At 60.6% G+C, this 57,671-nt stretch carries 45 protein-coding genes and 1 tRNA gene (1 of these 46 running past the window's edge); 22 read left to right on the top strand and 24 right to left on the bottom strand.

Annotation, left to right across the window (positions count from 1 at the left end; all coding sequences use genetic code 11):
- Positions 1-696, bottom strand: partial view of a 4-aminobutyrate--2-oxoglutarate transaminase gene (gene gabT / locus OU694_RS13525; protein ID WP_308911542.1) — the 5' portion only. The gene continues 603 nt to the left of window position 1, outside the view; the window shows 696 of its 1,299 coding nt (coding positions 1-696); it begins with the start codon at positions 694-696; the stop codon falls past the left edge of the window.
- Positions 697-831: 135 nt separating this feature from the next.
- On the bottom strand, positions 832-2,643 hold the full coding sequence (locus OU694_RS13520; RefSeq protein WP_308911541.1) for a tetratricopeptide repeat protein: 1,812 nt from the start codon (positions 2,641-2,643) through the stop codon (positions 832-834).
- A 190-nt stretch (positions 2,644-2,833) separates the two neighbouring features.
- On the opposite strand from OU694_RS13520, the gene OU694_RS13515 reads away from it, so the two are divergent.
- Entirely contained in the window at positions 2,834-3,553 is a 720-nt protein-coding gene (locus OU694_RS13515; RefSeq protein WP_308911540.1) for a DUF502 domain-containing protein, read from the top strand.
- Positions 3,550-4,947: a class II fumarate hydratase gene (locus OU694_RS13510; protein ID WP_308911539.1), complete on the top strand. Its 1,398-nt coding sequence runs from the start codon at positions 3,550-3,552 to the stop codon at positions 4,945-4,947. The genes OU694_RS13515 and OU694_RS13510 overlap by 4 nt, the downstream gene beginning before the upstream one ends.
- A 577-nt stretch (positions 4,948-5,524) precedes the next feature.
- Here the strand turns inward: OU694_RS13510 and OU694_RS13505 are convergent.
- Entirely contained in the window at positions 5,525-6,649 is a 1,125-nt protein-coding gene (locus OU694_RS13505; RefSeq protein WP_308911538.1) for an aromatic ring-hydroxylating oxygenase subunit alpha, read from the bottom strand.
- Between the two features lie 172 nt (positions 6,650-6,821).
- Between OU694_RS13505 and OU694_RS13500 the strand changes: the two genes are divergently transcribed.
- From OU694_RS13500 to OU694_RS13490, 3 genes are all read left to right on the top strand, one after another.
- Entirely contained in the window at positions 6,822-7,802 is a 981-nt protein-coding gene (locus OU694_RS13500) for a calcium/sodium antiporter (RefSeq protein WP_308911537.1), read from the top strand.
- A gap of 144 nt (positions 7,803-7,946) precedes the next feature.
- Positions 7,947-9,431 (top strand): high affinity choline transporter 1, encoded by a 1,485-nt coding sequence (locus OU694_RS13495; protein WP_308911536.1) that lies wholly within the window; start codon positions 7,947-7,949, stop codon positions 9,429-9,431.
- Positions 9,432-9,499: 68 nt separating this feature from the next.
- Entirely contained in the window at positions 9,500-11,218 is a 1,719-nt protein-coding gene (locus OU694_RS13490; RefSeq protein WP_308911535.1) for a SulP family inorganic anion transporter, read from the top strand.
- Here OU694_RS13490 and OU694_RS13485 read toward each other — a convergent pair.
- A complete protein-coding gene (locus OU694_RS13485; RefSeq protein ID WP_308911534.1) occupies positions 11,208-12,794 on the bottom strand; it encodes an MBL fold metallo-hydrolase RNA specificity domain-containing protein in 1,587 nt (528 codons plus the stop codon). The two genes, OU694_RS13490 and OU694_RS13485, sit on opposite strands and share 11 nt — an antisense overlap.
- Before the next feature lie 133 nt (positions 12,795-12,927).
- On the opposite strand from OU694_RS13485, the gene OU694_RS13480 reads away from it, so the two are divergent.
- Complete coding sequence (locus tag OU694_RS13480) at positions 12,928-14,466, top strand: Na/Pi cotransporter family protein (RefSeq protein ID WP_308911533.1); 1,539 nt, start codon at positions 12,928-12,930, stop codon at positions 14,464-14,466.
- A 70-nt stretch (positions 14,467-14,536) separates the two neighbouring features.
- Positions 14,537-15,379, top strand: a complete 843-nt coding sequence (locus tag OU694_RS13475) for an isopenicillin N synthase family dioxygenase (protein ID WP_308911532.1) — start codon at positions 14,537-14,539, stop codon at positions 15,377-15,379.
- Here the strand turns inward: OU694_RS13475 and OU694_RS13470 are convergent.
- The gene (locus OU694_RS13470; RefSeq protein WP_308911531.1) at positions 15,376-15,858 is read right to left on the bottom strand and encodes a nuclear transport factor 2 family protein; all 483 of its coding nucleotides are present in this window, start codon (positions 15,856-15,858) and stop codon (positions 15,376-15,378) included. The genes OU694_RS13475 and OU694_RS13470 overlap by 4 nt on opposite strands.
- A gap of 239 nt (positions 15,859-16,097) precedes the next feature.
- Here OU694_RS13470 and OU694_RS13465 point away from each other — a divergent pair, with 239 nt between their 5' ends.
- The 3 genes from OU694_RS13465 to OU694_RS13455 are packed head-to-tail and all read left to right on the top strand — an operon-like array spanning position 16,098 to position 20,264.
- Positions 16,098-18,191, top strand: coding sequence for a TonB-dependent siderophore receptor (locus OU694_RS13465; RefSeq protein ID WP_308911530.1), 2,094 nt, complete (start codon positions 16,098-16,100; stop codon positions 18,189-18,191).
- 19 nt (positions 18,192-18,210) lie between these two features.
- Complete coding sequence (locus OU694_RS13460) at positions 18,211-18,780, top strand: hypothetical protein (RefSeq protein ID WP_308911529.1); 570 nt, start codon at positions 18,211-18,213, stop codon at positions 18,778-18,780.
- Positions 18,777-20,264: a PepSY-associated TM helix domain-containing protein gene (locus tag OU694_RS13455; RefSeq protein ID WP_308911528.1), complete on the top strand. Its 1,488-nt coding sequence runs from the start codon at positions 18,777-18,779 to the stop codon at positions 20,262-20,264. Before OU694_RS13460 ends, OU694_RS13455 begins: the two co-directional genes overlap by 4 nt.
- Here OU694_RS13455 and OU694_RS13450 read toward each other — a convergent pair.
- The gene (locus OU694_RS13450; RefSeq protein WP_308911527.1) at positions 20,248-22,179 is read right to left on the bottom strand and encodes an ATP-binding protein; all 1,932 of its coding nucleotides are present in this window, start codon (positions 22,177-22,179) and stop codon (positions 20,248-20,250) included. The two genes, OU694_RS13455 and OU694_RS13450, sit on opposite strands and share 17 nt — an antisense overlap.
- Positions 22,180-22,285: 106 nt before the next feature.
- Between OU694_RS13450 and OU694_RS13445 the strand changes: the two genes are divergently transcribed.
- On the top strand, positions 22,286-23,071 hold the full coding sequence (locus OU694_RS13445) for a transporter substrate-binding domain-containing protein (protein ID WP_308911526.1): 786 nt from the start codon (positions 22,286-22,288) through the stop codon (positions 23,069-23,071).
- Here OU694_RS13445 and OU694_RS13440 read toward each other — a convergent pair whose 3' ends face one another.
- From OU694_RS13440 to OU694_RS13410, 7 genes are read right to left on the bottom strand one after another with little or no spacing between them, the layout of a single operon-like run.
- Positions 23,072-24,250 (bottom strand): acyl-CoA dehydrogenase family protein, encoded by a 1,179-nt coding sequence (locus tag OU694_RS13440; protein ID WP_308911525.1) that lies wholly within the window; start codon positions 24,248-24,250, stop codon positions 23,072-23,074.
- Between the two features lie 4 nt (positions 24,251-24,254).
- Positions 24,255-25,130 carry a beta-keto acid cleavage family enzyme gene (locus OU694_RS13435; RefSeq protein ID WP_308911524.1) on the bottom strand — a complete coding sequence of 292 codons (876 nt, stop codon included), beginning with the start codon at positions 25,128-25,130 and terminating at the stop codon, positions 24,255-24,257.
- A gap of 1 nt (position 25,131) precedes the next feature.
- Complete coding sequence (locus tag OU694_RS13430) at positions 25,132-27,063, bottom strand: acetyl/propionyl/methylcrotonyl-CoA carboxylase subunit alpha (RefSeq protein ID WP_308911523.1); 1,932 nt, start codon at positions 27,061-27,063, stop codon at positions 25,132-25,134.
- Complete coding sequence (locus OU694_RS13425) at positions 27,060-27,833, bottom strand: enoyl-CoA hydratase-related protein (RefSeq protein ID WP_308911522.1); 774 nt, start codon at positions 27,831-27,833, stop codon at positions 27,060-27,062. The genes OU694_RS13430 and OU694_RS13425 overlap by 4 nt, the downstream gene beginning before the upstream one ends.
- Positions 27,834-27,837: 4 nt before the next feature.
- Entirely contained in the window at positions 27,838-28,995 is a 1,158-nt protein-coding gene (locus tag OU694_RS13420) for an acyl-CoA dehydrogenase family protein (protein ID WP_308911521.1), read from the bottom strand.
- Between the two features lie 15 nt (positions 28,996-29,010).
- Entirely contained in the window at positions 29,011-30,615 is a 1,605-nt protein-coding gene (locus tag OU694_RS13415) for an acyl-CoA carboxylase subunit beta (protein ID WP_308911520.1), read from the bottom strand.
- 4 nt (positions 30,616-30,619) lie between these two features.
- A complete protein-coding gene (locus OU694_RS13410; protein WP_308911519.1) occupies positions 30,620-31,486 on the bottom strand; it encodes an SDR family oxidoreductase in 867 nt (288 codons plus the stop codon).
- 81 nt (positions 31,487-31,567) lie between these two features.
- Here OU694_RS13410 and OU694_RS13405 point away from each other — a divergent pair, with 81 nt between their 5' ends.
- A complete protein-coding gene (locus OU694_RS13405; protein ID WP_308911518.1) occupies positions 31,568-32,179 on the top strand; it encodes a TetR/AcrR family transcriptional regulator in 612 nt (203 codons plus the stop codon).
- Here the strand turns inward: OU694_RS13405 and OU694_RS13400 are convergent.
- From OU694_RS13400 to OU694_RS13380, 5 genes are all read right to left on the bottom strand, one after another.
- Complete coding sequence (locus OU694_RS13400) at positions 32,176-32,523, bottom strand: hypothetical protein (protein ID WP_308911517.1); 348 nt, start codon at positions 32,521-32,523, stop codon at positions 32,176-32,178. The two genes, OU694_RS13405 and OU694_RS13400, sit on opposite strands and share 4 nt — an antisense overlap.
- A gap of 3 nt (positions 32,524-32,526) precedes the next feature.
- Positions 32,527-33,249: a hypothetical protein gene (locus tag OU694_RS13395; RefSeq protein WP_308911516.1), complete on the bottom strand. Its 723-nt coding sequence runs from the start codon at positions 33,247-33,249 to the stop codon at positions 32,527-32,529.
- Positions 33,250-33,396: 147 nt separating this feature from the next.
- Complete coding sequence (locus tag OU694_RS13390; RefSeq protein ID WP_308911515.1) at positions 33,397-38,904, bottom strand: DUF4347 domain-containing protein; 5,508 nt, start codon at positions 38,902-38,904, stop codon at positions 33,397-33,399.
- 68 nt (positions 38,905-38,972) lie between these two features.
- The gene (locus tag OU694_RS13385; RefSeq protein WP_308911514.1) at positions 38,973-39,884 is read right to left on the bottom strand and encodes a sulfotransferase family protein; all 912 of its coding nucleotides are present in this window, start codon (positions 39,882-39,884) and stop codon (positions 38,973-38,975) included.
- Between the two features lie 191 nt (positions 39,885-40,075).
- Entirely contained in the window at positions 40,076-40,972 is an 897-nt protein-coding gene (locus OU694_RS13380) for a LysR family transcriptional regulator (protein ID WP_308911513.1), read from the bottom strand.
- Positions 40,973-41,185: 213 nt separating this feature from the next.
- On the opposite strand from OU694_RS13380, the gene OU694_RS13375 reads away from it, so the two are divergent.
- From OU694_RS13375 to OU694_RS13360, 4 genes are all read left to right on the top strand, one after another.
- Positions 41,186-41,800, top strand: a complete 615-nt coding sequence (locus OU694_RS13375) for a glutathione S-transferase family protein (protein ID WP_308911512.1) — start codon at positions 41,186-41,188, stop codon at positions 41,798-41,800.
- Positions 41,801-41,874: 74 nt separating this feature from the next.
- A complete protein-coding gene (locus OU694_RS13370; protein WP_308911511.1) occupies positions 41,875-43,944 on the top strand; it encodes a 2Fe-2S iron-sulfur cluster-binding protein in 2,070 nt (689 codons plus the stop codon).
- A 15-nt stretch (positions 43,945-43,959) separates the two neighbouring features.
- Positions 43,960-44,424 carry a nuclear transport factor 2 family protein gene (locus tag OU694_RS13365; protein ID WP_308911510.1) on the top strand — a complete coding sequence of 155 codons (465 nt, stop codon included), beginning with the start codon at positions 43,960-43,962 and terminating at the stop codon, positions 44,422-44,424.
- 39 nt (positions 44,425-44,463) lie between these two features.
- Positions 44,464-44,775 (top strand): hypothetical protein, encoded by a 312-nt coding sequence (locus OU694_RS13360; protein WP_308911509.1) that lies wholly within the window; start codon positions 44,464-44,466, stop codon positions 44,773-44,775.
- 128 nt (positions 44,776-44,903) lie between these two features.
- Here the strand turns inward: OU694_RS13360 and OU694_RS13355 are convergent, their stop codons facing one another.
- Entirely contained in the window at positions 44,904-47,366 is a 2,463-nt protein-coding gene (locus OU694_RS13355) for a VCBS domain-containing protein (protein WP_308911508.1), read from the bottom strand.
- Positions 47,367-47,892: 526 nt separating this feature from the next.
- Between OU694_RS13355 and OU694_RS13350 the strand changes: the two genes are divergently transcribed.
- The 6 genes from OU694_RS13350 (at position 47,893) to OU694_RS13330 (ending at position 53,083) form a co-directional block, all read left to right on the top strand.
- On the top strand, positions 47,893-49,056 hold the full coding sequence (locus OU694_RS13350; RefSeq protein ID WP_308911507.1) for a site-specific integrase: 1,164 nt from the start codon (positions 47,893-47,895) through the stop codon (positions 49,054-49,056).
- A 49-nt stretch (positions 49,057-49,105) separates the two neighbouring features.
- Positions 49,106-49,501, top strand: coding sequence for a hypothetical protein (locus OU694_RS13345; RefSeq protein WP_308911506.1), 396 nt, complete (start codon positions 49,106-49,108; stop codon positions 49,499-49,501).
- Between the two features lie 15 nt (positions 49,502-49,516).
- Entirely contained in the window at positions 49,517-50,128 is a 612-nt protein-coding gene (locus tag OU694_RS13340) for a hypothetical protein (protein WP_308911505.1), read from the top strand.
- 118 nt (positions 50,129-50,246) lie between these two features.
- On the top strand, positions 50,247-50,486 hold the full coding sequence (locus OU694_RS16395) for a helix-turn-helix transcriptional regulator (RefSeq protein ID WP_373460369.1): 240 nt from the start codon (positions 50,247-50,249) through the stop codon (positions 50,484-50,486).
- Positions 50,476-50,778, top strand: a complete 303-nt coding sequence (locus OU694_RS13335; RefSeq protein ID WP_308911504.1) for a hypothetical protein — start codon at positions 50,476-50,478, stop codon at positions 50,776-50,778. The genes OU694_RS16395 and OU694_RS13335 overlap by 11 nt, the downstream gene beginning before the upstream one ends.
- Positions 50,768-53,083, top strand: coding sequence for a DUF3987 domain-containing protein (locus tag OU694_RS13330; protein WP_308911503.1), 2,316 nt, complete (start codon positions 50,768-50,770; stop codon positions 53,081-53,083). Before OU694_RS13335 ends, OU694_RS13330 begins: the two co-directional genes overlap by 11 nt.
- A 71-nt stretch (positions 53,084-53,154) precedes the next feature.
- Here the strand turns inward: OU694_RS13330 and OU694_RS13325 are convergent, their stop codons facing one another.
- The 5 genes from OU694_RS13325 to OU694_RS13305 all read right to left on the bottom strand — a co-directional run bounded on the left by OU694_RS13325 (position 53,155) and on the right by OU694_RS13305 (position 57,517).
- Positions 53,155-53,520 (bottom strand): hypothetical protein, encoded by a 366-nt coding sequence (locus OU694_RS13325; RefSeq protein WP_308911502.1) that lies wholly within the window; start codon positions 53,518-53,520, stop codon positions 53,155-53,157.
- An 18-nt stretch (positions 53,521-53,538) separates the two neighbouring features.
- Positions 53,539-55,287 (bottom strand): DUF262 domain-containing protein, encoded by a 1,749-nt coding sequence (locus tag OU694_RS13320; RefSeq protein ID WP_308911501.1) that lies wholly within the window; start codon positions 55,285-55,287, stop codon positions 53,539-53,541.
- Positions 55,288-55,337: 50 nt separating this feature from the next.
- On the bottom strand, positions 55,338-55,979 hold the full coding sequence (locus OU694_RS13315; protein ID WP_308911500.1) for an HNH endonuclease: 642 nt from the start codon (positions 55,977-55,979) through the stop codon (positions 55,338-55,340).
- Positions 55,976-57,274 (bottom strand): AAA family ATPase, encoded by a 1,299-nt coding sequence (locus tag OU694_RS13310; RefSeq protein WP_308911499.1) that lies wholly within the window; start codon positions 57,272-57,274, stop codon positions 55,976-55,978. Before OU694_RS13310 ends, OU694_RS13315 begins: the two co-directional genes overlap by 4 nt.
- 166 nt (positions 57,275-57,440) lie before the next feature.
- Positions 57,441-57,517 (bottom strand) — tRNA-Met (locus OU694_RS13305).
- Positions 57,518-57,671 lie beyond the last annotated feature (154 nt).

The raw sequence follows: 57,671 nt of genomic DNA, 5'->3' as shown, positions 1-57,671 counted from the left end.
GCCGTGGTCGTCGCACAGCTTCCTCAGCCGTACCATGAAGTCCTTGGGCGCCACATAGAAGCCGCCCTCGCCCTGCACGGGCTCGACGATGATCGCCGCCACGTCACGCGCCTCGATTTCCACCTTGAAGATGGTTTCGAGCCCGTAGAAGGCGTCATCAACACTCACACCATGGTGCGGCACCGGGAAGGGTGCGTGATAGATGCCGGGGACAGCCGGGCCCGCACCCATGCGGTAGGGCACGATCTTGCCGGTCAGCGCGCCGGTCAGCGCGGTGCGGCCGTGGAAGGCGCCGCGGAAAGCAATCACGCCCTGACGGCCGGTCGCTACGCGGGCCACCTTGATGGCGTTCTCAACCGCTTCGGCACCGGTGGTGAAGAAGATCGTCTTCGCGTCTTTGATGGGGGCAGCTTCATTCAGCCGCTCGGCAAGCGCGATATAGGGCTCGTAAGCCGAAACCTGGAAGGCCGTGTGGGTGAAGCGCTTCAGCTGCTCCTCGACCGCACCGATCACCTTGGGGTGACGGTGGCCGGTGTTGCAGACGGCAATGCCGACCGCGAAATCGAGATAGCGGCGGCCGTCGGCGTCCCACAGTTCGGCATTTTCAGCGCGCTCGGCAAAGATCGGCGTGGCCGAGGCAACCCCGCGCGGCACAGCAGCCTGACGGCGAGCCAGAAGTTCGGCATTCTTCGACATGATACTCTCCATGAAAGCAGGCAAACGGCATGGCGGCCGGGCCCTGAGTCCCCGCCACCATATCCGTTTCGCATTTTTACCGCCAGCAAAATATGGAATTTCAAAGACAGTAAATTCTACTTTTTGAGTATCCGCCTAGAGCGTGTCGAGCGAGATATCCTCCGTCGACCGACTGGCTTTTGCGAGCAGGGCCTTGGTTTTCGCGGCCTCTGCCGTGTTGCCCATGGCTTCCTGCGCTTTCATCAGGCCGTAAAGCGACCAGGCACTGTTCGGATGCTGCACAAGGCTTGCCCGGAAGGCTTCGGCGGCCTTTTCGGCATCGCCCGCCATCAGGTGCACAGCACCGACCGTCTGATCGACGGCCTGATACCAGAAGGGCGGCTCCATATAGGGGATCGATGCCTGCACCTTGCGCGCTTCTTCAAGGGTTGCAAGTGCGGCTTTATAGTCGCCCGCCTTCGCGGCCGCCACGCCCCGCACCATGCGCGACGCAATGTCGAGGACCGCCCCGGCCGGCATGCCACCGGCTTCAAGCGCCGGGATGCTGGCATCGGCCCGGGCTGCCTCGATAGCCGCTGCCTCGTCGGCGGCACGAGCGTCGCCTGCGCGCGCAAGCGCCATGCCGCGGGCATAATGCCAGTGCGCCCGCACGAACGGCCCGACAGCCTCACCCGGATCCGGCAAGGCCATCACTTCATCCAGCGACCCGAAATGCGCCCACGCGAAATAATGGGCAGCCTTCACCGGTGCGATCATCGGCGACACAGCAAGCGTTTCGGGCGGCAGGATCGCATCGAGCTTGCGGCCATATTCAAGGGCGGTTTTGCCGTCCGCCGCCATCTGCGCAGAAACAAGCACGAAATGCACGTTATGGGGATAATAGCCATAACGGTACATCGGGCTCGCGTCCTTGTTGGTCTGCAGATAAGCCTCATCGACCGCTGTTGCCTGCACATTGAGATCGAGCGAATCGATATAGCGCCCGATGCGGAAATAGATATGCGCCGGCATATGCACGAGGTGCCCGGAGCCCGGTACAAGGGCGGCAAGCTTGTCGGCGAAAGGCTCGGCATTCCTCACCAGTGGCGTCGCCTCCACCAGATGGATGTAAAGATGGATCGCGCCATAATGGTCGGGGTTGCGGGCGAGAACGCTTTCGATGGTCGCAACCGCCTTCTCGATACCCGGCCGCGGCGTGATGAAATCCCGCTCCCAATAATACCAGGGGCTGAGGTCCATCACCGATTCCGCATAATGGGCGGCGATATCGTCGTCATCCGGATAGGCCTTGTGAACGGTTTCCATGGCTGCCGAATAGGCGGCATCGAGCGCGGCGCGGTCCGCGTTCGGATCGGGGCTGTAGCGTTTGGCCGCTGCATCGATGAGTGCAGCTTCCTTTTCGCTCGCGTTCGCTTTCAGGGCGAGTGCCTTTGAAATCGCAGCGAAAGCCGGGGCGACTGCTTCGGGCGGCATCGGCATATTGATGTTCGGCCCCCAGGCCACAGCCTCCCCCCAGTAACAGATGGCGCAGTTCGGATCGAGTTCCTGCGCCTTGCGGAAAGCGCGGATCGCCTCGCCGTGATTGAAGCCATAGAGGAGCGCATGGCCCTGGTTGAAATAGGTTTGCGCCTCGGCATTCTTCGTGCTGATCGGGAACTTGCGCTGGTCGAGCCCCGGATAGAGCGGCACATCAAGCTTCGGCTCGGCGGCAGCAACAGAGCTTGAAAGCGCATGCTGCAGATCGGGCCGGAAGAAGACGCCGCGCTGCTGGCCGGCTTTCCCACACAGGGTCCCGGCGATGCGGTTCGGGTCTGTCAGTTCGTCAAGCTGGCGAAGGCCTGCCGAGCGGATTTCTTCGGCCGGATCAACGACCGGGCCAGGCAGGGCGGCGAGTGAAAGAAGGGCGGTCCCGCCGAAAAGGATCGCTGTACGTTTATAGTTTTTCATGGGTTGTCCCCGCCGGTCGCATTAGCCTGATGATTGAAAGACTGGCGCGGAAGGCGCCACTTGGGAACGCGGTACTGGGCTGACCGGCGGCGGCACCATATCAGAAATGCTTTCGCGTTTAAACCAACTAGACTGGCAGTGACGGCCGCTTTTCGCTAGGCTGGCCGCAAAATGCATAAGGAGCAAACCCTTGACCGAGACGGCAGCCTCCCGCCCGCCTTTCCCGCAACGCGCCCGACGCTATATCATCGTTGGCCTTTTCACGCTGGTGCCCCTGTGGCTGACCTTCTGGGCGCTCGGCTTCATCCTTGATTTCGTGCGCGATCTTGCCCAGCCGATGCTGAACCAGATTGTGGTCCGTGTGCCAAACGACAGCAGCGTCATGGGCATGGTGACACACCCCTGGTTCCAGACCGCGCTTGCGGTGGCGGTGCTGTTGTCGCTTTTCTATTTCACCGGCTGGCTGGCCTCGCGCTGGGTGGGGCAGAAGGCGATCATGCTCGTGGATGGCGTCATGGCCCGCATCCCCGTCGCCAAGTCCATCTATAATGCCGTGAAGCGCCTGACCGACGCGATGAACATGACACCATCGGATTTCCAGCGCGTTGTTCTGATTGAATTTCCAAACCCCGACATGAAAACCGTGGGGCTGGTGACCAAGACCTTCAAGGACGCCAACACCGGCCGCGAGCTTGCGGCCGTGTATGTGCCGACAACCCCGAACCCGACCTCCGGCTATCTGGAGATCGTGCCCGTTGAGAAGCTGACCCCCACCAACTGGAAGATGGACGAAGCCATGAGCTTCGTGATCTCCGGCGGGGCCGATGTGCCCAAGAATGTGATCTATGACATGCCCCCGAAGGCCGAACCCAAGGCGGCCAAAAAGAAGGAACCGGAGGACCAGCCATGACCCGCGCGCCCCTCACCCGAACGGAAAAGGACAGCCTTGGCGAGATCGAGGTACCGGCAGACCGCTACTGGGGGGCGCAAACGGAACGCTGCCTTCGCAATTTCCCCATCGGGCGCGAAACACTGTCGCCCGTCTTCTGGCGGGCGCTGGGGCTTATCAAGCTTGCTGCCGCCAGCGTGAACAAGGCGCGCGGGGCGCTTGATGCGAAACTTGCCGATGCCATCGAGGTGGCGGCGAACGAGGTTGCCGAAGGTAAACTGAACGATCATTTCCCCCTGCCCGTCTGGCAATCGGGGTCGGGCACCCAGTTCAACATGAATGCGAACGAGGTGATCGCCGGCCACGCCAACGAGCTGCTCACAAAAAAACGCGGCGGCACCAGCCCGGTGCACCCCAATGACCATGTGAATATGGGTCAGTCGTCGAACGACACGATCCCGACGGCGATGGATCTTTCAGCGCTCCTTATGTGGCACGAGGCCACCCGCCCTGCGCTCGAGCGGCTGATTGCGGCGACCGACGCCAAGGCCGAAGCCTTCCGGGACCTTGTGAAGGTCGGCCGCACCCACCTGATGGATGCAGTACCCATGACACTCGGCGCCGAGTTCGCGGCTTTTGCGGGCCAGATGCGCGCTGCCCTCTGGTCGCTCGACGATGCCTTCGAAGGACTGCTCGATTTGCCGCAGGGCGGCACGGCGGTGGGGTCGGGCCTCAATGCACCCGCCGATTTCGGCGAGAAGGTGGCGGCGGAACTTGCCGCCCTCACAGGACTAAGCCTCACGAGTGCGCCCAACAAATATGTGAAGATGGCGGCTCACCATGATCTCTTCATGGCGTCGGCCGCGCTTTCCGGCCTCGCGACCGTGCTTCATAAATACGCCAACGACGTGCGTATGCTCGGCTCCGGCCCCCGCGCCGGGCTGATGGAGCTGGCCTTGCCGAAAAACGAGCCCGGCTCGTCGATCATGGCGGGCAAGGTGAACCCGTCACAGGCTGAAGCCATGGTGATGGTGTGCGCCCGCGTCTTCGGTAATCACACGGTGATCACCCACACGGCAGCCGGTGGCCAGTTCCAGCTGAATGCCAATAATCCGGTGATGGCCGATGCACTGCTGCAAAGCCTGCAGCTGCTTGCCGACATGATGGACAGCTTCCGCGAACGCTGCATCGAAGGCCTGAAGGCGAACGAAGCGCGGCTAGAGGAACTCACCGCCCGCACGCTGATGGTGGCCACGAGCCTCGTGCCCGTCATCGGCTATGACGCGACAGCGAAACTGGTATTCGAAGCCGAAAAACAGAATGCCCCCTTGCGCGACGTCGCGCTGGCCTCAGGCGTCATCGACGCCGAGACCTACGACAAGCATGTCGATCCGGGGAAAATGGCGCGGGGGTGAAGCCTATCGCAAAGAGTAGTCGGTGCTCAGTTTTCGGAAACGAACATGCAGTTTACCAGAAAAATTTAGATCGCCGCGCTGTACTCGTCCCCATGCCTCAGCGAGGTTGTATTCTGGCCAGAGGAATGAAATGTAGTGCAGGTGACTACCTTCCTTCCAATGATTCCCCTGATCCCGCAACTCCTTGCTATCGTAACAGAAAATATGCCACAGCGAGTGATCAGGTGTATAGAACAGGTGAGCGTTTAGAAGTTTCCGCACCTTGAAAACTTGGTCGACTTTTGACGCGAATTTTATAGCCCGGCCATCTGAGAGAGGTCCAACCTTACTCTTCCCGAAGGCTTCCAGTTCCTCTGGAGTCCAATGGATATCCTCTGGGATGATTTCGGCATGGTGCCTTGCATAGTGATATGGCGGAAGCTGGCCTATGGATGCCATCAAAGCTAGCCCCGCGAAATGATCCTGATATATCGTTACAGATCTAGCGTGCTTCTTCAGAGCGCGCTTATCCCTACAGTTCAAAAAGTAGATTATATCTCTCGAACTAGGCTGCTTTTCTGTCATCGCATGAAGTGCTTCAACCCCGCCGGGCATACGCCTTCCTCAGAAGGTTCTGGAAGTGCCACACGCCGCTTTCGCGTTTGGGGCACAGGCGGCCGGCGGTATAGACGCCGGACTGAAGGCCGATCTGCACATGTTCGCAGATTTCGATATCCTCGGCCTGCACCTCGTCTGAAAATTCCTGGTCGGCGGCGATGCGGGACTGGGTTTCCTCGTCCTGCGCATAATAATAGTCGAATTCCACAATGCAGCGGTCGTTGCCGTTGGGCAGGATGCGGTTGGTTTGCATGCGGCCATCAACGATATTCAGCATGATGTTGGGGTAGATGAAATAATACCAGGCATTCTCGCCGCCATAGATGCCCTCGCCGCCACGGAGCGGCGAATGCTGCAGCGAATACCAGGGGAAGATCTCGGTATCATAGGCGCGGTAATCCAGCACTTTCGACAGGCCGGGATGCACATAGGGCAGGTGATAGCCCTCAAGGAAATTGTCGATATAGACCTTCCAGTTGCAGGCGATGTCGTAACTGTCCCGGCGGGTATATTTCATCTTTGACAGGTCAACCGGCGCGATGCGGTCGGTGATGCCCGCATACACTTCATCGAAGGGCGGCACGTCGTCCGAAAGCGCCACGAACACCAGCCCCTGCCATTCATGCACGCGGATGCCGGTGAGGCGGATATCTTCCTTGTGGAAATCGCAGGCCTCGTTCATCTCTGGCGCCATTTTCAGCTGGCCGTCGAGCTTGTAGGTCCAGCCATGGTAAGCGCAGCGGAGCGACGTGGCGCCGGTGCCGCTTTTCATGGCAATCGGGCCGGCGCGGTGGCGGCACACATTGTGGAAGCCCTTCAGGCTGCCATCCGCCTGCCGCACGATCAGCACCGATTTGCCGGCGATATCGGCCACCACATGGTCGCCCGCATTCACGAGCTCACCCTGATGCGCGGCGAGCTGCCACGAACGACCAAAAACCTCGCGCTGTTCGAACGCCAGCCACGACGGATCGGCATAAAACTCGGCATGCAGGGCAAGCGCGGTTTCAAGCGGGCGGATGGCAAGGGCATCGGCTTTGGTGGCATCGGTCAGCGGGGCGCGGGTATCGGGCATTTCGGTCACTCGAAGATAGCTGCTCGCCAACGGCCCATCCGGTGGCGGGTTCAGGCACCAGACTGTGCCAAAGCTGGCGCCCGCGCAAGCGATCTTGTGTTCCGTACGGAATGCGGGCAAAGGCGGCCTTGAAACCCGCGCAGCTGGCCCCCATGTGTGTGCGAATGTCTGTGTCCCGTCATTAGCCAGCTTGAGCCCCGCCATGCTTTTACCCTTCGCTGCCCTGATTTTCGGCCTTGGCCTCCTTGTGTGGAGCGCTGACCGCTTCATCGATGGTGCTGCCGCCACCGCCAACCATTTCGGCATGCCCACGCTGCTGGTCGGGATGCTTGTGGTGGGCTTCGGCACCTCGGCACCCGAGATGGTGGTCTCCGCCATGTCGGCCCTTGAAGGCAGCCCCGGCATCGCGCTTGGCAACGCTTATGGCTCCAACATCACCAATATCGCGCTGATCCTTGGCATCACCGCGCTTGTCGCCCCCGTGCAGGTCGATTCCGGTATCCTGAAAAAGGAAATGCCGGTACTGATCGGTGTGACGGTCCTGTCGGCCATCCTCATCTATAACCTCGAGATCAGCCGCCTTGACGCGCTTGTCCTCCTTGGTGCTTTCACCATTATTTTCGGCTGGACGATCTACAATGCCCTCCGGGTGAAGAAGAACGACCGGCTGGCGAAAGAAATGGAAGCCGAGGTCGCAAGCCACAAGCTGCCGTTCGGCAAGGCCGTTTTCTGGCTCATCGTCGGCCTTGTGCTTCTGGTCGTCGCCTCGCAGCTGCTGGTTTGGGGGGCTGTTTCGCTCGCCAAGGCCTTTGGTGTCAGCGATCTCCTCATCGGCCTCACCATCGTTGCCATCGGCACGTCGCTCCCCGAGCTTGCCTCGAGCGTCGCCGCCGCGCGCAAGGGCGAGCATGACATCGCCTTCGGCAACGTGATCGGCTCCAACATGTTCAACACCCTGATGGTGGTGGGCATCGCGGGCGTCCTGCACCCGATGGAAGTGCCGGCCGAGGTGCTGACCCGCGACATGGTGGTGATGGGGCTTCTGACCGTCGCGCTTGTCGTGCTTGGCTACGACCGCCACAACCACAAACAGGGCCGCATCTGCCGTCGGCGTGGCGGGTTGCTGCTTGCCACCTATGTGGCTTACACCGGCCTCCTTGTCGCCGACGCCGTAGCCGTCTAGGCCGCCAACAGCGCCTCCCCCTCCATTCTGCGCTTTACAGCGCCGTATCCCTTGTTCTATGCGGATTGGAGGGGGATTTAAGGCGGCAGGGCCCTGCCCGCCCGATCCCGTCGCTTTTCCTGAAGACGGAGTGAACGGCGCATCATGCTACTGGGTTTTGTCATTGCCTATTGGGTGGTCTCGGTCGGGATCGGTCTCTATGCCTCGATGCGGGTGAAAAATACCGCCGACTTCGCCATCGCGGGCCGCCACCTGCCCTTTTACATGGTCACCTGTACCGTGTTCGCCACCTGGTTCGGGGCGGAAGCAGTGCTCGGCATCCCGGCGACCTTCCTTGAGGAAGGACTTTCGGGCATCGTCGCCGACCCCTTCGGCACCGCCGCCTGCCTTATCCTTGTCGGTATCCTTTTCGCCTCGCCGCTTTACCGGATGAAGCTCCTGACCATCGGTGACTTCTACAAGCGCCGCTTCGGCCGCGAGACGGAAGTCATCACCTCGCTCGCCATCGTGGTTTCGTACCTTGGCTGGGTAGCGGCACAGATCACCGCACTCGGCCTTGTGTTCAATGTGGTATCGGGCGGCGAGATCTCGACGCTGGCCGGCATGTGGATCGGTTCCGTCACCATCCTCATCTACACCTTCTTCGGCGGCATGTGGGCCGTGGCCATCACCGACCTTATCCAGATGGTCATCATCGTGATCGGCATGCTTTATATCGGCGGCGAAGTGACCGAGCTGGTGGGCGGCGTTGATGTGGTCATCAACCACGCATCCGAAGCCGGCAAGTTCAACTTCTGGCCGGACATGAATTTCGCCTCGGTGATCGCCTTCGTGGCCGCCTTCGTGACCATGGCTTTCGGCTCGATGCCGCAGCAGGATATTTTCCAGCGCGTGCAATCGGCCAAAACCGAAAAGATCGCCGTCTGGGCCACCATCGTTGGCGGCGGGATCTATTTCCTCTTTGCCTTCATCCCGATGTTCCTGGCCTACGCCGCCACGCTGATCGACCCTGAAATGTCAGCCCGGTGGATGGAAGAAGACAGCCAGATGATCCTGCCGAGCCTCGTGCTGTCGCACGCGCCGCTCGTGGCGCAGATCCTGTTCTTCGGCGCACTCCTGTCAGCGATCAAGAGCTGCGCGTCGGCCACCCTGCTGGCGCCATCCGTCACCTTCACCGAAAACATCCTGCGCCCCATGATGAAGCGCATGAGCGACAAACAGCTCCTCGCTGCCATGCGGACGGTGACGGCGATCTTCACGCTGATGGTCACCGTCTATGCCATCTATTCCGATGCCAGCATTTTCGAGATGGTGGAAAACGCCTACCAGATCACGCTTGTTGTGGCCTTCATCCCGCTCGTGTGCGGGGTCTACTGGAAAGGCGCCACCAAGCAGGGCGCGCTCCTTTCCATGGCAATGGGCTTCATCGTGTGGGTCGGCGTGTCGATCCTTGGCCCCGAGGAACCCCTGATCCCCTCGCAGTTCGCCGGGCTTATCGCCGCCATCATCGGCATGATCGTCGGCTCCTTCGCCCCGCAAATGCTGAAGCATGACCACACGGTCCATGAACGGCTGAAAAAAGGCGAGATGGGCGACGAGATGATCACAGTCCACGAAAACGCGAAATAAGACACGACCCCGAAGGGCCGCTCCTCAAAGAGCGGCCCTTCTTCCTTCAAAAGCCCAGGTAAAGCCCCATGCACCGCCATCTGCCTAAAATAACATTCGCCGACCTTTTCACCCCGAAGCTCGTGACCGTGCTGAAGGAAGGTTACGGACGCGGGCATCTGCGGTCGGACCTTATGGCGGGCTTGACCGTCGCCATCGTGGCGCTGCCCCTGTCCATCGCCATCGCCATCGCTTCGGGCGTGCCGCCGGAGCGCGGACTTTATGCCGCCATCTTCGGGGGCTTCATTGTTTCGGCGCTTGGCGGCAGCCGGTTCCAGATCGGCGGGCCAGCGGGTGCCTTCATCGTGCTTGTCGCTGCCACGGCCACCCGCCACGGGATCGATGGCCTGCTGACCGCCACCTTCATGGCCGGGCTGATGCTGATGGCGGCTGGCTTTCTGCGGCTTGGCAGCTATATCAAATTCATCCCCTATCCGGTGACGGTGGGCTTCACGGGCGGCATCGCCGTGATCATCATGGCCAGCCAGATCAAGGATTTCCTAGGCCTGACGCTGACGGGGCCGGAGCCCGGCGCCCTAGCCGAGAAACTGCCGGTGCTCGCCGCCGCGCTCCCGACCCTCAGCCCCGCAGCCTTCCTCATCGCGCTCATTGCGCTTCTCACCATCGTGGGGCTCAAAAAGGTGCGGCCGCACTGGCCGGGCATGCTGATCGCCGTGGTCGTGGCAACGCTTGTCGCCCTCGCGCTGCCATGGCCGGTGGAGACGATCAACAGCCGCTTCGGTGGCCTGCCGACCGGTATCCCGATGCCGATGCTGCCAGACCTATCGCCCGCGCGGCTGATGACCATGCTGCCCGATGCGACCGCCTTCGCGCTCCTCGGCGCTATCGAATCGCTTCTCTCCGCTGTCGTCGCCGACGGGATGACCGGACGGCGGCACCGCTCGAACTCCGAACTGGTGGCACAGGGGGCTGCCAACATCGCGTCGTCCGTGATGGGCGGGCTGGTGGTCACCGGCACCATCGCACGGACAGCCACCAACGTGCGGGCGGGTGCGCACGGCCCAATCGCGGGCATGCTGCACAGCCTGTTCGTCCTCGGCTTCATGCTGATTGCAGCGCCGCTTGCTGGCTATATCCCGCTCGCCGCTCTTTCAGGTGTGCTGGTTTTCGTGGCCTGGAACATGGCGGAGCGCCACGCCATATTCACCCTCATCCGCGGGCAGAAGGGCGAGGCGCTTGTCCTGCTCGTCACCTTCGGTCTCACCATCTTCCGCGACCTCACCGAAGCCATCGTCGTCGGCTTCGCGCTCGGGGCACTGCTTTTCATCCACCGCATGTCGGAAAGTGTGGCTATCGAGACCGAAATGGCGCTTGTCCCCGAAGACCTGCCGGACAACCCGGACGGCACCCGCACCCCCTATGACGAGCACGAGGCCGCCGACCCCGATATCGTCATCTATCATATCACCGGTGCCTTCTTCTTCGGTGCTGCCGCCACCGTCGGCGCGGTGCTGGACCGGATTTCCGATGGCTACAGGGTGCTGGTGCTGGACTTCAAAAGCGTGCCGCTTCTTGATTCCACTGGTGCCAACACGATTGCGGGGCTGGCCGCAAAGCTTGAACGCGCCGGCACCCGGCTGATCATCGCGGGTGCAGCCCCGGCCCTTCGCCACGCGCTTCTCGTGCACGGGGTACGCCCGCCCGCCGTGAAATATACGCCGTCGGTCGATACAGGCGTCGCCATCGCCCGCCGCTGGCTTTCCGGCAAGCCTGAGCCTAAGGCCTGAGATCCGCTGCCAGACGGTCGAGGATCGCGGCGCGCGCTTCGTCGTCCGGCGCGCTTTCAAGTTCCTGCCGCAGCCGGATCGAAAGATCGGCAAACCGGTTGTGCCAGTCATCCGCCAGCGACGCGCTTGCGGGCAGGCGGTGATGATCTTCTGTGCAGGCCGGGCAACTGCCATCCAGCACATATTCATCATCGATGGCCGGAATCACGATCCGCTCGGGCGCGAGGCCAAGGGCCACCGCATCGGCCTTGAGGGCGGCGAGAGGCTCGGGCTCACCGTGGGTGAGGAAAAGCCCGGCCTTGATCGGCAGCCGCGCCTTGATCCATTCGGCAAGCTCGGCGCCGTCCGCATGCGCCGAATACCAGTCCACGGGCTGGATATGCGCCCGCACACGGATATCCTCGCCCTGGATTTTCACCATCTTCGCGCCGTCCATCAGGATGCGCCCGAGCGTGCCCGGCGCCTGATAGCCAACCATCAGCACAGTCGTTTCCGACCGCCACAGGAAATGCTTCAGATGGTGGCGGATACGCCCGGCCTCGCACATGCCGCTGGCCGCGATGACAATGGCGCCGCCGCTGTACCGGTCGATCGACCGGCTTTCCTGCACGGTTTCGGTGAAATGGAAGGAGGGATGATTGAAATCGTCGGCGCCGTGGTCAAGGTCATGCAAATGCCCGGCGTGGCGGCTGAAAACTCCGGTCGCGCGGATCGCCAGCGGACTATCAAGGAAAACCGGCACCTGCCGCACCCGGCCGCTGCTGATGAGCGCCGCGAGGTCAGCCAGCAGTTCCTGTGTGCGCTCCACGGCGAAGGCCGGAATCAGCAGCACGCCGCCCCGGCCGATGGCATCTTCCACGACCTTCGCCAGTTTGGCGCGACGCTCCTCAAGCCCCAGCCGCTCGCGCACCTTGCCGCCATAGGTCGATTCGCTGATCACATAATCCACCCCTGCCGGGGCTTCCGGGTCCGGATGGAAAAGCTTGTTATCGGGGCCGATATCGCCCGAGAAGACGATCCGCACCTTTTCGTCCCGGCTTTCACGGGTAACGATTTCGACCTCAAGCGAAGCCGAGCCCAGAATGTGCCCGGCGTTCCAGAAGCGCACGCGGATGCCCGGCGCGGGTTCGATCCAGTGTTCGTAAGGTACGCTGCGAATGCGCGACAGGGCATGTTCGCCGTCTTCGGCCGTATAGATCGGCTCCACCGGATCCAGCCCGCGCTGGCGGTTGCGACGATTGAGAAACTCGACCTCCATTTCCTGGATATAGCCGCTGTCCGGCAACATATAGGCCAGAAGGTCGCGCGTCGCCCCCGTCGCCTGCACAAAGCCCTTGAAGCCTTTTTTGATGAGGCGCGGGATCAGGCCCGAATGATCGATATGCGCGTGGGTTAGCAGCACAAAATCAAGCGAGGCCGGATCGAACGGAAAGTCACCGTAATTCAGTTCCTTCAGGGTCTTGGTACCCTGGAACATGCCGCAATCGACAAGGAAGGTCACTTCCCCCGCCGTGACGAGATAACAGGAGCCGGTCACCGTGCCGGCGGCGCCGCAGAAGCGAATACGCGGTTTCATGGATATCTTCCCCAAAGTCGAACTGGCATCATAAGACCAGACTAGCGAGGCACATGCATAGTGCTTTTGATTTCGATCAACATGGCGACATGATCGCCGTGGCACTCACGCGGCAGGAACCTGGTGTGAACAGATGACGCTTGTATCCATTGGCCAACTGATCGGCGGGCTCGGCCTCTTTCTCCTCGCTTTGTCGATGATGACAAGCGGGCTGGAACTTGCCATGGGCGGGCGGCTGAAAAGCGTGCTGGCGGCAAGCCTGCGGCCGGCATGGAAAGCCCTGTTCGCAGGGTTCGCCGCAACTGCCATTGTGCAGGCCTCGGGCGCGGTCTCGGTCGTCACACTCGGCTTCGTGAACGCGGGGCTGATCACCCTTGCCGACGCCTTCCCCATCTTGCTCGGCAGCAATGTCGGCACCACAGTCACCGGCTGGATCGTCGCCGCGCTCGGCTTCAAGGTCGATATCCATATGATCGCCTTGCCGATGATCGGCCTTGGCATGCTGTGGCGCATGGTGCGCACCGGGCACCCCTCCGCCGGCATCGGCACGGCGGTCGCCGGCTTCGGACTGTTCTTTCTGGGCCTTGACGCACTGAAGGCCGGGTTCGATGCGCAGGCCGGCATCTTCTCGCTGAGCCTTGTGGAAGACTATGGCGAGCGCGGCATCCTGATCGGCCTTGTGGCTGGCGCTTTCCTGACTGTGCTGGCGCAGTCCTCCAGCGCCACAATCGCGCTGGTGCTGACGGCGGCGGAAAGCGGCCTCATCGCCGTGCCGACAGCCGCCGCCATGGTGGTCGGCGCCAATATCGGCACCTCGACGACCGCGCTCATCGCCAGCATCGGCGCCACCTCTGGTGCCCGGCGCACCGCCCTTGCCCAGTTTTTCTTCAATCTGGCGACGGGGCTTCTGGCAGCGATCCTCCTGATGCTGTTCCTGCCTTTCTGGGGGAACCGGCAGGTGGCGCACCCGGCCATTGCGCTGGCGATTTTCGATACGCTTTTCAACATCGGCGGTGTCGTTCTTGTCTGGCCCTTCCGACGCCGACTGACCGACTGGCTCGACCGCTGGTACAAAAGTGCGGCCGAAGACCGCCGCCGCCCCCAGCATATCGACCGCAGCCTGATCGCCACGCCGTCGCTGGCCGTCGTCGCCTTGCAGCACGAAGCCCGGCGGCTGATCGATTTCACGGTCCCCATCATCACCCGCCGCCTGCCGCCCTATGACCCGACGACGGACCTGACGCCGCACAGCGCCGACGTCGATATCCTCGCAGGCCAGATTTTCGATTATGCCGCGAAACTCGGGCAGACGGACATGAGCGCCGACAGCCAGCAGATGTTGCTGGATAGCGTGCATGCCACACAGGACGCCCTTGAGGCTGCCACACTGCTGAAGGGCGCGCCGCGCCTTGAAGGGTTCGGGCAAGCCGCCCCCCTCGCCCTTTTTGCCGACGCGATCCGGGCGGCCCTTGCCACGGGGATAGACGGCGAGGCGCTTGAAGCAAATTACCAGGCGCTCCGGCACGCCCTGATCGATGCCATGATCAGCGGCCGCGCCCCGCAGGACGCGGCAAGTGACGCGTTGGAGCTTGTGGGGGACCTTTACCACGCCACCGGCCGCGTGTTGAAAGCCCGGACGCTCACCGCCGACGCGGCGGCAGAGGCCCCATGAATCCGCTTTCCCCCTACCGCCCCATCGGATAAAACACCGGCCAAAGCGCCGAATGACAAGGACCAGAAATATGCCGACCCTTTCCGCCGTCGATTTCACCGCCCCCGATGCCGCCCGCGAGTTTGCGACCTCGCTGCGCGAAACCGGCTTCGGCGTGCTGAAGAACCATCCGATCGACAAGGCGCTCGTCAGCCGGATTTACGAGACCTGGGAAAACTGGTTCAAGACCGGCGACAAAACGGGCTTCGACTTCAGCCGCGACACGCAGGACGGCTTCTTCCCGGCCAGCATCTCGGAAAAGGCGCAGGGCTATGATGTGAAAGACATCAAGGAATATTTCCATTTCTACCCGTGGGGCCGTATCCCGGAAGAGCTGCGCGCCGATGTGGAAGCCTATTATGCAGGCGCCACCAAGCTCGCCGCCACGCTGCTGTCGTGGGTGGAGGCCAACACGCCTGCCGATATCGCGAAGAATTACCGCGTGCCGCTATCGTCCATGATTGCCGACAGCCAGAAGACGCTCCTGCGCATCCTGCATTATCCGCCGATGACCGGATCAGAAGAGCCGGGTGCCGTGCGCGCCGCCGCCCACACCGATATCAATCTCCTGACCATCCTGCCCGCCGCCAACGAGCCCGGCCTGCAGGTGCAGGCGAAGGACGGCAGCTGGATCGATGTGCCGTGCGAGTTCGGCACACTGGTCGTCAATATCGGTGACATGCTGCAGGAAGCCTCCGGGCATTACTACCCGTCGACCAAGCACCGGGTGATCAACCCGACGGGCGAACGCAGCGAAAAGTCCCGCATCTCGATGCCCCTCTTCCTGCACCCGCGCCCCGATGTGGTGCTCTCCGACCGCTACACCGCCGACAGCTACCTGAAGGAACGCCTGCGCGAACTCGGCGTGCTTTAGGGCGTCGGCGCGTCCGCTGCCGGTCCGCGATAGTCGGTAGTGAAACTGGTGCGATAAAGCAGCCAGACCCCATCGGTCTTTTTCGAGACTGTCACAAACCGGCCGACAAAGGCGGTGCCATCGTTGAAATCCTCGCGCAGGCGGCTGCGGCTGATTGCGATGTCGCCGTGGATATCAAGCGAAATAGGAACGAGGTGCGTTGAAACCGCCTTGTTTCCGGCGTCATACCATCCCCTGACAGCGTTCAGATAGTCTTCCCGGGTCATCAGCACGTCCTGATTGATCCAGTTTGTATAGTCCGGATGGAAAAGCGCTGCATAGGGTTCGAATCCGTCGTTTGCGAGCACCAGCGCAATGCTTTCCTCGAGCTTCAACACGGCCTCGCGGTCGGCCGATGTTCCCTCATCCGCAAAGGCTGCCGCAGAAATCGATACGAAGCAGACGCCGACGACAATTCCTTTCAAACGTCTGGATATCACGGAACTTCCTTCCCCTCATAATTCCTGCCCCAGCATGGCTTACCCTGTTTGAACCGGAATGCCTTTGCGACAGGCGGAAGATCGCTTGCGACCGGGCGTGTCATTCAAATCATTTGTTGAGAATGATTATCAGAATCGTTGACAACTAGGTGATGCTCGCCTAGGAGAGGAGCCAATGCGTTGCTGCCGCCCATTCGGCTGACGGCGCTTCCCCGAATAAACGACAAGGCTCAGGAACCATGAAATTTTCGCTGAAAGCACTTTTGATGACCGGCACGGCGCTTGCCGCCGCCCTCCCCTCCGCTGCCGTGGCCGATGAGGCGGGTGGCGATATCGAGACCATCCTTGTGGTGGCGGCGCGCGAAAGCCGCACCTCGAAAGGGGCGACCAACCTGCCGCTCGACCTGATGGACACCCCGCAGTCGGTCACCGTGATCGGTCGCGATTTCATGGAACGCTTCGGCCTGAAAGACGCCAACAAGCTCCTGAACCTGACGACCGGCGTGAATGTCGAGGAAGTCGAGACCGACCGCACCTATTACAACGCCCGTGGCTTTGATATCAAAAGCATGCAGGTGGATGGCATCGGCCTGCCCTTCAACTGGAACGTGGTGGGTGCCCTCGATACCGTCATCTATGAGCGGGTTGAAGTGATCCGCGGCGCCAACGGCCTTCTCACCGGCACCGGCAACCCTTCGGGCACCATCAACTATGTGCGCAAGCGCCCGACCAACGAGTTCGAGGCATACGGCGAAGCCTCCTACGGCTCGTGGGATCGCAAACGGCTTGAGGTTGACGTATCGGGCCCACTCACGAAAAGCGGCTCGTGGGCCGGACGTTTTGTGGGCGCTGTCGAATCGGGTGACAGCTACCTCAACCTTTATGAAAACGACCGCACGGTCTTTTACGGGGTAATCGACGGCCAGCTTGGCGAGAATGCGACCGTCACCTTCGGCTTCACGCAGCAGGACAACAAGTCGGACGGCGTGCTGTGGGGTGCGCTGCCAATGCTGGACGCCAACGGCGAGCAGACCGATTTCGATGTCTCGACCTCGACCTCGATGAACTGGACCTTCTGGAACACCAAGTCGAAAACCGCCTTCGCCGAACTGACCTACCTGCTGCCCGCCGGCTGGGAAGCCAAGGCCGTGGTCACCTGGAACAAGTATGACGAGCCGTCGGAGCTCTTTTACACCTATTCCTCGCCCGCCTATGACAGCGAAACCGGGCTTGGTCTTTATGGCTATCCGGGCAAATATTTCGCGGGGTCCGAACGCTGGCTTCTGGACGCGACGCTGACCGGTGACCTCAATATCGGTGGTCGCGCGCACGAAATGGTCTTCGGGATCAACGCCGCGCATTCGGACAGCATCTACGATCAGGAAGACGCCCCCTTCACCGATCCGGCCTGGGGGGCGCTGCCGTCCTTCCCCGGCTGGAGTGGCAACGAGATTGCCCGTCCTGCCTTCGCGAATGAAACCCGCAAGGGTGAGTGGACCGACAAGTTCGCGCGCTTCTATGGCGCCGGCAACTTCCACCTTGGCGACAAGGTCAACCTGATCGCCGGCTTCAACGCCATCCATGTGGAAACCGACGGCGTGAGCTTCGACGAGCCGATGGACCGAGAGGAAGACAAGATCAGCCCCTATGTGGGCGTCACCTGGTCGGTCCTCGAAAACGTGAACCTTTACGCGAGCTACAGCGATATCTATGAGGCCCAGTCGGAAACCGACGCCTTCCTGAAGCCGCTCGGTGCTGCCGTCGGCAAAAGCTATGAGGCCGGCGTCAAGGCCGAATGGTTTGACAAACGGCTCTATACCTCGTTCGCCATCTTCAAGGCGGATCAGGACAATTTCGCTGAATGGGTCGGCTATAACGCCGATGGCATCGGCTATTACAAGGGCATCGACATCCGCTCCAAAGGTTTCGAGATCGAAGCCGCAGGCCGCATCACCGAAGACTGGACCATTCAGGCCGGCTACACCGACTTCAGCCTGAAAGACCCGGACGGCAACCCGACCCGCACCTTCATCCCGCGCAAGACCTTCAACCTCGGCACCAGCCTTGAAGTGCCGATGATCGAGGGCCTGAGCCTTGGCGGCACCCTGAAGTGGCAGGAGGCCATGTATCTGGAAGCTGCCGGTGGCACCATCCGCCAGAAAGCCTTCACGCTGATCTCGCTGACCGCCGCCTATGACGTGACCGATAATGTCGAGATCGGCTTCAATGTCGAAAACCTGACGGACGAGAAATATCTGACGAGCCTTTACTGGGACCAGGCCTTCTATGGTGCGCCCCGGAACGTGATGGCCCGCCTGAAAGTCCGTTACTGAATGTGGGAGCGGCAGTGATATGAGCCTGACAACCATCCTCCCCATCGCTGCCGCCCTTGGCCTTTCTGCCGGTGGGCTCGTGCTCGCCCACCGTGCCTGGGCCGCCCGTCGCCGTGCGGCGGCGGGTGTTGCCGGCGCCATTGCCCTTTGGGCTGCATCGACCGCCATCTGGGCCGAAACCTTCGGCGCCGAGATCGGTATTGCGCTGGCGCTTGAAACCGGCGCGCTTGTCGCCTTCGCCGGCATCCTCATGCGCGCCGAGCGCCGCCCGGACCGCGACCGCAAGGAACGCATCCTGCCCCCGCCTCCACCCGAACCCGGCCAGCGCTGGCGGGGCTTTGCCCGTTTCATGATCAGCGGGCCGCTTGCCTTCGCGGCTGCCATGGCCGTTTCGGTGCTGATGGCGACCTCGGCCCCCACCGACCCGCAGACACGGCTGGTGATCGCCGGCCTCAGCGTCCCGACGCTCTGGGCCGTCCTCATGCTTTACAGCATGGCCGAGAAGCGTATGCTTCGCAGTAGCATGTACATGAGTATCATTATCGCCAGCGTCACCGCCTATTCCCTGCTGCCGAAGGACCCGACATGAAGATGCAGAATCCGATCACGCCCGTTCTTTCAAAGGCCATGCTCGACGCGCATTCCGCGCTCGGGGTCTTTTTTGGCGCCATTCTCTACATCATCTGCTTCTCGGGCACGCTCGCCGTGATGGTGGCCGAATTCAGCCTATGGGAAGACCCATCGGGGCCGTTCCAGTCGAGCTACAGCCCGGCCCAGCATGAACGCCTGATGGAAAACGCCTATGTGGCCGCCAAGGAGGCAGGTTTCGATCATGCCATCTATGTGGTGGGGCCGAGTGCGGAAGAACCGCGCATCACGGTGACCGGCTATACCGACCTTGGTGACTATAAACAGTGGCAGGCTGATGCCGAGGGCAACCTGTTGCCCATGGCGAACACCGGCTGGACCCAATTCATGAGCTTCCATCATTACCAGCTGAGCCTCCCGCGTCCCTTCGGCCTTTATGTCGTGGGACTCGCCGGCGCCATCATGATCGCCAGCCTGTTTTCGGGCCTCATTGCCCACCGCCGCATCATCAAGGATGCCTTCCGCCTGCGCATCGGCGGATCGGACCGGCTGACGAATGCCGACATCCACAACCGCGTGGGCGTTTGGGCGCTGCCCTTCCACCTGATCGTGGCGCTGACCGGTTCGCTCCTCGGCCTTGCCAGCCTTTTCATCGGCATTGTCGGCTATGCGGCCTATGACGGGGATGAGGACAAGGTTTATGAAATCCTCTTCGGCTCGCACCCCGAAGATGTGGAGACCGTGGCGCCGCTCCCCGATGTTCGCGCGGTGCTCGCCTCGATCGAGAGCACCAAACCCGGCACCGAGATTGTGTGGATCGGCTATGACCATGTCGGCACCGCCGGCCAGATGGTGCATGTTGCAACGGCTGAGCCGGGCCACCTGTCGCGCGCCGAGATGTGGACCTTTGCACCAGACGGCACCTTCCACCACAAGGCGGGTTACACGGATGGCAGTATCGGCATGCGCATCTATGGCATGCTCGCGCCCCTGCATTTCGGCACCTATGGCGGCCTGCCCCTGAAGCTGATCTATGTGTTCCTCGGTAGCGGGCTGACGCTCATTGTGGCGACCGGGGTCAATATCTGGCTGGCGCGCAAGCGGACGCAGGGCTATCGCAAGCCCCGGCTGGAGCGCGCTTGGGCAATCCTTGTGTGGGGCCAGATCCCGGCTTTCGCCCTTGCTGCCCTGACCGAGCTTCTGGATGTCGCACCCGCGCTGCCGGTTTACTGGGCCGTGACCATCCTGCCGCTGGCGCTCGCCTATACGAAGCTTGAGGTGCCGACACTCGCCACCGGCGCGCGGCTCATCGGCGGCATCCTCCTCGTCACTCTTGCGGTGCTGCACGGGTTGATCTGGCGCGACTATCCGCTCGTTGATGCTATGGTCATCGATATCGCGCTTGCCGCCCTCGGCGCCCTCCTTCTGTGGCGCAGCGTGCCCCGCACGAAGGCAGCAGAGCTGAGCCTCAAGGCCGCCGAGTAAGCACCCGGTCTATTTCATATCGGAGCTGGTCCGGTTCCACCGGCTTCGATATGAAACCGTCGATCCCTGCCTTGAAGAAGGCCTCGCGTTCTTCCGGCAGCACGCCTGCCGTCAGCGCGATGATCGGCAGCCGGGCCTTGGCATCGGCGCGGGCGCGGATCAGGCGTGTGGCCTCGATCCCGCTGATATGCGGCATCTGGTTGTCCATCAGGATCAGGTCGAAATCGGCCTCGCCCTCGCGGTCGAGCGCTGCCAGGGCCTCGCGCCCGTCTTTCGCCACCACCACCGTATGGCCGATGCGCTCCAGCATGCGGCCGATCAGCATCTGGTTCAGCTTCATGTCCTCGGCCAGAAGGATATTGAGCCCCGTCGGGCTTTCGATCGGTTGTCCGGCGCTGCCCGCCACCTGCTCGCTCGCGCGTCGCACCGGGATACTGAAAAGGAAAGTGCTGCCTTCGCCCACGCTGCTGATCACGCTGATCTCGCCGCCCATCAGGGTGACAAGCTGCTTGCAGATGGCAAGCCCCAGCCCGGTGCCCGACGCGCGCTTGCCTTCCTCCTGCGAGACCTGACTGAAACGCTGGAACAGCTTGAGCTGGTCGACCTCGGAAATACCGGGACCATTATCTTCCACCCGCACGCTCAGGACCGGCCTGTCACCGCCCACCAGCCGGGCAACCAGCTTGATCTTGCCCATTTCGGTGAATTTGATGGCATTGCCCACCAGATTATTGATCACCTGCCGGATGCGCGCGGCATCGGCCTCGATCCATGTCTGGCAGTCCGGCGAGATATCAAGTGTCAGTTCGTTTCGCTTCTCGGCCGCCACATGGCGCATCAGCATGTAGATTTCCTGAAACAGCCGACCGAGATGGAACGGCGCCGGATGCAGGTCCATCCTGGCGGCCTCCAGCTTCGAAAAGTCGAGGATATCATTGATGATATCAAGGAGCGACCGGGCAGAACTGAGCGCCGCGTCGATCAGTTCACCTCGTTCGGCCGGGTCCTTCGAACTTTGCAACAGGCTGAGGCCCCCGATCACGCCATTCATCGGCGTGCGGATTTCGTGGCTCATGTTCGACAGGAAGGCCGATTTGGCGGTATTGGCGCGCTGCGCCTCAGAAACCGCCTCGCGAAGGCTCTGTCGGCTGGCTTCGAGCTTTTCGGATGCCTCCCGGACAAGAGTTGCAAGCTGGCCGAATTCGTCGGTGCCGCGGACATTGAGGTCAAGCGGGCCGGACTTGCCTTCCCCGAGACTGCGCGCAGCTTTCAGAAGCTGGCTGACGCGTCGTTCCACTTTCCAGGACAATAGCCCGGCAACGCCAACGGCGATCAGAAGCAGCGTCACTGCGAGTATGGTTATGGGGCGTTCGGCGACCGACTGGAAATTGCGGCGGATTTCATCGGCGCTCAGCACATAAACGATGCAGAGCTGGGTCATCTGCCCGCTTTCGACAAAGCCAAGCCCTGCATAACCGGTCAGCCTTCCGCTTTTTTCATCCCGATTGCTGACCTGCTGCCCGGTCAAGAGCGCCCGCTTCACCAGCGCCGGGTCCACCAGAAAGGGCAGTTCGCTCGCCGGGCGCCCCTCATAGGAAGAATTGCTGGCAAGGCGCACCCTCATATCCTGATCGACAAGGGCGAGCCCCAAAACCCCGGGCTTGTTGGCGAGGATGAAGATATCCTGGTTGAGCGCGAGGGTATTGCCCTGTGCGAGCAGCGAATTGTAACGCCCCTGCATGTCTTCAAGCCGCGAATAGAATTCCGCTTCCGTCAGCTCGAAGGCTTTGTCCTCTGCCTCGGGCAGCGCGATACCGATATAGACGCCAAACGCAACCAGCGCGGCCACCAGAAAGCCGAGCGGTACGAAATAGCGAATCGGCAGGTCATTGATCAAGGACCTGAAAATGCGCACATAGCCCCCTTTTCCCGAGATGGACCAGTGTTCCAATCATGTCGAACCATCAGTCAATTGCCAATGATTATTGTCAATGGGGCAGACCGGGACTACCGTGGATGGCATGAAGAGATGGCTCTGTAACACATTGATCCTGTTCGGGCTGGCCTTCTGGCCGGCGCTGGCTGAGGCTCGGGATATCAAGGTTGCCGCGCCGATCCTTTCCGGCCATTTCGATTCGGACGGAAAAGGCCGCAGTCGTGCAGCCCTTGATGCGATTTTCAACGAATGCGGGATGACGCCCGATTATGTGCTGCACCGCTGGGGTCAGCACTGGCTCGCGTATGAAGATGACGAAAGCTTCGATGCTGTTGCGATTGTCTGGGATAGCGCAGATCTCACCGGGCATCGCACCGAAGCCTTCATTCATCAGGCAAACGGCGTGGCTTTCCGGGCCGACCGGCAGCTCAGGATCAGGACGACAGAAGACCTCGCGGGCCTCCGCGTCCTCGGCTTCGGCGGGGCGACCCGGATGTTCCCCTCGCTCGCCCGTGTGATGCCAACGATGAAAAGCTATTGGGAAGCGCCTTCAGGCTTCGCCACCACGCAGGCGCTCGTCAACGGGGATGTCGATGTCTTCCTCACCGACGGGCTCATCTTCGCGATCGATTATATGGACCGCACCCGCAACACTGGCGCCCGCTATGGCGATACCCATTGGCCGGCCATGAGCTTCGTTCGGCTTTTCCCGACGATAGGCGACCGCATGATGTTTCGCGATCAGGCGAAGGCAACCCGCTTCAACGGCTGTATCATCGCCGCCCGCGAGAAAGGCACCATCGCACTTGCGACCGCGCCCTATGTGAGGCCCTACAAGGATATCGTCGGCGACCAGATCCCCGCCGACTGATTACTTCAGGAGCTCGCCCGCAATGATCGTCTGGCGCACCTGATTGGTGCCTGCGCCGATCTCCAGTATCTTGCCGCTCCTATACAGCCGGTTCACTTCCGTCTCGCGCATGAAGCCCATGCCGCCATGCACCTGCACGGCACCATCCAGAATGCGCATCACGGCCCGGCCGGTGTATAGCGCGTTCATGGCGGTGCGCAGATGCACCTGCCCCCGGCCGCCGCCACCGGTTTCAAGGTCGTTGATTTCCTTCATCACCTGATAGCTGATGGCCCTGAAGGTCTCGAGGTCAGTATACATGTCGGCGATAATGCCCTGAATGAGCTGGAAGCCGGCGATGGGCTTGCCGAACTGGCGGCGCTCCTTCGCGTAATCGATGGTGAGGTCCAGCGCGCGGGCGGCGATCCCGACGGACGACGAACACAGGAACGAGCGCTCGATATTCAGGCCGCTCATCACCACTGCCACGCCGCGATTTTCGCCGCCCACCAGATTGGCCGCCGGCACCACGCAGTCCTCGAACACCAATTCGCCGGTCGGACTGCCGCGCCAGCCCATCTTGTCGAGCTTCTGGGCAACCGAAAAGCCGGGCGTGTCCTTCTCGACGATGAAGGCCGAAATGCCGTGCGGCCCGGCGGACGGATCGGTTTTGGCGTAAACCAGCAGAATATCGGCCACCGGGCCATTGGTGATGAACATCTTGCGGCCGTTCAGCACATAGGTGTCACCCACCTTTTTCGCCGTTGTCGCCATGGAGCCGAGCGCGTCCGACCCCGCGCCGGGTTCGGTGAGGCCGAGGGCGCCGATGGCACCTTCCACGAAGCGCGGCAGATATTTTGCCTTCTGCTCTTCGCTCGCGTTCCTGACGATGTTGTTGATGCAAAGATTCTCGCTCGCCCCCCAACTGGCCGAGAAACAATGGTTCCAGTAACTCATGGCTTCTGCGATCAGCGCCGACGACACGAAATCGAGCCCCGCGCCCCCGAACTTTTCAGGGATGGTGAGGCCAAGGAGCCCCACATTCTTCAGCGCCTTGTAGGCGTCTTCGGGGAACCAGTCATCGTCATCCATGCGGGCCAATAGGGGATGCAGCTCCGATTGCGCATAGCGAAACGTGGTGTCGTAAAGCTGCTGGTGATCGTCGGTGAAGCCAAAGGCCCTGAGGTCAGTGCGGATCATGATGTCAGCTCCATGCCATGGCCGTAAGCGCGGCGCGGGTTTCTTCGGGGCTCGTGATACTGCGCCCCGCCTTCCGCGCAACACCCGCCAGTGCAGCGATCATCTGACCGTTCGAAGTCGCCTTGGTGCCATCCGGCAAATAGAAGCAATCCTCGAGCCCCGTGCGCAGGTTACCGCCAAGTTCGGCCACGCGCTGGTGCACCGGCCACACATCCTGCCGGCCGATGAGCGTGGCCTGCCACGGATAGTCGCCGCCCTTGTATTTCACAAGTAGCGGCAACAGGTCGGCGTCGCACGGCATGCCGGAAGCCACCCCCATGACGAAATTATAGTCGGCGTGGCCCACCATCCCGTTTTCGCGGTACAGCCCCACCGACCGGACGATACCCACGTCGAAACATTCGAACTCGGGCACAATATCGTTCGCCTTCATGATGGTGAGCATTTCGGCAACCTTGTCGACCGGGTTCAGAAACACCATCGGCGGCCAGGCCCAGCTGCCATCCCGCCGCGTTTTCAGATAATTCAGCGAACCGGCATTCAGGGCCGCCATCTCGGGCTTGCAATGTGCCAGATACTTCAGCACATCGCCCTGCTCGCGGCCGACCACACCGGTCGTCATATTGATCACCACGCCCGGGCAGGCTGCGCGGATCGCCTCGTTGATCTCGTGCGCCAAAGCCCCGTCCCAGCTCGGGAGATGCCCTTTGCCCGGCGCTTGCTGCCGGTAATGGCAATGCATGATGGTGGCGCCTTCATCGAAAGCGCGTTTCGCTTCTGCCGCCATCTGGGCGGGGGTGACCGGCACATGATGCTCCGTCGGGTCGGTCAGTACGCCGGTAAGCGCGCAGGTGAGGATCACCTTGTCGGCAGCGAGCATGTCAGTCTCCTTCGGATTGGGTGCAGGCGGGTTCGATGCGGGCGAGGAGGGCGCGGCCCTTCACCTGGGTGCCGGGCGCGGCGGTCAGTTCGGCAATCGTGCCGTCCATATCGGCCTTCACACTGTGTTCCATCTTCATGGCTTCGATGGTGCAAACGAGGTCACCCGCCTTCACCCGGTCGCCGGCCTTCACGGCCACCGCCACCACCTGCCCGTCCATCGGGGCGGTGAGACGACCATTGCCCGCTTTCGATGTTTTCTCTGGCGGCGCGAGCGTCACGTCGCGGGCGATGATGTGACCTGCCGGCGTGTCGATCCAGATCGTGTCGCCCGAAATTGCTGCACATGAAAGGCCGGTGAGATCGAAATCATGCTGCGCCTCGGCGCCCGTCACGGTGATGCACCAGCCACCATCGCGGCGCGCCGAAGTGAGGGTGAAGGGATAGCGTTTGCCGCCCAGTTCAATCGCGCGCCGCTCAGGCACATGATGCAGCGTCCGCCAGCCGGCAAGCGACCGCATGGGCGCCCCTTCAAGCGCAGCATAAAGCCGGAGGGCTGCAGCAAGTGCAGCTTCTGCCTCGCCATAACTTTCTGGCTGGTATGGATTTTCATCCAGCGTGCCGGTGTGGTGTGTGGCGCTCGTGAAAGCTTCGCTTGCCAGAATGTCCAGAAGGTAAGCCTTGTTGGTGGTGACCCCGGCGACGGTCGATGCGCGCACCAAAGCTGCAAGGTTCCGGATTGCCTCGGCACGAGTACGCCCGTGCGCGATAACCTTGGCAAGCATCGGATCATAGAAGGAACTGACGCCGTCGCCGTCCTCGAACCCGCTATCGACCCGGCCCGAAAATGCTGCAAGCTCGAACCGTTCAAGCTTGCCCGTCTGCGGCAGGAAACCGGCAGCGGGGTCTTCCGCATAAAGGCGCGCTTCGATGGCGTGACCGGCGAAGGTGATATCCTCCTGCAAAAGCCCGAGCAGCTCGCCTGCCGCCACGCGAAGCTGCAGTGCCACCAGATCAAGCCCTGTGATCATCTCCGTCACCGGATGCTCCACCTGCAGGCGGGTGTTCATCTCGAGGAAGAAGATATCGCCCGATGGCCCGACCAGAAATTCGACCGTGCCGGCACCGCGGTAGCCCACCGCCTTCGCCAGCTCGACCGCCGCCGTATGGAGCTGCGCGCGTGTTCCGGCGTTGATCGTACTGCAGGGGGCTTCCTCGATCACCTTCTGGTGGCGGCGCTGGGCCGAGCAGTCGCGTTCACCCAGATGGATGACATGGCCATGGGCATCGCCGAATACCTGCACTTCCACATGGCGGGCGGGGGCGATGACGCGCTCAAGGAGCACATCGACCGACCCGAAGGCGGCCCCCGCTTCCCGCCGGGCCGATGCCAGCGCGGCGTCAAAATCAGCAAGGCTCATAACTTTACGGAGCCCCCTGCCGCCACCGCCTGCCGTTGCCTTGATCATCAGCGGAATGCCGATCCGTTCGGCCTCGGCCTTCAGGCGCGCGTCCGAACGATCGTCGCCGTCATATCCCGGCACACAGGGCACACCGGCAGCGGCCGCAATCAGCCGCGCCTCCCGCTTGTCACCCATCTTTTCAATCACATCCGCCGTCGGCCCCACGAAGATGAGGCCGGCGTCTTCCACCGCCTCGGCGAAGGTCGCGTTTTCCGACAGGAAGCCATAACCCGGATGGATGGCATCGGCGCCGGTGTCTGCAGCGGCCTTCATGACCGCTTCGATATTCAGGTAGGATTGCGCCGCCGGTGCCGCACCGATGCAGACCGCGCGGTCTGCCAGGCGGGCATGCAGGGCGCCCCGGTCAGCTTCCGAATAGACAGCAACCGTTTCGATCCCCATGGCCTTGGCCGTGCGAATGATACGGACCGCAATCTCGCCCCGGTTGGCGATGAGAAGGCGGCGGATCATGCGTCCTCCTCAGCCCAGCTTGGCTTGCGCTTCTCGGCAAAGGCCCTCATGCCCTCCGCCCCTTCCGCGCTCATCGCTGCCTCGGTGAACAGGAGCGCCGCGCGGTCCAGCATCGCCGCATCCACCTGCACCGCCATTTGGGCGAGAAGGGCTTTCGTGACGAAGGTGGCACCCGGCGCTGCCCCCAGCAGCAGTGCCAGCACCTTGGCAAGCCGCGCTTCGACGGCCTCTGCGCCTGTTTCCACATGATGGACAAGTCCCAGCCGTTCGGCCTCGGCGCCGTCGATCATCTCGCCCGTCAGCGCCAGCCGCCGGGCTTGGGTATGGCCGATACGGGCCACCACGAAGGGTGCGATCTGGGCCGGGATCAGGCCGCGGGTAACCTCCGGCATGCCAAACTTGCAGCCTGCTTCGGCAATCGCCACATCGGCGGCACACAGAAGGCCGAAGCCTCCGCCGAGGGCCGCCCCTTCGGCCACCACGACGAGCGGTTTGGGGAACCGTTCGGCGGCCTCCACCATTTGCCCGAAGCGGCGATTGGCCGTGATGACGCCACCCTTGCCCCCCGCACCCATGCCCTTCAGGTCAGCCCCTGCCGAAAGGAACCCACCCCGCCCACGGATCACCACGACCCGCACCGCGGCATCATCGGCGGCAGCCTTCAGGCCGTCCATCAGGCCGTCAACCATCTCGGCGGTCAGCGCATTGCGCGCCTCGGGCCGGGCGAGCCAGAGGGTGAGGACGCCGCGTTCAAGGCTCTCTTCGATCATGGCGTCAAAGCCCCTTCGATTTATCCATGCCCATGATTTTAGACAGGATACGCAGCATGGTTTCGTCCGACCCGCCGCCGATCGAAGACAGGCGGCTGTCGCGGTAGCTGCGCGCAATCGGGTTATCCCACATGAAGCCCATGCCACCCCAATACTGGAGGCAGGCGTCCGATACCTCGCGGGCGAGCCGCCCGGCCTTCAGCTTTGCCATCGAGGCAAGCCGGGTGACATCGACGCCGTTGATATATTCTTCCGTGGCCCGGTAGATGAGCGAACGGAGGGCTTCCACCTCGGTTGCAAGCTCGGCGAGGCGGTACTGGACGACCTGATTATCCAGCACCGTGCTGCCGAACATCTCGCGCTCGCGGGCGTAATCGATGGTCAGCTGGATCGAGCGTTCCATGCCCTTGGGCCCCAGCATCGCGGCACAAAGCCGCTCTTCCTGGAACTGCATCATCTGCATGCGGAAGCCGTCGCCTTCCCTACCGATCAGGTAGCGCGCCGGCACGCGCACCTCGTCAAGGAATATCTGGGCAGTATCGGACGAGCGCATGCCAAGCTTGTTGAGGCGCGGTGAGAAGCTGACGCCTTTGGTTTTGGTTGGCACCACAATCAGTGACTTGTTCTTGTGCGCGGGTGCGTCGCCCGTGTTGGCCAAGAGGCACAGGAAATCGGCCTGTGTCGAATTGGTGATCCACATCTTGGTGCCGCTGATCACATAATCGTCGCCGTCCCTGACCGCCTTGGTGCGGATCGCGGCCACATCCGACCCAGCATGGGGTTCGGAAACCGCAATCGAGGCGACCATATCGCCCGCGATGGCGGGGGCGAGGAATTCGGCGCGCAGGTCATCCGACCCGAAGCGGGCGAGGGCGGGCGTCGCCATATTCGTCTGCACACTGATGCCCATCGGCACCCCGCCGCAGCGGATCCCGCCGAGTTCCTCGGCGAGCACCATCTCGTAGCTATAATCGAGCCCGAGGCCGCCATATTCTTCGGGCTTCGAGATACCGAGAAGGCCAAGGTTACCCATCTTCTTGAACAGCTCGTGCGCGGGGAAGATGCCGGCTTCTTCCCATTCATCCACATGGGGGTTCACTTCCTCTTCCACGAAGCGGGCGACGGTGCGGCGAAGCTCGTTATGCTGGTCGGTGAAAAGCACGGGGTCTCTCCTTTGTCAGAAACGGCCAACGCCGAAGGTGTTGGGGCGGGTGACGCGCGCATCCGCATCGCGGCAGATATCAAGGATGAAAGCGAGCACACGGCGGGTATCGCGCGGGTCGATGATGCCGTCATCCCAAAGCCGGGCGCTGCCATAAAGGGCGGTGGAGCGGGCGTCCATCTGCTCGGCCGTGGCCTTTTCCATCGCTTCAACCATTTCGATCTGGGGCTCGATCCCCTCGCGCGCAGCCTTTTCAAGCGCGACGATCTTGAGGACCATCCCGGCCTGCGCCCCGCCCATCACGGCGGTCCGCACATTGGGCCACGAGAAGACGAAGCGCGGGTCCACACCACGCCCACACATGGCATAATTGCCGGCCCCATAACTGCCGCCGATATGGATGGAGATGCGCGGCACGCGGGCATTCGTCACCGCCTGAATGAGCTTCGAGCCATGCTTGATCACGCCATCCGCTTCCGCCTGCCTGCCCACCATGAAGCCCGTGGTGTTATGCAGGAACAAGAGCGGAATTCCGGCCTGATCGGCCAGTTGCACGAACTGCGCAGCCTTGGTGGCACCCTTGGGCGTGATCGGGCCGTTGTTGCCGATGATGCCGATGGTCTGCCCTTCGATGGCGGCGTGCCCACACACGGTTTGCCCGTCATAATCAGGCTTGAAATCGAGGAAGTCGGAACCATCCACGAGCCGCGCGATCACCTCGCGCACGTCATAGGGCGTTTTCGCCTCCGCCGGCACCACACCGACGAGTTCGTCCGCTGCATACAGGGGTTCATCGAAGCCCTCGGGCACCGGGCCATTTTTCCACTGCAGCTTTGCCATTATTTCGCGAGCGTAACGAATGCCATCAGCGTCGTTTTCGGCCAGGTAATCGGCACTGCCGGTAACTTCGGCATGCAGCTCGGCGCCGCCCAGTTCCTCGTCTGTTGCAATCTCGCCCGTCGCAGCCTTGAGGAGCGGGGGACCGGCGAGGAAGACCTTCGAACCGCCCCGCACCATGATGACATAATCGGATAACCCCGGCTGGTACGCCCCGCCCGCCGTGGAGCTGCCATGCACCACCGTGATCTGCGGGATTCCGGCAGCAGACAGCCTCGCCTGATTGGCAAAGGACCGCGCACCTTCCACAAACATATCGGACACATGATTGAGGTTGGCGCCGCCCCCTTCCATGAGGCCGACAACCGGCAGCTTGTTTTCAAGCGCGATATTCTGGAGCCGCAAGCTTTTCCAGAGGCCCGAAGGGGCGACCGTGCCGCCCTTCACGGCGGAGTTTGAAACGATCACAAGGCAGCGCTTGCCCGACACATAGCCAATCCCGGCGATGGAGCCGCCCGCGCCCGAGCCGTCCTTGTCGTCATACATCAGGTATCCCGCAAGCGAGGCGAGCTCCAAGAACGGTGAGCCCGGATCAAGGAGAAGTGCCAGGCGCTCCTTAGGGAGCAGCTTGCCGCGCTTCTCGAAAAGCGGCCGCGCCTTTTCCTGCGCGGCTGCCTTCTTCGCTTCGATCCCGGCGATCATATCCAGTTCCGCCTGCATGGCGGCGGCGTTTGCCTTGAAGCTTTCGGAAGCCGGATCGATGGCGGAGACGATGGCGGGCACGATTTCAGCCTTTCAGTGCTTTGGGCGGCGTGTAGCGGTGGAAGCCCTGATAGCTCTCGCTATTCTTCGCGGGCTGCGGCGGGAACATGGGGCTGAAGAGGCTGCCACCCCCATCGACGCGAAGGCTGGCGCCAGAGATGAAATTCGCCCCTTCGGAGAGCAGAAAGACAATCGCGCTCGAAATCTCGGCCTCTGTCGCGATCCGACCTAGCGGCACGAAATTCTTGAGCTGCGGCAGCACCGCCTTCACGCCGGGGTCGGTGTAGGTGTCGAAACCCGACGAGGCCACCCAGCCGGGCGCCACGCTGTTTACCCGGATGCCGAAACGGCCCCACTCCACCGCTGCCGTTTTGGTGAGGTTATCGCACGCCGCGCGCGCGGCGCCCGAATGGCCCATCGTCGGCATGCCGGACCAGAAATCGGCGGTGATATTGACGATGGCACCGCCCGTGTCCTTCATCGATTGGGTGACAAGTTCGCGCGAGACATTGAAGGCACCGACGACATTGGTGCGCAGCACGGTCTCGAACCCGTTTGTCGATATTTTCTCCAAGGGCGCCGGAAACTGCCCGCCAGCATTGTTGACGAGCCCGGTAACAGCCCCATCCTTCAGGATGGCATCGATCCCGTCGCGCACCGCGCCCTCGTCGCGGATATCGAAGGCGCGATGGCTTGCTTTGCCACCATCAGCCGCGATTTCAGCGACCACCTTTTCAAGCTTTTCAACCTTACGGCCGGTGACGATCACGTCAGCGCCGAGGGCGGCCAGTTCATGCGCCGTGCAGCGCCCGATGCCACTGCCGCCGCCGGTGACAATCACGCGGCGCCCGGCAAACAAGTCCGAGCGATAGATAGACCGATAGTCGCTCATGGTTCCCCTCCCGAAAGCATTTCCATAAAAACAAGCAAGCGCTTGGTTGTCAACTACTGCACAACCGGCTAGTCTGGCGGCATGAGTGAAGCCCTTGCCACGACCGACCTGCCCTCCCTTCCGCTTGGCCCCATCAGCCCGGCGAAAGCCCGGATTCTAGCGGTTGCTGTCGATCTTTTTTATGAACGGGGCTATGAGCGCACGACGGTGAGGGATATTGCCGAGCGCGCCGGAATCCTTTCCGGCAGCCTGTTCCATCACTTCAAATCGAAGCAGGAAATCCTTTTTACAGCGATGGCGGCAACGACTCAGGCGATGGGGGAAGCGGCGGTTGCGGCCACGGAAGGTGTGGATGACCCGCGTGGGGCGCTACGCGCGCTGATGATCGCGGAGCTCAGCGCCATCCACCGGGAGGATGGCCACGCGGCCTATGTGCTCGTTGATGAATGGCGGAGCCTCGACACGGAACACCGCGCGGCGATCCTGAAGCTCAGGGATGGCGCCTACGAGCGCGCATGGCGCGATACACTGGATGCGCTCGGGGTCAAAGGGCGCCTCCGCAACAACCCCCGTATCGCCCGGCAACTGATCCGCGGTGCGCTCGCCTGGAGCCGCCACTGGATGCGAGAGGATGGCCCCCTGGACCTCGCCTCGCTTGCCGATGAAGTGTTGAAAACCTTCGTCAGCGACTAGCGCTTTATCTTCCAGCCCAGAAAATGCTGGATATCGCTTGCGGCGTCATCCGCGTGCCCGCGCACATAGGCGTCTTCGTCCTTCAGGGCCGCCTGCACCAGCGGCACCACGACCGCCCTGTTCAGCTCCCCCGTTACCCGCGCCAGATGGCCAAACCCCATGATCGCATTGCCCCGCACATTCGGATGCTCATGATGCGCCAACCGCACGCAGACAGCCTCAACATCCACACCTTCAGGCGGATCGAGCGACAGCCAGACCGGCAGCATACAGCGATCCTCATGTGAATCGCCCGCGATGATGGCCTCGATGGCTTCGTCATCCAGCTCGTTCTCAAATACCATCGATCATTCTTTCTCTTCGGCCTTCCCAGCGCACGCCTCTTGCACGCCTGCCGCCAGCTTTTCCCTGAAATCGTCCGCAAAGATCACTTCTTTTGCGAAGAAGCGCAGGCTGTCGCGATAGCGGCTCGCGACCTCTCCCTGCATGAAAGAGAGCTTTTGGGCGTCGTCCGAAGTGACGCCGTCACCTTTCACTTCCAGAAGCTTGTTCTCGTAAGTGTCGAAAGCCTTCAGGAAGGCCGCCATCTTGGCGGCGGCCCCGTCTTCGGCCTGCATCAGCAGCCGGGTGAGTGCCACCCTCAGGATCTCAGTGTGATGATCCGAAAGCGGCTGCCAGATTGCGCCGTCCTTCAGTTGTTTGATCATCGGCGGGATATCGAGCGGTCGCTCCATGCGCGGAAACAGCCGCCCCATGCGCAGGATCAGGCCTTTCACGCGGTCATGATCGAACGCGAGGCGCTCCACCTGCTTGTCCTGCGGCAAGGCCACAAGCCGGTCATAGCGGCTGCCGCCGGTGACGGCGAGCAGGTGCTTGTCGAGATCGTAATAGCTGTCCTTGAAATAGGTGAAGACGGCCGCGTCCTCGACACTGCTGCAGATATTGCGCTCGGTATCCTCGAAATGGTCAAACACATCGGCGGCAGCAGAGGTGGCCACCAAAAGGGCTGTTGCCACGAGCCCCGCCAGCCTTGCCTTCAAACCGGTCATCACACCCGCCGTCAATGCCATTGCGACCCGCCTTTCTGTTTGTTCGAACCCTGGCCCCGCATATGGGCAGGGCGAAACTATGAATTTTCATAAGGGCCGGAACCAACCAGCCCGGAAACGAAAACGGCCCGCCCCAGAGGGAACGGACCGTTCAAACCGTCCCGTTCGTCAGAACAGGATTGTCATGTCATTCAAATCGGCAAGATCGAGCCCCGCAAGGAAGACACTGTTTTCCCCGCCAAGATCGATCAGCACACCGGTTTGCTCATCCTGCGTGACCTCGGAAGCCGCACCCTGCACATCGGCAAGCGAGGTGAAGCCTGTCTGGGCAAAGGCAAGGTTCAACACATCTTCCGTCACATCGAAGTCGGTGATGGTGTCGTTGCCTGCCAGAGCACCGAAAACGAAGGTATCGGCACCGTCGCCCCCCGAGAGCATGTCGTCGCCCTCGCTGGCCCATAGCATGTCATCGCCGTCGCCCCCCGAAACCGTATCGTCGCCTGCGCCGTTGAAGAGGATGTCATCGCCGGCACCGCCCTCGAGGCTGTCACTGCCGCCGCGTCCCCACATCAAGTCACTGCCATTCCCGCCCGACACTGTATCGTTGCCGGTGCCACCACCGAGCGTATCGTTGCCGTCATCCCCTTCAACCATGTCGTCGCCGTCATCCTCGAAGCCGGCATAGACAAGATCATCACCCGAACCGCCAACGACGCTGTCGCTACCCTGCCCACCGATCAGGAAATCATCATCCCCGCCGCCTGAAACCGTATCGGCACCAAGGCCGCCAAAGATGGTATCCCGGCCATCGCCGGTCGAGACGATATCATCCCCGCCTCCCGGCAGGATGAAATCGTCGAAGCCCGATCCGGTCAGTGTATCGGCTCCCTCCGTACCGTTGACTTCATTCACATCCGCAACCTGGATCGTGAAGCCGCGGTCGCGTGTCAGGCCGGTTGCATCGGTGGCCGTGATCGTTATCTGGACGGTCGCTTCGCTTTCATGGTCTAGCGCAACGCCAGCCTTGAGTTTCAGCGAACCATTCACAATCTCGAACCTCTCGTCCGAAACACTGAAAGTGATCGGCGTGCCCTCGGGGTCGACCGAGGTGACCGTGCCGATCGTGGCACCGGCCGCGTTTTCCGATACCGTCAGGGCACTTAATTGCGGCGACGTCGGCCGTTGATTGGCCAGGCCCAGCGTAACCGTCATCGTGGCCGGTGCCGCCGTGAAGGTCGTGCCGTCGTTCACACTGTAGGTGAAGCTATAGCTGCCTGCCGCATCCCCCGTGTAGGTGAGTTGCGCGATATCCGCCGCGGCAATCACCTGGTTCAGCGTCACATCCACGCCGTTCAGCTTCAACGTGCCCGTTGCCGGCAGCGTATCGATGCGGACGCTGGCCAGCGTGTCGCCGCTGTCCACGTCAGCAAAGGCGAAGTTGGAAGCGGCGAACGTGAGGGCATTCCCGGCCGTGCCCGAAGCCGTGCCGCCTGCCGAGGTCGGCGCGTCGTTCACGCCGGTGATATCGATATTGACGGTGCCAAGCGTGACGTTACCGCCGCCGCCCGAGCCCGTGCTGCCGCCGTCGTTCGCCGTGATCGTCAGCGTCGCGGCGTCATCGCCTGCCGCATTCGCCGCCCCCGTATATTGCACGTTCGACGCGGTGTTGAGCCACGTATCGATATCGCCAATCGTACCTGCAAGCGAAAGCGTGCCGGTGCCGGTGCCTGTCACCGTGACCCCGCCGCCCGTCGAGGCCGTCATGGTGCCGGCATCGACCGAAAGCGTGACGGTTACCGACGCGGCCCCGCTATCGTCACTGAGAGCGATTGCCGAGATATCGAGGTTCGAGGCCGTGTCCTCGGTCACCGTCACATCCGCCGGTACGCCCGTGGCCGCCGGATTGTCATTCACCGGGTCCACATTGATCGTGACGTCCGCCGAGCCCGATGCCGCGTTCGAGCCTGCATCGGTAATGGTGACGCGGATCTCGCGGTCGCCGTCCGTCGGGGTGTCGCCGCCCGTATTGTCATACTGCAATGCCTGCACCAGCGTCTGCACACGGGCCGGCGTTGCATCGGCATTGAAGGTGATGATGAGGTCTTCGCCCGCCCCCCCGGTGGCGCCCGCCTCAATCGTGCCGATGGCGGTGCCGCCGACCGAAACGGTCGAGCCTGCCGTCATGCCGGCCGACAACGTGACCGTACCGGTGGTATCAAGCGTGATCCGGTCTTCATTCTGCTGGCCGGACTGGTAGCCGACCGTCAGGTTACCGCCATCAAAATCGGCCGAATCCGCATCCGTGACCGCCGCCGCTGTGCCAGCATCAAGGGCAACCGCGCTGCCGCCTTCCGTGAAGGTGGCGCTGTCGCCATTGAGGTTGCTGATGACCGGCGGGTTCGGCGTCACCGTGATCGTGAAGGAACCGGCCACGTCCTCGTCGCCGCCATTGGCGGTGCCGTCGCCGTCGTTCAGCGTCAGGGTGAAGTCCCGCGCGCCAAGGCCGCTCGGGCCCGAATAATTCAGGTTCTGGACCAGCGTCTGGATATTCGCCGACGTGGCATTCGCCGTATCGAAGGCGATTTCGAGCATATTGCCGCCTTGCCCGTCGTTCGTGGCATGCACCGTGCCGACGGCGACGCCGCCGACCATGATCGTTTCGCCCGCCGAAATGACGGCGTCCCCGCCCGAGGTGACATTGGTGCCATCAACCGACCAGCTGCCATTCGCGGTGCCAAGCGTTTGGGCGATGGTCAGCGAGCCGCCGTTATAGTCGGCGGAATCGGGGTTCGAGACAGTCGCGTCATCCAGATCAGCCACATTGCCTGCCCCCGTGCCAGCCACCACCTGGCTCGCGCTGTCGCCAAACACATTGCCCACAGCCGGGGCATCGTTCACAGGGGTCAGCGAAACGGTGGAAGCAATCGAGAGCGAGGCCGTATCGTCCCCGCCGCCCGCGGTGCCGCCGCTGTCGGTAATACTGGTGATGGTAACCACCCGGCTTGACCCGGTTGTCGGATTGTCGCTGGTGTTCTGGTAGCCAAGGCCGTCAACAAGAGTGCTAGTGGCAGCCTCACTCATGGTGCCGCCGGACAGGGTCACGGTAGCCGTACCGCCGGTGACCGACACACTGTATGACAGGCTGTTGGTTGCGGTCGTGCCGCTGTTGCCATTCGTGAGCGCTATGGATGTGCCGTCTGCGGCGAGTATTTCAGAAGCCCCGTCCGACAGGTTCGTCACAGTCAGGGTCAGCCCACTGACCGTCTGTCCGCTTTCCACGGTCGACGCCGTCACCGTGTTGAACAGATCGGATGCAACCGCCCCTTCCACATAGGTGGGGTCACCCCCTGTTGCTGTCAGGGTCGGTTCGTCATTCACACCGGTGATCGAAACAGTCGTCGAGCCCGTCACCGTGCCCGGATTGTCGCCCGTGCCTTGCGCGTTGGCGCTGTTGCCGTCGCTGAAGGTCCAGTCGAGCTGCGCGCTGGCTGGCGGAGCGTCGGACGTATTCTGGTAGGCAATAGCCTGCAGCACCGCATCCACAAGCGTCCCCGTGGCATTGGTGCCCGAGGACGTGAAATTGATGGTCAGCGTGCCGCCCGCATTCGTGAAGGTCGCAAACGTCAGGCCGCCCGCCTGCAGGTTGCCGCCCGAGACCGCAAAGCTGCCACTTGCTGCGAAGCCGAATGTGTCGGTCGCGTCGGCGCCGCCGTTGCGGGCGACAGTGAGCGAAGCGCCGGCAAAATTGTCGGCGGCATCAAGCTCCAGGTCTGCGATGGTCACATTGCTATCGAGCGTGACGGCACTGCCGCCCTCGGTGAAGGAAGGCGAGCCATCAAGCCCGGCGAAAGTCGGGGCGTCGTTCACTGCCGTGCTGTCGACATTCACGGTACCAACCGCGATGTCGCCGCCGCCATTGCCATCATTGATGGTGACCGCGATGGTCGTAACATCATTGCCGACTGCATTGGCCGCACTCGTATACATCACGTTCGTCGGCGTATCGAAATAGCTCTCGATATTGGCAACCGTGCCGGTGAGGGTGAAGGTCCCGGTGCCATTGCCGCTAGCTGTCACCGAATATCCCGCCGGATTGGCAAGCCCGAAGGTGCCGGCGCCCGCCGAAACCTTCACCGTGACCGTATCCCCGTCCACATCGGTGAAACTGATACCGCTGAAATCCACCGCCGAGCCCGTGTCTTCAGTCACAGTGATATCCGAGGGCGCGCCAGCGCCGGACGGATCGTCATTCACTGCCGTGATATCAATGTTCACATTGGCAGCCGTTCCATCCACCGTGCCGTCATTCGGGGTGATGGTCAGCGTGGTGGCATTGTCTCCGTTCGCGTTCGAGGCGCCCGTATACTGGATGTTCGATGCGGTATCGAGATAGGTGTTGATGTTTGCGGCAGTGCCCGACAGCGTCATCGTCCCGGTGCCGGAGCCACCAACCGTGACCCCGCCGCCCGAGGACGCTGCCATGGTGCCGGCACCCGCCGCCAGCGTGACGGTCAGGCTGTCACCATCCGCATCCGCGAAAGTGACCGCGGAAAGATCGAGGTTGCCGGGCGTATCTTCGATGACCGTTATGTCGGAAGGCGCACCCGCCACCGTCGGCGCATTGTTCACGACTGCCGGGGTAGCCGCAAAGCTGACAAGATTCACCTGACTGGGCGCTGAGCCACCCGTCACGTCGAAATAGACCTTGAACGAGACAATATTATCCCAATCCGGATCGGTGAAATCTGCCCCGTCCGTGAACGTGACAGTGTCACCGAGATAGCTGGTCGGCACGTCCTTGACTGCTGTTTCCACGGTCGAGGTATCTGCTTTTGTACCGACAATCTTGATATTGTCGAAATATACGCCGTCGGCATATTCGGCGATCACAAGGTTTGTCAGGGAGAAATTCCCGTAACCACCGCCCCCGGTAACCGTGAAATAGCTCCCGGTGACATTGAGATTCGAATGGTCGATGTAGGCACCACCAACGTCCGGGTTGACACCTCGCACACTGCCGCCCGACCATCCGGCGACCGTAAAACCAGACGAGGTGAGATTGTTGCCACCGTCGGCAAAGGTGCTCAGGGTGAAAGTCGCCAGCACATCCGAGAAATCGGCAAGTGCTTCCGCCGTGAAGGGCGCATCGGCCTCGATATCGCCGGTGCGGATTTCAAGATCCCAGTCGCCACCTTTCGAAGCAGCACCGGTGAGATCGTCGGACGCCGCCACATCGGCACCCGTCGCGGCCGCCATCGCATCAATAAACGCCTGTCCCGCACCACCGGTACCGACGTTGCAGCCATAAAGAAGCAGATCGCCATCGTCAGCAAGGGCTGCGCCGATGGTGGCCAGCGCGTCGCTATAGTCTGCAAGAGTGTCGGCCGTCACCGTATCGGTGCCGAAGGCGAGTGCTCCCTCGCCGCCGTGCGAGACGATCTGGATGGATGAGAGCCCGGCGCGCCCGCCGACGGCATCGGCGAGCGCCGCAAGCCCACCTGCACCACCATCGAAAAACAGTACTTCGACGTCCGGCGACAGGCCCGTGAGAAGCGCCTCATAACCGGCGACCGACGTATCGACCGCGACCAGCGCGCCACCACCCGAAACGAGCACGGGTTCCAGCGCTTCCTGTGCCTCGCCTGTGGTGAATTTCAGATCGATATCGTCCGGCATGATGCCCCTCCAACATGTCCGGGCCGTGTTTGCGCTGCCCGGGTTACTCAACAATCTGATGCCGCGGCCTATTCTGCCGCGTCTTCAAGTGTTCCCGCACCGCGGGCCGCACTCGCACCGGCCCCCGACTGCGCCACAATCACACTGGCGCTGCTGCCGGCGGTGTCTTTCCAGAAATCCATCCCCTCGAACTTCCGGAACAGGTCTGGCGGCAGGATCGTCTTGCGCGCCTTGAATTCCACCTTCGGCCGCACTGTGTGCAGCCCCTTCATGCCGAGCGCTTCATCAAAGCGTGGGGCGTCGTATGTCACCTTGTCGAAATCATGGTCCTTGTACCAGTCCTCGCCCAGAAACTGGTACACGAGCTTCAACGTCTTCTCAGGCGCCCGGCTCAGGATTTCGTAGTCCACGATCAGCAGGCGCTTCGAATGCTCGCCGTAAAAGGCTTCTTTCAGCGAGGTCCAGGCAAGGCCGACAAGCCGGTTGTGGCGGGCGAGCGCCTCGGTGCGGCTGTATACGGTTGTCCGCTCGCCGTCGTTTCCGAACATGCGGGTATTCTCGTAAGGGTCCTTGCGGAACATGCGCTCCAAGCTATCCATCACCCACGGCACATCGCGCACGCAGGCGATCACCTTCGCATCCGGGAACATGTCCGCCAGAAGCGGCATCCGCGCTGTCCACTGGCGGTTGGTGTCAAAGAAAATCTCGCGGTCGGTCGTGGTGCGGCAAAAGGCTGCCACCACGGCCTTCAGGATCGCCGGACGCTGGCTTTCCTCAAGCAGAAGCGAAACCTCGGTGCCCGACCCCATGATATTCAGGTTCGCCGACACAAGCGGCGCAAGCGCACTCGACATCGAGGCATGAAAGCGCGGGTTCTGGCGAAGAAGCGCCGAAAGAAGCGTCGATCCCGACCGTGGCAGGCCAGAGATGAAATGCAATTTTTGCGATGCGAGCTTTGCCCGCTGGGCGACAAGCGACACCGGCGACCCCTTCCAGTTCCTCAGTTGCCCAGCCTACACGCACCGGCCCCTGACCGAAACCCCGAATTGCAAACGAGCAAGAGGCGTGAAAAAAACAAAAGCTGCCGGCGCATCTCGGGAACATGGATAATCTGAAAGGGATTATTCCACGAAACGTTCCCGATCCCTGCGGCTGAGCCGCCCGGCCGCGCTCAATTAAGGAACCGGTTGGCGCGCAGCGTGGCAGCCGCCAGATCGATGAACGCACGCACCTTCGCGGGGGCGCGGCGCCCCTCGGGATGGACGATATGGATCGGCAGCGGTGCTTCTTCATAATCCGTGAGCACGGTTTGAAGGCTTCCATCCATCAGGTACGGCGCCACCTGATATGACAGGGGGCGGGACAAGCCCCAATCCTGCAGGGTCGCCTGGATAACCGCCTCGTAGGTGCTAAAGGTCAGCCGCGGAACAACATTGATCGAGGATTTCCGGTTGGTGCCGAACCGCCATTCCAGCGATGAAAACGAACTGGTGCTTGTCACCACGCTATGCTGTGCCAGATCCTGCGGAACGGTTGGCACACCCCGCGCTGCAAAATAGCCCGGCGAGCCGCAGACCACACGCCGGACCGAGCCGACGCGAATGGCGCTGAGGCTCGAGTCCGGCAGGTGACCGATGCGGATGCCGACATCAATCCCCTCGTCAACCATGTTGACGATGCGGTCGACAAACAGCGCCCGCACGGAAACCTCGGGATTTTGGGCCAGATAGTCTGTCAGGATTGGCACCATGAATTTCTGGCCGAAGAGAACCGATGCCGTGACAGTCAGCGTGCCGGTCGGGCGAGCATACATGCCGGCAGCAAACGCTTCGGCCTCCGACACGTCGGCAAGGATGCGGCGGCAATCGTCGACATAGCGCTCCCCGGCCTCCGTGAGCTTCACAGACCGCGTCGTCCGCGCGAAGAGCAAGGTGCCGATCTGGTCTTCCAGGAATTTAACCGCACGGGTAACCGAGGGCGGGCTCATGTTCAGCTGTCGGGCGGCCTCGGCAAAGTTGCCGGTCTCGGCGACTTTGACAAACACCTGCATGGCTTCAAATCGCGACATGGGCGCCCCCTGCTCCGGCCTCGAGGCGAGCCATCATCGGCTAACACCTCGGGAAATCTGACGGTAACAAGTTTATTCCAGAATCTGAAACAGTCCATTCAGGTTTTTCACAATTCAGTCTGTCCTCCGGATCGGCGAGTGTCGTGCCACGACGGCCGCACGACGCGTGATCGCCGACCAGACATCGACCTGAAATGCTGAAGGAGCTTTCCAATGAAACTGTATGTTCACCCGCTTTCCGGCCACGCCCACCGGGCCCATCTCTTCCTGTCGCTTGTCGGGGCGGATTTCGAACTGGTCGAGGTCGACCTTGCCAAAGGCGCCCACAAGGCGCCGGACTTTCTGAAGCTCAATCCGTTCGGGCAAGTCCCCGTGCTGGATGACAACGGGACAATCATCGCCGATTCCGCTGCCATCCTGATTTATGTCGCCCGCAAGCTGGGCCTTGAAAGCTGGGCACCGACCGACCCCAATGGCGCTGCCGCCGTTCAGCGCTGGCTTTCGGTCGCTGCCGGCCAGATCGCCTTCGGCCCTGCAGCTGCCCGCCTGATCACGGTCTTCGGTGCAAAATTCAATGCCGAGGAGGTTATCGGCCGGGCCCACGCCATCCTCAGGCTCATGAACGACGAACTTGCCGACAAGACATGGATCTGCGGCGGCACCAACCCGACCATCGCGGATGTCGCCCTCTATAGCTATATCGCCCGCGCACCCGAGGGGAATGTCGATATCACCCCCTATCAGAACGTCACAGCGTGGCTGGGCCGTATCGAGCATCTGCCAAAGTTCATCCCGTTTGTAAAAACCCCCGCAGGCCTTGCCGCCTGAACGCACCCGCCGGTCCGCCGAGCCCTTGCTCGGCGGGCTGCCCACCCCTTTGACAACGCGAGAGGACGGTCATCATGACGACGAACATACCAGTGGAGCCCCCCTCTCCGTTCCACGCGGGCGAGGTGGAACTGCAGCGCGGTGTCGGCGTTGCCGACCGCATGGACTCGTTCGGCCGTCGCGTGATCCGCGATTTCATGCCGGACCAGCACCGCGATTTCTATAACCAGCTGCCCTTTGTCGTGCTCGGCTCCGTGGATCATGAGGGCGACGTCTGGGCGACCATCCTTGCAGGCGAACCCGGCTTCATGGTCTCTCCGGACCCCCGCCGGCTTGATCTCGCCGCGTTGCCACCTGCTTCCGACCCTATAGCCACCAGCTTGGCGGCTGGTGCTTCAGTCGGCCTTCTGGGGGTCGAACTTCACACCCGCCGCCGAAACCGGATGAACGGCATCGTTTCCGAAACCGGCCCGGATGGCTTCGCCGTCTCGGTCGAGCACAGCTTCGGCAACTGCCCGCAATATATCCAGACGCGCAACTGGCACATGGTGCCGGGCCGCAGAGGTGCCGAGGCGGCAGTGGAAGTGGAAAGCTTTACCGCACTGGATGAAGAGGCGTATGAGACCATCCGCCGCGCCGACACCTTCTTTGTGGCCTCCTACGTTGACCTGCCCGACGGCCGTCGCCAGGTGGATGTATCCCACCGTGGCGGCAAGCCGGGCTTCGTGCGGGTCGACCGCGACGGCATGCTCACCATCCCCGATTTTGCCGGCAATCTGCATTTCAACACGCTAGGCAACTTCCTCCTGAACCCCAGGGCCGGCCTTGTGTTTATCGACTTCACCACCGGCGACATGCTGCAACTGACCGGCACCGCCGAGGTCATCCTGCAATCGCCGGATATTGCCGCGTTTCAGGGCGCCGAGCGCCTGTGGACACTGCGCCCGACCAGAATGGTGCGGCGTCGCGGCATCGTCCCCCTCCGCTTCGATCTGGTGGACTGGTCCCCCAATTCGCTGATGACGGGCGACTGGGCCGAGGCCGCGGCAAAGCGCAAGGCCGAGGAATTGTTGCAGCAATGGCGCCCCTTCCGCGTGGCGCGGATCGAGGATGAAAGCACGCTCATCCGTTCCTTCTATCTGGAGCCGTACGACGGCGCCGGCTTCAACCTGTTCGAGGCCGGCCAGCACCTCCCCATCCGCGTCCAGCTGGCGGGCGAGCCGCACAAAACCATCAGGACCTACACGATCTCAAGCGCGCCGTCGGACGGTTACTATCGCATCAGCGTGAAACGCGAGGGGCTCGTTTCCGCGCACCTTCATGACCGCATCACCGTCGGCAGCATCATCGAAGCGCGACGACCCGCCGGCCAGTTCACGATCGATACGGCGGAAAGGCGACCGGCCGTCATGATCGCGGCGGGTGTCGGGATCACCCCCATCCTGTCGATGCTGCGGCACACGGTTTACGAAGGCCTGCGCACCCGGCGCATTCGCCCGGCATATGTCTTCTATGCGGCAGCCAACCGCAAGGTCAGGGCGTTCGATACCGAGCTGCTGTCGCTGGCCGAGCGGGCGGGCGGCGCCATCCGCCTCACGCGTCTACTGGCCGACCCGGAAGGCGCCGTTCAGGGCAGGGATTATGAGGCCAGCGGCCGGATCGACATGGATCTGCTGCGCGCCGCCCTTCCCTTCGATGACTATGATTTCATCCTGTGCGGCCCGCCGGCCTTCATGCAGTCGATCTATGACGGCCTGCGCGATCTCAACATCAGCGACGCGCGCATCCATGCCGAAGCCTTCGGGCCCGCTTCTCTGAAGCGTCGTATCGCGGCCCCGCACGCCCGCGCCGGTAATCCGCCCGCCGATGTCCCTGTCCCCGTCGCCTTTTCAGAGTCGGGCAAGGAGGCCCGCTGGAAGCCGGGGGAAGGAACCCTTCTGGAGCTCGCCGAAGCGCGCGGGCTGCAACCCGATTTCAGCTGCCGGGGCGGTTCCTGCGGGACATGCGCGACACGCATCATCAAAGGCAAGGTCGCGTATGAGACACCGCCTTCCTTCACCCCGGCCGATGACGAGGCGCTCATTTGCTGCGCTGTTCCAGCCCGGCCAGACGCCGAGCACAACCGACTGATCCTTGATCTTTAAAACAGGAGAAAATCCATGACCCGTCCTCCCCTCCCCCCGTTCACCCGTGAAACCGCCACCGAAAAGGTCCGGCTTGCCGAAGATGGCTGGAACAGCCGCGATCCCCAGCGTGTGGCCGGGGCCTACACACCCGATAGCGTCTGGAGAAACCGGGCTGAATTCCTCACCGGCCGCCCCGCCATCGAGGCCTTCCTGACGCGAAAATGGGCACGCGAACTTGATTACCGGCTGATCAAGGAACTCTGGGCCTTTACCGATAACCGGATCGCCGTCCGCTTTGCCTATGAATATCGCGATGACAGCGGCCACTGGTTCCGCGCTTACGGAAACGAGAATTGGGAGTTCGGCCCGGACGGTCTGATGCGCCACCGCCTCGCCAGTATCAACGAGCATCCGATCAGCGAGAGCGACCGGAAGTTCCATTGGCCCCTCGGCCGCCGGCCCGACGATCATCCCGGGCTCAGCGATTTCGGCTTCTGACACCGGTCAGCCGATACCGATCCGCCAGCCGCGCATAAAATGCCTCGACAGCGTCTGAGCCCTCGCCTGACGATGCTTGTCAGGATCGCCCTGGCGGCGGCCCCCGAAAACGGAACTGCCCGGCCCCTTGAGGAAGACCGGGCCCGCTCAGTTGGACTGAGCGGCGCCGAAATCGATGCCGCCCGCGCAGGGCACAGCTTCGACATTCAGGAAGCGGCTGCAATCAGGCTGGCACGCGCCATCCGACACGGCGACCGGGATGCAATTCAGCCCCTCCTGGAAGCCGCCTCAAGGCTGGGCCTGAGCAATGCCCAGCTCGCCGAAATAACGGCGCTGGCGTTGCACGACTGAAATGCCAGTCCTGACGGGCATTGCAACCCCGCCGGGCGAGGCTGGCGCGGCATCTCACAACGGAAAGGGCCCTGGTGCCAGCAAGAGCACGTTACGACCTCACAATGCTCCCCTAAAAGGCCTGTGGGCTAGAACACCATGTCCACACTTGCAAGGCTGGCGACGGTGAGGCCGGCGATGAAGACGCTCTCGCCACCGCCGAGATCGATCAGCACACCGCTGGTACCGGCCCCGATGCTGTTGCTGGCAGCGGCTTCAACAGCGGCCCTATCGGCAAAGCCACGCGCTGCGAGGTCGAGTATATCCGCATCGATGTCGAAATCGGCGATGATGTCATTGCCGCTATAGACACCGAAAACGAAAGTGTCGGCCCCGGCGCCACCGGTCAGGCTGTCATTGCCGGGCCCCGCCCAGAGCATATCATCACCCTCGCCGCCGTCGGCCACGTCGTTGCCGGTGCCATTATAAAGTATGTCATCACCCGCACCACCGAGCACGCTGTCGTCGCCGGTGCCGCCATAAAGGCGGTCATTGCCGTCCATGCCTTCAAGCGTATCGTTGCCGGTACTGCCGCCAAGCTGATCGTCGCCGTTCATGCCATAGACATGGTCGCCACCCCCGCGTGCCCAGACTTTATCCCCCTCCTCGCTACCCGTCAGCGTGTTGGCGGCCGCCGTGCCGGCAAGCGTGAGGCCGACGTCTGTGTCGAGCACGTCAAAGCTCACGATAGCGCTGCTGCTTACGCCGTCAGCGTCCCTCGCATAGACCCGGACGATCACACTGTCGGCACTTTCAAAGTCAAGGAAAACTCCGTCTTTCAGGTAAAGCTTGTCGCCCTCGATCCTGAACCGGGCATCCCTGACGGAGAAACTCACCTGGCCGCCGTCCGGGTCGCTTGCAGAAAGAAGGCCGATATAGGCGCCTTCCACATTCTCAAGGACACCGTCACTCCGCAGAGAGGGAGCCGTCGGCGGGCTTCCGGTGCCATCGATCGTCACAGTGATCACCTGAATGGTGCCATCCGTCGCCGTGAAACTATGGGTATCCGTCAACGTTGTCCCGTCGGCCGCGTCGGCAAGTGCGTCGGCGCCTGCCGTATAGCTCCAGGTGCCGGCGGTCAGCACGAACTGGCCGTGGCCATTATCGCCAGCTGTCGACCCGACATCGGCAAAGGACGGGTTGTCGTCGGCGTCCACATCGCTGATCGCAAGGTTGCCGGATGTGCTGCTGTCGCCTCTGGCGATAACCCCGCTGAGATCACCCGAAACGACGGCCGCATCCTCTGCACCGTTGATGGTGATGGTGATATCCTGCGTGGTACCGTCAGCCGAGGTGACCGTGATCGTGTCCGTCAGGTGATCCCCCGGATCCATGCTATCCACGGCCGCGTCTGTCGTATCCAGCGTATAGACCCAGTCGCCATTCGCCGCGATGGCAAGATCGCCGTAACTGCCGGCAATCGTATCCACATCAAAGCTTTCTTCCGCTGCCCCGTTCAGGTCACTGATGGTCAGCGTACCCGACACACTGGCGCTGTTTTCATCAATCGTGTCCGCCCTGTCGCCACCGATCGTGGGCGCAAACGCCACCCCGAGGCCGGAAGCCACCCCGGTCGGGTTCGCGAGCCCCACGTAAACCTGGGCGCCCGACGGCAGGGTATGAAGCGTCAGGGTGCCACCATCCCCGGTGATGCCATTGAAGACTTCCGCAAGATCGGTCTCGATGGTTGGCGCGTTGCCGCTATAGGCCACCGCAAGGTCATCCAGCACATTCGAGCCGCTGAAGGTAAGCGTCTGGCCGGTGCCACTGAATGCAACCGACGGGTTGGCCCCTGCGAGAATACTGTTCTCGACCGTTACATCGGCATCTGTCCCGACCTGCAGTTCGGCGCTTCCGTTCCCGGTCAGCACGCTGTTGCTGATGGTGACGGTCATATCCTCGACACGGATACCGTTGCCGCTGTTGCTGGCGATGGTCACGCCGTCGAATGCCGTGACGGTATTATTATTCAGAAGGACACCGTCGCCCGTGTTGCCCGTGATGCTGGTGTCGGTGATCGAAACCGTGCTATTGCGGATATTGACGACGGCACCGGCAGTCGTGTTATTCTCAACCCGCACATCATCAAGCGTGACAGTGGCACCGTCTGCATCAATACTACCCCATCCGTCGGCGGTATTGCCGGTGATGATGCTTTCCCGCACAGTCAGCGTGGCACCGTTGCTGGCATGTATGGCCGTGCCGCCATCAACACCGGTGATGGTCAGGCCGTTCAGGGTGAGCCTGGTGACGCCATTGATATTAAAAAGAGTGGTGCTGAGACCGTCCGCATTCAGTGTAATGTCGGGTCTGCCATCCCCATCGATATCGCCATTGATGGTGATATCACGATCGATGAAGTAGGTGACGGCGTCCGTGATCGAGGTGCCGCTCAGGCCCGCATCGAAGGTGATGATGTCGCCGTCTTGCGCCAACCCCAGCGCTTCGTGGAACGAGAGGCCGAAGCCGTCATCGCTTTCGATCGACAGGTTGCCGCCAGTATAGGAATCGGTTGAACTGGTAGCGTTGGTGTCCACGGTAAAGGTCGTCATGGTCTCGCTCCCTGAAGGCACAAACAATTAAGCACATACAAGGAAACGGCCACTCCGGCCGGGCCGAAGAAAAGCTGGATAATGTCTGACCCCCGTATGCCGCCCGGCTATGGGCGGTGCGATACTCGTGGCAGAGGCATCGCGGACCAGAGTTTTGCACGGGGAAATTGCAGAGACAAGCCCAAGCTTGCCGGCGTCGGACTCTGCGGGAAACTTGAAACCCGAATGGAAGGCGCGATGACCTCTGCAGCCCTTGCCCAGGCAACAAAAAACGGCTTAGACATTTCTGTCTAAGCCGTTGTTTTTATTGGTTGCGGGGGCCGGATTTGAACCGACGACCTTCAGGTTATGAGTTTGTGTCAAGTCATTATCGCCAGCTACGCCAATCAACTCAACATTATCATAACATCATGTTTTTATTGATATTAAATCCATAATAGTTTACGCCTTGTCACGCCACAAGACGCGCCATTTCGCTCCCTTGTGCTTCCGTATTGCTTCCGTGACGCTTCCGTGGAGGGTGTAGATGCCGAAACTGACCAAGCGAATTGTCGATGCCGCCGAGGTGATCCCCGGCAAAGACAATCTGATATGGGATAGCGAGGTGCCGTGCTTCGCCCTGCGCGTTTATCCGTCTGGCGTGAAGTCCTACATCATCCAATATCGTGTCGCTGGCCGAACTCAAAAAATGGTCCTCGGCAAGCATGGCGTGCTGACACCAGACGAGGCTCGTACCCTCGCCAAGGAACGTCTGGTGGACGTTGCAAAGGGTGGCAATCCTTCCCGCGAGAAACGCAAATACGCCCAAGCGCCAACCCTCAATCAGCTTTGCGACCGCTTCCTGACGGAATATGTGCCCGACCGCTGCAAGCCGACAACCCAGCGCGAATACACCCGCAACGTGGAAATGTTCATCAAGCCTGAAATGGGGATGCTGAAGGTGCAGGATATCACCCGACAGGACGTGGCGAAGTTCCACACAGGGCTCAAACATATCCCCTATCAGGCCAACCGGTCGCTTGGCGTCCTTTCCAAGCTTTTCAATCTCGCCGAGGAATGGGGCTTACGCCCTGACGGTTCCAATCCCACTCGCCATGTGAAGAAGTTCCCGGAGGAAAAGCGCGAGCGCTTCCTTTCCCCGGACGAGCTGACAGTCCTCGGCCAGACGCTCCGTGACTGCGAAGCAGACGGCACCGAAAGCCCTTACATGGTTGCGGCCATCAAGCTGTTGATCCTCACAGGCTGCCGCCTCGGGGAAATTCAGACCATGAAGTGGGACTATATTCGCGGCAACGCCCTGATGCTGCCAGACAGCAAGACGGGCGCGAAGAAAGTCTATCTCGGCCAGCCTGCCCTTGAAGTGATCGCGGAAATCGAGCGGCAGGACGATAACCCTTACGTTATCTGCGGCAACATCCCCGGCAATTACCTGACCGACTTCCAGAAGCCGTGGCGTCGCATTCGTGCCCGTGCCGGGCTTGATGATCTGCGCATCCACGACCTGCGCCACAGCTTCGCGTCTGGTGCCGTCTCAATGGGCGAAAGCCTGCCAATGATCGGCAAGCTTCTCGGCCATACGCAGGTGCAGACCACCGCTCGCTACGCCCACTTAGCCGACGCCCCTATGCATGAGGCAGCGGACCGGGTATCAACGGCAATCAACCAAGCATTGAAAGGCAGCACCGGATAGCTGTCCCGTGGTTGGCCAATGTTTATACCTGAGCAGGGGAGCATTTGCAGTGTGGTTCGCATCCGATGAAGAATGGAAACAGGCAGAAGCCCCCATTATCCAATTGGACTCGATCATTTCAGAGTTTGCTTCCTTAAGAGGCCTGAAAATTGGCAAGAACGCCAAAGATTGGCCCGAAAGATCGCTTTCTTGGGGATTAGAGAATCGCTGCCTCATCCAGATTTACCTCGAGAGTGCCGAGGCAAAGACGTTGAACCTTTGGGTATGCGTTTCAGAAGATCGAGGTAGAAAGAGATATTGGAAACAGACATTCCTTCACAAAGCCGTCCCCATAGCGACCTTATTGAACACGCTACACAATGATTTGGAATCGGCCTTTACCATGGCCAACGAATGGTCAGCCAACCCCAACCAGCTCGAATTTGTGACCAACCTTGGCATGTGAGTGAGTAACCGACGTATGATGATGCCAATGCCCGGCACAACTCACCCCGAGTATCGTGACCCTGACCGTGCAGCTTGTGACGCACTTGCCGTTCAATATGGCTTCCCGGACCTTGCCGAGTTTTACGACACGATCTGGCTCATCAATCATGCCTACTATTGGAATCTGGTCATGTGGGATGACCTTCCCAATCCGAGGGAAATGCGCCGCAAGTTTCAATCGATTGAAAAGGCCGCCCAGAAGCTACGCGACATACTCACTGATTTTAGCGAAGCTGACTTCAACTGGTTATGGGGACCACCGCCACGATTTGGCGACCTTGATCTGTCAAAGCACTGGGCGGTGCTCACGCATCTTTCCGAAATTGTCGAACGAGCGGAGCGGGTGCATGCAAATTTCCCCGACGGAAAGGCAGGCCGCACCCATAATCCCGCCGTGGAGATCGTCATCACCAACTGCAAGATTGAATGGGAAAAGCGGACGGGCAAGCCCTACACATTCGATCAGCATGAGGGCCGAGGCATTACTGAGGCCTATGAATTTTCCGAGGCCCTGTGCCGGATAATCTCGCCCAAGATCACACCTCAAAACGTTGCCACAGCCATGCGGAAAGAGATCAAGGGCTAGCTGCCCGCATCAATCTGCCAAAAAGTTGGCAAATTGATGCCAGCACATCTTGGCGACAAGCCGGATAATCCGGATATTTATTACGCTTACCGACAACAACCAACGAGGTAAGCACCTTATGAATCCTTCAGTTACCTATACTACTCACTCGAACCCTAACCGACTGATCGGCGAGAAAGAGGCCGCGAGCTATTTGGGTTTCTCCGTCCGCGCCCTGCAAAACTGGCGCGTTCGCGGAGGCGGTCCCAAGTTCGTGAAAATCTCCGCACGGGCAGTTCGCTATCGCTATTCAGACCTTGATGCCTGGACAGAAAATCGTCTGGTCATTTCCACCTCGGAGGTGGCCAATGACCGCTAATCTGTTCGTAGAAGTGAAGATCGCTGCACAGCCACGCATCAGGAGCCTTGTGCAAGAGCTGCTGCCGCGCGGCAGGCAAAGCGGCAACTATTGGGTGGCACGTAACCCCACCCGTGATGACCGCAAGGCAGGCTCTTTCAAGATCAGTCTGCAGACTGGCTCTTGGGCGGAATATGCAACAGGCGAACAGGGCGACCTCATCGCGCTCTATGGCTATCTCTTCGGGATGCAGCCGCTCGCCGCTGCCAAGCATATAGCGAACCGGATCGGGATGGCCGCCAATGACAACTGAGCTGCCCGCCTACCACCCGAGCCTTGGGGCACCCTCCCGGCTCTATCCCTATCGTGATGACAGCGGCGATACCGTCGCCGCTGTCTATCGCTTCGATCAGGCGGATGGCAAAACCATCCGCCCTTTCGACGTGACGGCAAACGCATGGACCTTTCCTAAGGTTCGACCGCTCTATGGGCTCGACGATCTTAGGGAATATCCTGACAAACCTGTGGTGCTGGTGGAGGGGGAGAAGTGCGCCGATGCGCTTCTATCCCTCGGCTTTCTTGCCACCACCATCATGGGCGGCTGCAAGGCCGTGGCCCAAGCCGATTGGAGCCCGCTGGCGGAGCGTAGGGTTATCATCTGGCCCGACCATGACGGACCGGGCAAAGCTTACGGTCAAGATGCTGCAAAGGCCCTGCATGAGGTCGGGGCTGCAGACGTTCGCCTAATAGACATATCCCTAGGATTTGTGGAGCAAACCCTAGCCAATGGTGACAGGGTTGACCCTACGGATTTCCTAATAGGCAATCCGGTAGAGCGTAGGCTTGGGCCGGGTATTGATCCGACTTCTATAGGAAACCTGATCCGCCAAGGCTGGGACGCGGCGGACGCGGTGGAGGCCGGGTTTTCTGTAGAACAGATTGCCCGCCTGCTCGTGGCGGCACGTCCTATAGAAAATTCCGCATCAGAAGATGCTGCCAATGACAACTGGCCGGAGCCGGATCGGTCGATCCTCATGAATGAGGTCGCCCCGCCACCCTTCCCCCTGTCGGTCTTTCCGCCAGAGGTGGAGCAGTTCGTGCGCCGCTCTGCCATCGCCAAGTCTGCCCCGCCCGATTATGTGGCTGGAGCGCTCCTCACCGCTTGCGGATCGCTTATAGGTACCTCGCGCAAGATATCGCCGTGGGAGGTGGGCGGGTGGAGCGAATATCCGATCCTCTGGACCGCGATAGTGGGGGAGCCGTCCTCAAACAAGAGCCCTGCCATTGATCCGGTCATGACCATCCTGAGGAAGCTTCAGGATGACAAGCTGCCGCTCTATGAGGAGCAGAAACGGATATATGAGGCCGAGAAGCTGAACGCGAGTATCGCCCATGAGGAATGGGTGCAGGAGACAAAGGCCGCACGCAGGTCACATGGGGAAACACAGGTCAACGCGGGTTCAACCCGTGTCGGTTCCGTGTTGCACGCGCGCAACCCGGATCAAACCCGGATGCCTGTCGAACCCGATCCAGAAAATCCGAGCGTTTCCTTGGATTCTAAACCCGGAGCCGGTTCGGAATTTTCGGGATTTCCGAGCATTCCGACGATGCCGGCGGAGGCCATGCCCCCACGTCCGCCAACCCGCCCGCGCCTCACGGTCGGGGATTGCACGATGGAAGCCCTCTTCTCGGCACTCGAAGGCCAGCCCAAGGGGCTTCTGATGTACCGGGACGAACTGCCGGGCTGGCTCAACAGCTTTGGCCGCTATTCTTCGGGCAAAGGCGGGGAACGCGAGTTCTGGCTGGAAGCCTTCAATGGCCGCCCCTTCACGGTGGACCGGGTGAAGAATGGTGGCGAGGTGTTGAACATCGGCCACCTGGCTGTGTCGGTTCTCGGTAGCATCCAGCCCGACAAGCTCGATAGCTGCCTCCTGAAGGGCGACGATGACGGCTTGGCGGCGCGCCTGCTCTATATCTGCCCGAACCGGGTGCCGCGCCGTGCGCCCACGGAAGTGGTGGACGACCGGGCAGCCAATCGGATGATGAAACGGCTCGATGGCCTCGCCATGCCACTTGACGTCGATGGCAAAACGACGCCGCGTGTTGTGATGCTGTCCGCCACTGCCCGGCAATATTTTGCGGCGTGGTGGGAAGCGGACGGCGAGGCCGATCATGGTACAGGCAAGCTCAAAGGCTGGCGTGGCAAGGTGCCGGGCTTCGTGCTGCGCCTGGCGCTGATCCTTGAATATATGGAATGGGCGGCAGGGCCGGAGCGGCCTGAGCCGCATGAGGTGGGGGAGAAAGCCATCCGCCACGCCATCGCGCTCGCGGATCAGTATTTTGCCCCAATGGCTGAACGCGCCTTCGGCATGGCGGCCAAGCCCAAGATCAGTCAGAACGCGCTGGTCATTGCCAATCATCTGCTGGCGAACCCTGCGGAGCGGATTGTGGTCCGCGACCTCTACACAAGTGGCCCGCTAAGGCGGGTATCATCGGAGGAAGTGGAGGATGCTTGCAACGAGCTGGTAGCGCTCGACTGGCTCAAACATGACTTCGTGCGCCGTGGCCCGAATGCGGGCCGCCCGCAGAAGGCCTATCTGGTCAATCCCTACCTCTGAAACTTGGCTGCATTAGCTGCGTTAGCTCTGCCGGATGGGGCTAATGCAGCTAATGCAGCCACGAATTGGCACTACGAATCTTGATCAGGCGTCTTGGCGAGCCGGAAAAATGGATTCGGAATAATTGAGCCTCGCATCTCTTCCAGTTCAACAACCTCACCAAGTTCAAAAGCGATTGTTGCCCGGCGGGGTATCAGGATACGCCGCCCATCCTCAATTTCGAAAATCCATGACCATTTGGCGCCACCTGTCGCTTCAACAGCATGGGCGCCCCGGTATATCCCAGTCAATTTTCGCGCAGGAGAGTACGTGTTGAGATTGACGGCCACGAAATAGGCAAGAAGAGTCGCGACAACCGCATAAGCAGCATACCGCCCGAGGCGCGCCCTCAAGGGCACGAGGTTGCCGTTCTTGTCCCATTCCTGAAAATAACCCATGCCGCACGCCAAATGGCTTTAGCCCCGCATCGTGTGCGGCCAACGCTCAACTGCCCAATTTGCGAGCATCTCAGATCTTTCGGCAACGCTCTCCGGTGACCAATTATCCCATCGATCAGCAAGGTTTCGAGCTGATACAAACATTGATTCAAGCCTATAGCGGGGTTGCTTTCCAGTATATGGCCCTGCTTGCAGCGAAGAGTTTAGCGGCCCTGAGAGGGGAATCAGGTTAGCCCATGTATCTTTAAGCTTTTTATGCTCGTCCTTTGTAAAGACTTCAGACCATGCGCCACCTTCCTCATATTGTTGCGGCAGAACATGCTCAATCGTTGGCGCATCCGTTGGATTATCTCCAGGCAAACTGCGATCGTATTCGACGAGTAGGTATTGACATATATTGGTCGTGGCTAGCGAGCGCTTGCGGACAGCATCCTTAAGTTCCGCATCGTTCGGCCATTGCACCGTAGCTCGCTCGGCGACTGCCCCCATGAACTCTGCAATGCTATAGTTTGCGTGTGATCTCCAAAGCCCTTTAAACAGCGAATGAAGTCCCGTCGGCTCAAATCCAAGAATTGCCCGTCGGACAAGGAAGGACTCTAATGTATCAAGCAGAGAGATAACGCATTCATCATCAATTTCGTCAGCGGCTCTAGCATTCAGCATTGACATAACATACGGGTAAACTGAGCTAGGGCGACCTAGCCGAACCAGCCGGTCCAACCTTATGGAGATTTGCCGGTGGTCGCCAAAGCGCCCCGTCTGATCGATACTCACGAATGGGCCCTGATAAGGCTGCATATGAGAAATGATCTCTTCAGGTGTCAACTTGTCCCACGTCGTCCGCAGTTGGGAGAACAACTCCGATTTCTTAGTGTTGCTGTTCTGAGTGAGACAATAGGGAAAGAAAAATGCCTCTGCACGACCATTGAAGGCATCCTCAAAGGGCCGCCAGATATGATTAAATATCCGGTTTGTCTCGGTCGGATCATTTATCAAATTTGAGAAGACCTCATTTCGAACCAAGTCGACAACGCCGACCTTCACTCCACGGAAATTCAGTCGCTCAAAAATCTTAGTTGCCGATGAAGCGTCGGTCAGCTTTAGCTGCACAAAAGTCAGCTTCCGCGTAGCGATTTCTAATATCTCCAAGAGCGCGGCCTTCTTCGCTTCTCTTTCTGGAGGTACATGACTATTCAGATATCTAATTATCCGATTGTATTGATTTACCAGGCACCCATCAGACGGCCCGTTTGGCGAGGGCGGATGTGGTCGGTCTGCCTCAAGCTCGGCCTGCAAAATTGCCGGGCTGTTAATCTTATCCCACAGAACGCGAAACTGATTTCGATCTGCAAATGATGGAACAATCCGCGTATTTACCTCGAGGCCACGTCGTGACGGTAGCAATAAATAATCTCGAACTGCTTCAATAGCATCGTCTTTATCACCATTTCGCGCCAAACATTCGACGATAGCCATAACAAATATATAAATTGTCATCAGTCGTTGCTGTCCGTCAACGATAGCATGAGAACGCAAACGCCCAACGATTTCCGACTGCCTTGGCCGTTCATACGCGACCACCGCACCAAGGAACTGACAACTCTCAATCCCTGAAGATATTTGCCCTATATCTTTTTTTAGGTCGTCGAACTCCTTCCCTTTCCAGACGTATTCACGCTGGAAGAGTGGGATGTGCACCTGATCTACATCCCTGAAGAGGTCTTCAAAAGACAACTCATCCTGGCTATCGGTGACCAAGTCGGTCATTACATTCCTTTCGCATTTCCAATTTGGGGGGGGAGCCTGAACGACATACATCACCCCAAACTTGCCACGTATGTCGCCCTGGCTACCGCAGCGTATTCACGTTCATCCGAAAGCTCGTTTTGAAAGTCATTCAACAGAAGCTCTTTAACATCAGCATCAGGTGTTCTGGCAATCACATCCAAATGACGAATGATGTTTCGGACTTTTTCTGTTCGCCTTTCTACGAGCGCCGCCCGATTTAGGTCCAATATACGTTCCGTTGCGGCACCTGGATTGCTACCAGGAGCCGCGATAACCAATGGCCCGATAAAACGCAGGTGCTCGGTCGGATCCATCAAATATGGATCAATAAATGTATCGGCCCCACCGTGAAAATCTGATTTCCTAGTGTTGCAGATATCGCAAGCGATCGTCAGGTTAGTCCAGTCAAACCAACGCTCTGGTACATTGCTTTTCGGGACAATATGTTCAATGTCACCGTAGGCGATATGACGTACCTTGCTCTCACAATATGCGCATTTATCGTGGGTTTCCGCGAGGAGTGCCGTCTTGATTTCTTGGTGCCTGTAGCGCCCTTTTTCCGCAGCGGTGATTTCTATGCCTGCCGCCACCTTGGCGACAACGGCTTGCGTCCATGCTTCAGCGTTGATCTGCAATATATTAGGTACCGGACCTTTATGTAGGCTAATCATTTGTCTCTAGTTAGCTCCGCAAGCGCGTCAGGATAAAGTTCTCCATACCCTAACTCAGTCAAATCATGGCGCAGCGACCTCAACGCATCAGAAGTCACAGGCACTTCCCTATACCGCTGCACTAATGACGCAATGCCATCTTCTACCCATTCAGGAATTGTCGCAGGCACTCCTAAAACATCGCGTAATATCTCACTCGCACTGCCCGCTTTATTTATCGTGTCGAGGTATTCACTAACAATTCGACGTGATGGACCAAATTCGGCAACAGGCTCCGATAGATGATGTTCTGTCTCAGCATTCTTATATCTCAGAACATATACGTTTGAATCCCGGACGGACGAAACCATGAAAGGGCTATGTGTCGCGATAATAAATTGCGCAGCGGGAAATGCTGTTACGAGCTTGCGCATCAACGATCTTTGCATCGTCGGATGAAGATGGTTTTCAGGCTCATCTATGGTGACAACAAACCGTTCGTGAGAGCGCGAAAACATGTGCAAGCGCCAGGTCAAGTCAATGAGAGTAAGCAATCCACCAGAAGCAGCATCTAAGATGAACTCTCCTGTTTTAGTCAGAAGAACGACCTCCGGCGGTCGCACCGAAATCCCCTCGAACCCCAACCCTTCGGGTAGAATGATTTTTAACGCTTCTATAAATCCGTTATACGCGTCAAGGATTTCCTGATTTCCGCGGATGTGGCGATTACCTTCACCGAACATCGCCATCGAGGTTATGGCCTCTTTCATTCGGTACATTGGTGTTTTACCGGTATGTCCGCCTTGGTACCTGGAACGAATCTCACCGTTATAGTTATCGTACGCCTGAGAGGCTGAGATTATATTTGAAGGAATCTGACCTACAGCTTGGTAGGGCGATATGGGCTGATGGGCATCTATGTGTATACCCATGACTGGCTGTTGTCCGTGTATTGATACATTATATGCAACGCCACCAGGATCATTTGGTAAGACAATTTCGGCCCCAACCCCATTGGAATAGTGAAGTACACCGATGCGGCTTTGATGAGGGTTTGATTGCCAAACTTTTCCCCACAGGCTTTTAAATAGCCCCGCCACATATGAAAACCCGCCTGCATTGTTAATCTGTGGCGTGGCTAGAAAGGAGAACTGATATCCGAAATGCGAGGAGAAGATTCGCAGGAGTGAACTCTTACCAGCACCGTTTGCGCCAGTTAAAACTGTTAGGCGCGGATGTAGGCGGATATTTACACTATCAAACTGACGCCAGCCTTCGAGTTGCAAGGCTTCAAATATGGGCGTATCAGCGGACATTTGTCGCTACCTTAATCAATTGCCAGTTGCGCGATAGTAGGGGTGGCATAACTCTTGTCAAGAAATCCACCTGACTGAAGCTGTAATCATCAATTTGACTGCTTCCGTATTGCTTCCGCGAAAACAAAAACGGCCTAGACATTTCTGTCTAAGCCGTTGTTTTTATTGGTTGCGGGGGCCGGATTTGAACCGACGACCTTCAGGTTATGAGCCTGACGAGCTACCGGGCTGCTCCACCCCGCGTCAAGAAAGTCGGATCCTGATTTGAACAAAAAGCCGCACGGGCGTCGTGCGGCTCGTGTGTTCAATGATATTGTGTCGATGTTCCTCGCTATTTTGTAGATCTGGCGGCGACCTACTCTTCCGCAGCTTGAGCTGAAGTACCATTGGCACGAGG

The organism is Pseudokordiimonas caeni, from assembly GCF_026719705.1.
GTDB lineage: Bacteria > Pseudomonadota > Alphaproteobacteria > Sphingomonadales > Kordiimonadaceae > Gimibacter > Gimibacter caeni.
The sequence above is the reverse complement of the archived record's forward strand: the minus strand, read 5'-3'. Positions and strand labels throughout refer to the sequence as shown.

Coding starts and splice junctions, on each gene's coding strand:
- OU694_RS13380 (WP_308911513.1), bottom strand. CDS start 40,972: ATGTCGCGATTTGAAGCCATGCAGGTGTTTGTCAAAGTCGCCGAGACC.
- OU694_RS13330 (WP_308911503.1), top strand. CDS start 50,768: ATGACAACTGAGCTGCCCGCCTACCACCCGAGCCTTGGGGCACCCTCC.
- OU694_RS13350 (WP_308911507.1), top strand. CDS start 47,893: ATGCCGAAACTGACCAAGCGAATTGTCGATGCCGCCGAGGTGATCCCC.
- OU694_RS13310 (WP_308911499.1), bottom strand. CDS start 57,274: ATGTCCGCTGATACGCCCATATTTGAAGCCTTGCAACTCGAAGGCTGG.
- OU694_RS13485 (WP_308911534.1), bottom strand. CDS start 12,794: ATGAAACCGCGTATTCGCTTCTGCGGCGCCGCCGGCACGGTGACCGGC.
- OU694_RS13430 (WP_308911523.1), bottom strand. CDS start 27,063: ATGATCCGCCGCCTTCTCATCGCCAACCGGGGCGAGATTGCGGTCCGT.
- OU694_RS16395 (WP_373460369.1), top strand. CDS start 50,247: ATGAATCCTTCAGTTACCTATACTACTCACTCGAACCCTAACCGACTG.
- OU694_RS13435 (WP_308911524.1), bottom strand. CDS start 25,130: ATGCTCGCTGCCGACAAGGTGATCCTCACCTGCGCGCTTACCGGCGTA.
- OU694_RS13365 (WP_308911510.1), top strand. CDS start 43,960: ATGACCCGTCCTCCCCTCCCCCCGTTCACCCGTGAAACCGCCACCGAA.
- OU694_RS13425 (WP_308911522.1), bottom strand. CDS start 27,833: ATGATCGAAGAGAGCCTTGAACGCGGCGTCCTCACCCTCTGGCTCGCC.
- OU694_RS13445 (WP_308911526.1), top strand. CDS start 22,286: ATGAAGAGATGGCTCTGTAACACATTGATCCTGTTCGGGCTGGCCTTC.
- OU694_RS13325 (WP_308911502.1), bottom strand. CDS start 53,520: ATGGGTTATTTTCAGGAATGGGACAAGAACGGCAACCTCGTGCCCTTG.
- OU694_RS13495 (WP_308911536.1), top strand. CDS start 7,947: ATGCTACTGGGTTTTGTCATTGCCTATTGGGTGGTCTCGGTCGGGATC.
- OU694_RS13510 (WP_308911539.1), top strand. CDS start 3,550: ATGACCCGCGCGCCCCTCACCCGAACGGAAAAGGACAGCCTTGGCGAG.
- OU694_RS13410 (WP_308911519.1), bottom strand. CDS start 31,486: ATGAGCGACTATCGGTCTATCTATCGCTCGGACTTGTTTGCCGGGCGC.
- OU694_RS13520 (WP_308911541.1), bottom strand. CDS start 2,643: ATGAAAAACTATAAACGTACAGCGATCCTTTTCGGCGGGACCGCCCTT.
- OU694_RS13465 (WP_308911530.1), top strand. CDS start 16,098: ATGAAATTTTCGCTGAAAGCACTTTTGATGACCGGCACGGCGCTTGCC.
- OU694_RS13405 (WP_308911518.1), top strand. CDS start 31,568: ATGAGTGAAGCCCTTGCCACGACCGACCTGCCCTCCCTTCCGCTTGGC.
- OU694_RS13390 (WP_308911515.1), bottom strand. CDS start 38,904: ATGCCGGACGATATCGATCTGAAATTCACCACAGGCGAGGCACAGGAA.
- OU694_RS13440 (WP_308911525.1), bottom strand. CDS start 24,250: ATGATCCGCACTGACCTCAGGGCCTTTGGCTTCACCGACGATCACCAG.
- OU694_RS13395 (WP_308911516.1), bottom strand. CDS start 33,249: ATGGCATTGACGGCGGGTGTGATGACCGGTTTGAAGGCAAGGCTGGCG.
- OU694_RS13320 (WP_308911501.1), bottom strand. CDS start 55,287: ATGACCGACTTGGTCACCGATAGCCAGGATGAGTTGTCTTTTGAAGAC.
- OU694_RS13500 (WP_308911537.1), top strand. CDS start 6,822: ATGCTTTTACCCTTCGCTGCCCTGATTTTCGGCCTTGGCCTCCTTGTG.
- OU694_RS13340 (WP_308911505.1), top strand. CDS start 49,517: ATGATGATGCCAATGCCCGGCACAACTCACCCCGAGTATCGTGACCCT.
- OU694_RS13315 (WP_308911500.1), bottom strand. CDS start 55,979: ATGATTAGCCTACATAAAGGTCCGGTACCTAATATATTGCAGATCAAC.
- OU694_RS13360 (WP_308911509.1), top strand. CDS start 44,464: ATGCCTCGACAGCGTCTGAGCCCTCGCCTGACGATGCTTGTCAGGATC.
- OU694_RS13370 (WP_308911511.1), top strand. CDS start 41,875: ATGACGACGAACATACCAGTGGAGCCCCCCTCTCCGTTCCACGCGGGC.
- OU694_RS13475 (WP_308911532.1), top strand. CDS start 14,537: ATGCCGACCCTTTCCGCCGTCGATTTCACCGCCCCCGATGCCGCCCGC.
- OU694_RS13490 (WP_308911535.1), top strand. CDS start 9,500: ATGCACCGCCATCTGCCTAAAATAACATTCGCCGACCTTTTCACCCCG.
- OU694_RS13400 (WP_308911517.1), bottom strand. CDS start 32,523: ATGGTATTTGAGAACGAGCTGGATGACGAAGCCATCGAGGCCATCATC.
- OU694_RS13480 (WP_308911533.1), top strand. CDS start 12,928: ATGACGCTTGTATCCATTGGCCAACTGATCGGCGGGCTCGGCCTCTTT.
- OU694_RS13460 (WP_308911529.1), top strand. CDS start 18,211: ATGAGCCTGACAACCATCCTCCCCATCGCTGCCGCCCTTGGCCTTTCT.
- OU694_RS13355 (WP_308911508.1), bottom strand. CDS start 47,366: ATGACGACCTTTACCGTGGACACCAACGCTACCAGTTCAACCGATTCC.
- OU694_RS13455 (WP_308911528.1), top strand. CDS start 18,777: ATGAAGATGCAGAATCCGATCACGCCCGTTCTTTCAAAGGCCATGCTC.
- OU694_RS13335 (WP_308911504.1), top strand. CDS start 50,476: ATGACCGCTAATCTGTTCGTAGAAGTGAAGATCGCTGCACAGCCACGC.
- OU694_RS13375 (WP_308911512.1), top strand. CDS start 41,186: ATGAAACTGTATGTTCACCCGCTTTCCGGCCACGCCCACCGGGCCCAT.